Raw genomic sequence first — 54,740 nt, 5'->3', positions numbered from 1 at the left:
CAAGATCGTTGGGTACGGTCAGCCGCTTCGCTTCGCCTCGGCTGCAATTGACGAAGGACGCGCGGATGACGGATTCGGTCAGGGCCAACATAGGTAGTAGCCTAGCCTCACTAGGCAACCCATTAACGCGGCTAGGTTTGGGGTGTGGTGGATGGCACGCGCAGGGGTGACCGTCGAACGGCTGACGTTGGCCGGGGCCGAGCTGGCCGACGAGGTGGGCGTGGAGAACGTGACAGTCGCCGCGCTCGCCCGCCACTTCGGCGTGAAGGACGCCAGCCTGTACTTCCACCTCAGGAACGCGCAGGAGCTGCGGGTCCGGATCGCCCTGCTGGCGCTGGCGGAGCTGGCCGACCGGGTCGCCGCCGCGCTCGCCGGCCGCGCCGGCAAGGACGCGCTCGTGGCGTTCGCCGACGCGTACCGGGGCTACGCACGGCAGCACCCGGGTCGGTACGCGGCCATGCAGATCGACCTCGACCCGGAGACCGCCGCGGCGAGCGCGGGCGTCCGACACGCCGAGATGACCCGGGCGATCCTGCGCGGCTACCAGCTCTCCGAGCCCGACCAGACCGACGCCGTCCGCATGATGCACAGCACGTTCCACGGGTTCGTCAGCCTGGAGAGGACCGGCGGCTTCCGACACACCCCGCGGGCGACGGACGACTCCTGGTCGCGCACCCTGGACGCCCTCCACGCGGTCCTGAGCAACTGGCCGTCACGCTGAGCTGCCACACCGTGACGGCCTAGGCTCGGATACGTGGATCAACTGGAACTGGCCGACTGGCGGGAGCGGGTGGCCCGGCTGTACCTGTCCGACGTCGACCTGACCGGGTTCCGCGCCGGTCGCGACGACCTCTTCGCCACCCACCCGCAGAGCCCCATCCCCCCGGCGGATCGAGCCGACTTCGCCGGAGTGCGCTACTACCCACCCAACCCGGATGCCGTGGTGGAGGCGCCACTGCGGGCGGCAAGCGGCGAACTGCGGATCGACACCGGCGGGCCGGACGGGGTGGTCGCGTACCGGCGGGTCGCGGTGGCCGACACGCCGTGGGGACCGCTGACCCTGTGGTGGATCGAGGCGTATGGCGGCGGACTGTTCGTGCCACTGCGCGACGGCACCTGCGGTCGGCAGACCTACGGGGGAGGCCGATACCTCACCGACACGGTGAAGGGCACCTTCGGTCGAGGTGTCGAGCTGCTGCCCGGCGACCGGGTCCGGCTGGACGCCAACTACCTCTACAACCCGAGCTGCGCGTACGACGACCGCTGGGCGTGCCCCCTGGCGCCGCCGGAGAACCGGGTCGAGGTCGAGATCCGCGCGGGCGAGTTGACGTACGCGACACACCAGCACTGAGCGGCCGTCCCGGCGTGCTGTCGGGACGGCCGCTCGCTCGTCTCGTCGCTCAACGCGCGTCGGCCGGCGACCCGGGCACCTGCATCCGACCCATGAGCTGTCGGGCCTGGTCGGCGAGCTGCGCGTCGACAGTCACCGCGTACTGGCCGGCGCGTAGCGAACTGGCCGACGTGAAGTCCCGCTGCCCGCCCGTCATCGCGTGCGCGACAGCGCCGAACACGGCACCCCAGATCGCGCCGATGACCAGCCCGACCAGGATCACCGCCAGCCAGTTGCCGACGGTGAAGATGCCGAACAGCAGGCCGATGAAGAGCCCGAACCAGGCGCCGGTACCGGCGCCGAGCAGTCCGGCTCGACCGGTGGTCATCCGCCCGAGCACCGTCTCCACCAGGGTGAGGTTGGTGCCGACGATGGCGGTGTGCTCCACCGGAAAGCGGTTGTCGGCCAGATAGTCGACGACCCGCTGTGCGGCCGGGTAGTCCGGGTACGAACCGATCGTCACGGTCGGCGGGCCTGGCTCCGGCCCGTGGCCGTTGCCGCTCGGTGTTGACAGGCGGCCGGCCGGCCCGGCGGGAAGCAGGTCGCCATCCTGTGTGCCGGGTCGCCACGCGGCGGTCGGCCCCGAAGCTGACGTCATGAGCATCCTCCCTCGTCAGCTTCCCGGGTTCCCGCCCACGGCGAGCGGTAACGCCAGTCAGCACGGTGAGTGCCGTCCCCGAATGGAGGGAATGGGTGCGGGCGGCCCGGGTAGCCAGTCAGGTGGAGAACGGACAGATCAGTGACTACGGGTTCCTCGCTGACGGCCGCAGCGCGGCGCTTGTCGACGCCGCGGGCTCGGTGAACTGGTGGTGCCCGGGCCGGTTCGACGCCCCGTCGGTGTTCGGCCGGTTGCTCGACGACGGCGCAGGGCACTGGTCGATCCGGCCGGAGGCCGATTTCACCGTCGAACGCTGCTACCTCGACGACACCCTCGTGCTGCGGACCGTCTTCCGCACCGCGCAGGGCGAGGTCGCGCTCACCGACGCGCTCGCCTTCGAGCCCGGCAGCCGTGGTCACGAGATCGGGATGCGCTCCCCGCAGGTGCTGGTCCGCAGCGTGCAGGGGCTCACCGGTGAGGTTCCGATGCGGGTGCACTATCGGCCGCGTTTCGAGTACGGGCGCACCATGGCGTACCTGGTCGAGCGCGCCGACATGCTGGAGGCCATCGTCGGGGCCGCGCGGCTCACCTTCCGTAGCAGCGTGCGGTTGGCGTGCGGCGACGACGGCGACGCCGCGGCGACGTTCACCGTCCGCGCCGGCACGACCCACAACTTCACTCTCGGGTACGCCCCGACCTACGACGCCCCGCTGCCGGAGGTGCCGGACGCCGACCAGACGATCGCCGACACCGTCGCCGGCTGGCGGTCCTGGACCGACGAGCACCCCTACCAGGGGCTCTACGCCGAGCAGGTGCGACGCAGCGGGCTTGTGGTGCAGGGTATGACGTACCGGCCCAGCGGCGCGGTGGTGGCCTCGGTGACCACCTCCCTGCCGGAGAAACTCGGCGGGGACCGCAACTACGACTACCGCTACGTCTGGGTGCGCGACTTCAGCCACACCCTGCGGGCGCTGTGGCGGTCGGCGTGCTTCGACGAGGTGCGGCGGCAGTTTGCCTGGTTGGGCCGGGCGATGGGCCGGATCGACGACCAGCCGGTGCCCATCATGTACGGGGTGCTGGGGGAGCGGGACCTCACCGAGCATCGGCTGGACCAGCTCGGCGGTTACCGCGACAGCCCGCCGGTGGTGACCGGCAACGACGCGTGGCGGCAGCGGCAGAACGACATCTACGGCGCGGCAATGGACGCCGCCTGGCTGATGCGTGACCAGTTGGAGCCGTTCGACCAGGAGGTCTACCACCTGCTCCGGGTGCTCGCCGATCAGGCCGAGCAGGACTGGAAGAAGCCGGACGCGGGGATGTGGGAGGAACGTGGGGTCCAACACCACCACGTGTCCTCGAAGGTGGAGTGCTGGGTCGCACTGGACCGGGCGGTTCGCTTCGGCGACCAGCTCGGCGAGCCGCAGGACCTGGCCCGCTGGACGGCGGCCCGGGACGAGGTGCGCGAGGCGATCCTCACACGGGGGTGGAGCGACCGCCTCCAGGCGTACACCGGGATCTTCGATTCCGACGAGCTGGACGCGTCGGTGCTGGTGATGCCGCTTGTGGGTTTCGTGCGGGCCGACGACCCGCGGATGCGCGCGACGGTCCGCGCGGTGGAGCGGGGGCTGTCGCGCGACGGCCTGCTGCGACGCTGGGACGGCGACCCGGCGGGCTTCGTCATCTGTTCGTTCTGGTTGGTGAGTTGCCTGGCGTTGGCCGGTGAGCGGGACCGGGCGCACGAGTTGTTTCGCGACCTGGCCGCTCGGGTCAACGACCTGGGCCTGTTCGCCGAGCAGATCGACCAGCAGACCGGGGAGCAGTTGGGCAACTTCCCGCAGGCGTTCTCGCACATCGGCCTGATCAACGCCGCGGGTGTGCTCACCGACGTCGAGCGGGACCCGATGTTGCGCGAGTGCGGGATGCCCCCGGCGCATTTCACCCCGACGCGTCGCTGAGCCCGTACTTTCGTCTGAATCTTGACGGCTTTCGATTCGTTGACGTGAAGTTCTATCGCCTTCCAGTGAAAGACGTTAATGTCCGGGACACCGCGGTGCTCCTCCAGTCGGCGGGAGCGGCACCGAGATCCCCCGGACCGCTGGAGGTCTCGTGTCCCGCACTCCGCGTCGACGTCTGGTCGCCGCCACCACCCTGCTCACCGTCCTCACCACCCTCTGCCTCGCCCCGCCGGCCACCGGGTCTCCGGCCCGGGCCCCTGCTGCAGTGGCGCCGCCCGCCACCGCCGGGTTCGAGAAGATCGCCCTCGACGGCGGGCTCTCCATGGGAGAACCGATCGAGTTGGCCGTCGCCCCCGACGGGAAGGTCTTCTACATCAACCGGGGCACCAGCAGCGGCGGCGGCCAGGTCCGCCTCTACAACCCGACGACGAGATCCACCACCGTCGCGCTGACCCTGCCACTGGACGCCCGCTTCGAGGACGGCCTGATCGGCATCACCCTGCACCCCGGCTTCGCGAGCAACCGCTGGGTCTACCTCTTCTACTCGCCCAAGGTCACCCCGTTGGTCAACCGGATCAGCCGGTTCACCTTCAACCCGTCCACCTTGCTACTCGACCCCGCCAGCGAGGACCTGCTCATCGAGTGGCCCACCGAACGCGACCTGTGCTGTCACTCGGCCGGCTCGATGAGCTGGGACACCGCCGGCAACCTGTACTTCGCCGTCGGTGACAACACCAACTCCGGCGGCGACTCCGCCGGAATGGCCCCGATCGACGAACGGACCAGCCGCAACGCGCAGTACGACGCCCAGCGCACCTCGGGCAGCACCAACGACCTGCGCGGCAAGATCAACCGAATCCATCCGGAGAACGACGGCAGCTACACCGTCCCCTCCGGCAACCTCTTCGCCGCCGGCACCGCGCGAACCAGGCCGGAGATCTACGTGATGGGGGTGCGCAACCCGTACCGGATCTGGGTGGACCGCAAGGCCGGCAACACCCTCTACTGGGGCGAGGTCGGCCCGGACGCCGGCGCCGACCTCGCCAACCGTGGCCCGGCGGCCTACGACGAGTTCAACCGGGCCACCGGGCCCGGCAACTACGGCTGGCCGTACTGCGGCGGCCCCAACGTCGCCTACAACGACTGGGACTTCGCCACCGCCTCGCCGCGCGGCTGGTTCCCGTGCGGCGGCTCGACCGGCCCGGTCAACAACTCACCCCGCAACACCGGCCTCCAGCAGCTCCCGGCGACGAAGCCGGCACTGGTCTGGGAGCAGCACGGCGGCAGCGAGGACTGGCCGGCGCTGGACAACCCGGGTGGGTGCGGGTCGCCGAACCACGTCGAGGTCTACCACTACGACCCGAACCTGATCTCGGACGTGAAGTGGCCGGCCTACTACGACAACAAGTGGCTCATCTCCGAGTACTGCCGCAACTGGATCAAGGAGGTCCAGTTCGACAACGGCAACCCGGCCACCGGCGCGCCGACGATCATCGAGCCGGTGCTCGCCGGCATGCGGTTCGTCCACCCGATCGACTGGCAGTTCGGCCCGGACGGCTCGCTCTACCTGCTCGAATACGGAAGCGGCTACTTCTCCGGCGCGGCCGACGCCGGTCTCTACAAAATCAACTACGTGCAGGGCGGCCGATCGCCGCTGGCCAAGGCCACCGTCAACAAGGACAACGGGCTGGCCCCGCTGGCGGTGACCTTCTCCAGCGCCGGCAGCTCCGACCCGGACGGTGACCCGCTGACCTACGCCTGGGACTTCACCGACAACGGCAGCACCGACTCGACAGTCGCGAACCCCTCCTTCACGTACTCGGCAAACGGCACCTACAACGCCCGACTCACCGTCAACGACGGCACCGGCCGCAGCGCGACCACACTGGTGCCGGTGGTGGTCGGCAACAACCGGCCGACGGTCACGCTGAACGGGCTGCCCGCCGGCGGGCTCTTCGACTGGGGGCAGGACCTGACGGTGAGCGCCACCGCCACCGACCCGCAGGACGGCACGCCGGCCTGCTCGGCGGTGGTCGTCCGGGCCGCGCTCGGACACCAGGAGCACGCCCACGAGGAGGGGGAGGGGACCGGCTGCGGCGCGACCTTCAACACCGGCCCGGTGCACGCCGGCCCCGACTCGGTGCTGTTCTTCGTCCTCCGTGGCAGCTACACCGATCGCGGCCCGACAAGCCTGACCGGCGAGAAGGAGATCATCCTCTTCCCGAAACAGTGGCAGGCCGAGCACCTCGTGCAACTCAACGGGCCGAAGGTGATCGACCAGGCGGCGGCCGAGGGCGGCAAACGGCTCGGCGACATCCAGAGCGGCGAGAGCGTCCGGCACCACGCCGTGAGCCTCAAGGGCATCACCGGCGTCCGGGCGCGCGTCTCCTCCGGCGGCCCCGGTGGCACCCTCTCCTTCCGGTACGACTCACCCACCGGCACCGAGGTCGCCCGGATCGCGGTGCCGAACACCGGCGGCTGGGACACCTACACCGAGCTGAGCGCCACGGTGACCCGGCCCGACGACGGCACCCACGACCTGTACCTGGTCGTCACCGGCGGCAGCGGGGCGCTGCTGGACGTGGACAGCTACACCTTCACCGGCCCGGGGGTCGGCACCGGCGGGGCGCGCACCGGCGAGGTCAAGGCCCTCGGCAAGTGCGCGGACATCGCCTCCAGCCAGACCGCAAACGGCACCAAGGTGCAGACCTGGACCTGCAACGGCACCGCCGCGCAACGCTGGACCCTGCCCGGCGACGGCACGGTACGCGGATTCGCCAAGTGCCTGGACGTGAAGGCGAGCGGCACCACCGACGGCACTCTCGTGCAGCTCTACGACTGCAACGGCAGCGGTGCCCAGCAGTGGGCCGCCCAGCCGGACGGCAGCCTGCGCAATCCCCAGTCGGGCCGGTGTCTGGACATCCCCAACTCCGACCTCACCGACGGTCGGCAACTGCGCATCTGGACCTGCAACGGCACCGGGGCGCAGCGGTGGACCCTGCCCTGACCGGTCCCTAACCGGTCCCTGACCGGTTCCCGGTCCCCGCCGTCCACCCGCGTCGCCGGGTGGGCGGCCGGGACGCGGGGGAGAATGTCGGGATGCGGTTGGTGCTGACGGCGGACACCCACGTACCGAAGCGGGCCCGGGATCTGCCCGGCCCGCTCTGGGCGGCGATCGAGGCGGCCGACGTGGTGGTGCACGCCGGCGACTGGATCGACGAGGCGCTGCTCGACGCGATGACCGCGCGGTCGCGCCGACTGATCGGGGTGTACGGCAACAACGACGGGCCGGCGCTGCGCGCCCGACTGCCGGAGGTGGCCCGGGCCGAGCTCGACGGCCTGCGCGTCGCCGTGGTGCACGAGACCGGCCCACGAACCGGTCGTGAGAAGCGGTGTGCCGCCCGGTTTCCCGATGTCGACGTGCTCGTCTTCGGGCACTCCCACATACCGTGGGACAGCGAGGCGCCCGGCGGGCTGCGACTGCTCAATCCCGGCTCGCCCACCGACCGGCGCTCCCAACCGCACGCCACCTACCTGAGCGCCACCATCAGTGCCGGCCGGCTGGCCGAGGTGGAGCTGCACCGCCTGACCCGCGGCTGACCACCGGCAGCGGTGCCGGCCGGGGCGTGATCGACTCCGCTTCCGTGATCTCGCGGGGTCCGGGTCTCGCGGACACCGCGTACTCCAGGAAGCGGAGTCGATCGAGGCTTACTGGCCCCGGCCCGTCTCGGCCTGGAGTTCGTCGATGCGCTTGGACGCCTCGGCCTTGGTCAGGTCGTCCGGAAGATCCGCGTTGGCCTCGCGGGCCAGCGTGTTCAGGTAGGACTCCTGAGCGGCGGTGGGTGGCTCGTCACCGGTGACCCATTCGTCCGGGTCCTTGATCGCGGCATTCTGGTCGGCCTGCTCGTTGCGGCGGTCCGTCATTGTCATCATCCTTTCTTCGAACAGGTGTGCCAGTACCCTCGTCGTCGGTGGTTCATGCCCCGCCGCCGCCACCTACGATCAGCGGATGAGTCTGGACCGTTCGCGTGTGGTGGTGGTCGGGGCGGGCATCGCCGGGGTGGCCTGTGCGATCGAGTTGACCCGGGCCGGGGTGCCGGTGCAGGTCCGGGAACGAGGGCACGTCTGTGGCGGCCGGATGGCCAGCAAACGCTTCGAGGGCCGGCCCGCGGACATCGGCGCCGCGTACTTCACCGCAAGCGACCCGGATTTCGCCGCGGTGGTCGAGCAGTGGCGCGCCGCCGGACTGGTCCGCGAATGGACCGACACCTTCCAGGCCTACGACCGCACCGGGCGCCGGGAGGTGCCCGGGCCGATGCGCTTCGCCGCGCCGCGCGGGCTGCGCTCCCTCGTCGAACACCTGGCCGGCGAGGTGCCGGTGACCGTCGACCGGCTGGTGCTCACCGTCGAGCCCGGGCCGACAGTGGACGGCGAGCCGTGCGCGGCGGTCGCGCTGGCCATGCCGGGCCCGCAGGCCGCTCTGCTGCTCGACCCGACCCTGGCCGCCGCCACCCAGGTCGTGCAGGCACAGCGCTGGTCACCGACACTGGCCGCGGTGCTGCGGTTCCCGACCCGGCGCTGGCCGGACTTCCGGGGCGCGTTCGTCAACGACCACCCGGTCCTCAACCTCGTCTGCGACGACGGCGACCGGCGTGGTGACGGCGCGCCGGTGCTCGTCGCGCACACCGTGCCGGAGTTCGCGGCCGGGCACCTGGCCCAGCCCACCGGGGCCGGCCCGGCCATCGAGCAGGCCGTCCGCGACCTGCTCGGACTGCCCGAGCCGGCCGTCGACGTGCACGTGCACCGCTGGACGTACGCGAAGCCGACAATCCCTGCCGCCAACGACACCCACCACCTGGACGCCGACGACATCGGTCTGGCCGGCGACGCGTTCGGCAAGCCCCGGGTGCAGAGCGCCTGGCGCTCCGGCCGGGACCTCGGCCGTGCGCTGGCCGCCCGCGTGGGCTGAGCCGCCCGCCCAGGCGTACCCGCGTGGGCTGAGCCAGGCGCTCAGGGGTGACCGGCTGCGGCGACCGGCCGGGCGTCGGCGTCCCGCTCGGCCGGGTCGGAGGTCCGCTCGCCCTCCCGGTCGAGTAGCTGCATGACCGGGGTCGCCGCGATGCCGTGCACCACCACGGACACCAGCACCGCCAGCCCGACGGTCGCCCAGAGCAACTCGGCCTGGGGGAAGTCGGCCTTCGTGGTGGCGTACGCGAGGTAGTAGAACGAGCCGACACCGCGGATGCCGAACAACGAGATCACCCAGTGCTCGGCCGGCCGTCCCGGCGCGCCGCGCAGCGACAACCAGCCGACAAGCGGCCGGATCAGGAACACCAGCGCCAACCCGACGGCGGCCGCCGGCCAGGTCAGCGGGGCCAGCAGACCACCCACCACAGCGCCGCCGAGCAGCAGCAGCAACACCAGGGTGAGCAGCCGTTCCACCTGTTCGGCGAAGTCGTGCAGCACCGAGTGGAACTCGTGGGTCCGCTCGGCGGCCCGGATGGCCCGCGCGGCCACGAACACCGCCAGGAAGCCGTACCCGCCGACCACCTCCACCAGCCCGTACGCCAGGAACGTGGCGGCCAACGCCAGGAAGCCCTCGGCATGCCGGGCCAGCCGCAGCTCACTGGGCGCGCGGAAGAACAGCTTGCCGAGCAACCAGCCGATCAGCAAACCACCGCCGACCCCGACGCCCACCTTCCAGAGCACGTCCACGGTGAACCATTCGGCCATCCAGTCGCGCGGGGCGAGGCTTGTCGAGGCGATGGCGATGGCGGCGTAGACGAACGGGAACGCCAACCCGTCGTTGAGGCCGGCCTCCGAGGTCAACGCGAAGCGGACCTCGTCCTCGGAGTCCTCCACGTCCGTCGGCTCGCCGACCTGCACGTCGGCGGCGAGCACCGGATCGGTGGGGGCCAGCGCGGCACCCAGCAACAGGGCGGCGGCCGGCACCAGGCCCGCCCACCACCAGCCGAGCACTGCCACCGCCGCGATGCACAGGGGCATGGCGATCGCCAGCAGCCGCCAGGTGGACGACCACCGCCGCCAACTCAACGGTCGGTCGATCTTGAGCCCGGCGCCCATCAGCGCGACGATCACACCGATCTCGGTGAGGTGGGTGGTCAGCTCCGGGTGGGCCAGCGGATCGGGAGTCGGCAGCCCGACCGGCAGCAGGAACACCAGCATGCCGAGGGCGAGGAAGGCGATCGGCATGGACAGCGGACGCCGCTCCAGCACCCGGGGCAGGATGCCTGCGAGCAGAGCGCCCAGGCCCACCAGCGCGAACGCCACGTCTACCGGCTCCACGGCACCACCCTTTCGGCCGCACCCGCGGGGCGCGGGGGCAGGTGGTGACAGACCTTGCCCCGCAAGGGCTCCGGCTATGCGCGTCGGCCCCGGTGAACCCGAGTGAACCTCACCTCGGTCGGGTCAGCGGCGAATCCGCCAACTCGTCGAGCAGCGCGGCCGGGTCGTCGTACACCGCCACCGCGCCGGCGCCGGCGAGCTCACCACGGCTGGTGCCGCCACAGGTCAACCCGACGCACGGGATGCTCAACTTGCCGGCCGCGACGACGTCCCACACCGAGTCGCCGACGAAGACCACCCGCTCGGCGGCCAACCCGGACTGCTCCAGCGCGGCGACCAGGATGTCCGGGGCCGGCTTGCTCTGCTGGGCGTCCGCCGAGGAGGTGACCGTGTCGATCACGTCGTCGGCGGCCAGCGCCCGGCGCAACGCGCCCACCTCAGGTTCCGAGGCGGAGGTGGCGAGCACCACCCGCAGGCCGCGCTCGGCGCAGGCGCGCAACAGATCGGCGGCCCGGGGCAGCGGGGTGAGGCGTTCCCAGTACTCGGCGTACAGGGTGTCGTGCGCGTCGCGCAGCTTCGGGTCGGCGTCCCGGTCCCGCTCGGGGCCGAGCAGGTGGTCGAGGAGCTTGTCCGAACCCATCCCGATCGAACGGTGCACCATCGCCATCGGCACCGGCTGGTCGGTCTGGCGCAACGCCTCCCACCAACTCACCGTGTGCAGGTAGGTGGTGTCCACCAGGGTGCCATCGACGTCGAAGAGGACTCCGGCGGGCTGGTCGGTACGCATGGGCGTCCTCCTACCCGTCCGGCGGCTCAGGGATGCGCGGTTGGCGGCGTCAGAATCTCGAACCAGACCGTGGAGCCGCGGACCGACGGGTCGGTGCCCCAGGCGTCACTGAGCTCCTCGATCAGGCCGAGGCCACGCCCACGACTGCTCAACGTGTCGGTGCGGGTCCGGGTCACGGTGCCCCGGGTGCCGGAATCGGCGACCGAGACCAGGAGACGCTCCGGGCTGAGGTCGATCTCCACCCGGGCGGCGGTGCCGGCGTGCAGCAACGCGTTCGTGGTCAGTTCGCTCGTGCACAGCACCGCCGCGCCGATCACCGACTCGGCCACCCGCCACTCGGTGAGCTGGCCCGTCATCCAGTGCCGCACCCGGCTGGGCGCGGTCGGCTCCGCGGGCACCTCCATGCTCGCCGAGCGGCTCGGCTTGAGCGCGTGCTCGACCGCCAGCACGGCCACGTCGTCCTCGGTGCTGCCGGGCACCGCCGCGGTGGCCACGGCGCAGAGGGCGCGCGGGTCGCCACTGCCGGCCTTCGCGACGGCGTCGCCGAGGGTGGCCAGCCCGGCGGTGAGGCTCTGCCGACGGCGCTCCACCACCCCGTCGCTGAACAGCAGCAGGGTGTCACCGGGGCGGAACGCGACAGTGATCGTGGGCGGCCGGCCGCCCAGACCCAGCGGGGGGCCAGCCGGCACGTCGACGTACTCCGCGTAGCAGCGGCCCTCCGGGTCGCTGCGGCGGATCAGCGGCGCGGGGTGACCGGCGCTGGACAGGGTCAGCTCCCGCCGTTCCGCGTCGATGACCCCGAACGCCACGGTGACGAAGAGCTCGTGGGTGCTGGCCTCCGCGCCCAGGCTGGTGACCAGCCGGTCCAACCCGGCCAGCACCGCGTCGGGCGCCGGGTCGGCCAGGGCCAGCGCGCGCAGCGCGGCCCGGACCTGTCCCATCCGCGCGGCGGCCTGCACGTCGTGACCCGCGACATCGCCAAGGACCACGCCGAGCGCCCCGCCGGGCAGGAGGAACGCGTCGTAGAAGTCACCGCCGGCGGCGTTGCCGTCCACCCCCGGGTCGTAGCGGGCCGCCACCCGCAACCGGGGCAGGTCCGGCAGGTGCTCCGGCAACATGCTGCGCTGCAACAACTGGGCCGTGCCGTGCTGGGTCTCGAACCGGCGGGCCCGCTCCGCGGCCTGGCCGATCAGCTCGACCGAGGCGGCCAGCAGCGCCCGCTCGGCGGGCGACCAGGTGTGCGGCACCTGGTAGCCGACCGCCAGCCCGCCGCGCACCACCGAGGTGCCCAGCGGCAGGGCCGCCATCGAGCGGATCTTCTGGTCGTGGCGGTCCACCGCGATCTCCCGCAGCGGTTGCCCGTCGCGGACGAAGAACGGACCGGCCGAGCTGGCCGCCTGCACCACCGGGGCCGACCAGTCCGCCGGAGCGCGCCGCCAGAGCGGAGGAAGCCGCTCGTCGGCCTCGTCCAGCAACTCGCCACGGACCCGGCGCACCATGCGCCAACCGCCGCCGCCCTCGTCGACAGCGAACGAGGCCTGGTCCGGGTCGAACGTGGTGATCGCGTACCGCAGCGCCACCCGGGCGACGTCGTCGAGGGTGAGCGTTCCGGCGAGCGCGGCGGCCACCTCGCTGAGGCTCTGCAACTGCTCGGTGACGTGGGTGGTCTCGGCCGCGACGGTCAACGTGCCGACGATCTTCCCGGTGCTGTCCCGCACCGGCGAGTAGCCCCGGGTGAAGACCGCCTGCTCCACCGTCGCGGAGTGCCCACGCACCAGCGGCAGGGTGGACTCCTTCTCCAGGAACGGCACCCCCTGCCGGTAGGTGCGCTCGAACACCTGACCGACGCCGGGCAGCGCCCAGATCTCGGCGAACACCTCGGCGGCCGGGCGGCCGAGGGCACTCGGGTGCTTGGTGCCCAGCAGTTCGGCGTAGGCGGCGTTGTAGAGCAGGACGAGGTCGTCGCCGTACGCCAGGGCCATCGGCATCGGCGAGGCGAGAATCAGCTCGACCACGGCCCGGACCGCCACGTCCCAGTCCTCGGGTGGGCCCAGCGGGGTGCCGGCCCAGTCGTGGGCGAGCACGGCAGCGGCCGTACCGGTGCCGGTGGACACACCCGGGACCGGAGTTGCTGGCGTGGGGACTCGCCCGACCGTTCCTGGCATGTTCGCAGCCTAGTCGGCTCGTCGGAAAAGGCATCCGATCATGGCGGCGGGGCGTCGCCGTCACCGTCGGGCTGCCCATTTGGGCAGTTCAGGCCCCCTGACCGTCGGTGTGCCGCGAAAACGCGGCGCGTTGCGCGGACTGCCAGACCGGTAGCCGGGTATGCGCCCGGCGCAGTCCATGCGACAGGAGGGACATCATGCTGAAAACCCTCGCGGTCCGGCAGGCCGACATCGGCGATGCCATCGCCGACACCTGGAGGTCGGTGCTGCTCTTCATCCCGAAGGCAGTGGCCTTCATCGTCATCCTGGTGGTCGGCTGGCTCATCGCCAGAGCCGTCCTCAAGATCGTGGATACGGTGCTGGAACGGGTGCACTTCGACCAAGCCGTCGAACGTGGCGGTATCAAACGGGCCCTGGAGAGAACGAAGTACGACGCCTCCGACATCCTGGCCAGACTGGCGTACTACGCCGTACTGCTGTTCACGCTGCAGTTCGCGTTCGGAGTCTGGGGGCCCAACGCGATCAGTGACCTGATCAGCGGCGTGGTGTCCTGGCTGCCGCGGGCGTTCGTCGCGATCGTCATCGTGGTGATCGCGGCCGCTATCGCCAACGCCGTCCGGGATCTGGTCACCGGGGCGCTGGGAGGGCTGTCGTACGGCAAGGTCCTGGCCGACCTCGCGGCGATCTTCGTCATCGCGCTCGGCGTGATCGCCGCGCTGAACCAGGTGGGTATCGCCACCACGGTGACGACCCCGGTGCTGATCGCGGTGCTCGCCACGGTGGCCGGCATCCTGATCGTCGGTGTCGGTGGTGGTCTCGTGAAGCCGATGCAGAACCGCTGGGACGGCTGGCTGGAACGGGCCGCCCGGGAAGCTCGGGCGGTGCAGCAGCAGCGCCAGGCCAGCGCGGCCGGGCGGAGCGACGTGGAGCGGCAGATGGCCGACCGCGGGGGCGATCGCACCCAGGCGATGCCCCGGGTGGACGAGGCTTCGCAATACCGTTCGTAGCGAGGCGCGACGGCACGGCAGGTGGGGAGGGTGTTCCGCGTACGACGCGGGATGCCCTCCCCGCGCTCGTCAGGCGCCGTCGAGCGAGCGGGCCAGCGCGCAGACCGCGAGCAGCCGGGTGAGCAGCCACTCGGGGCGGCTCCAGTCCACCGGCCCGTCCGGCGGCGCCCACCCGTGCTCGAGCGCGGCGGCGCGGACCCCCTCGGCGTAGCCGGCGAGGGTCGCGGCGGTCAGGGGCTGGCGGTCACCGTCGAGGCTGTCCCGCACGGCGGCCGCGTGCTGGTCGACGAGGGCCAGTAGCCCCGGTCGCGCGGCGGCGGCCGCGAGCCCGACGGTGCCGAGGGAGACGGTGAGGGCGGCCAGGGTGGACCGCGCCGAGTCGACGGCGGTACGGGTGGCGACCCGGTTGAACGGCACACGCATGGTGACCGAGGCTAACCGACAGGTGACCGTGTCGACGTCGGCCACTCGGCGGATATCGGCTGCGCCACTTGAGGGTCGGGGCTGGCCGCGGGGGTTGATCCGGCGCAGACGGGGCAGCAGGAGAACCAGAGGCGTTTCACGGCACGGAGGCAGGCGATGGGACAGCAGCCGGACGGACCGGACGAGCAGCACCGGCGACCGCCAGGGGTGAGCGACGCGACGGTCGCCGCGCTCGGCAGGCTCAGCGAGGCGCTTGAGTGCGTGGAGCGGGCCCGGGGGCACCTGTACTCGTTGCACCAGCTCATCGGGCACGCCGACCTCATCCTCGGCGACGCGGTGGAGCAGTTCCGCGCCGCCGGGCACGGGCGGCTCGCCGACCGGATCGACACGGAGTTGGTGGGCCGCAACGTCATCGCCGGGCGGTGGACGTTCCAGATCGTCGAGGACTTCGACGACGGCTACCATGCGCTGTTCCGGGAGGTGGACCGCCAGGCCCGCGACGAGTTGGTGGGCGGACGGCGCCACCTCTACGAGGCGGAGATGAAGGAACGCCGTCGCAGCCGCGGCCGACCGGGGCACGAGGCCCGGCCGGGCAGCGCGGGTTAGTCGCTTGTCGCGTCGGCAGGGCGCCGCCGCGCCGCGTCATCGGCGATGATCACGGTCGCCACCATCAGCGCGACACAGAGGCTGAACAGCCACGAGTCGTCGGCGACCAGCCGGGCGGACACGGGTGCCTGCAGGGCCGCGAGCAGGAAGCCGAGCCAGGCGAGCCGGCGCTGACGCGTCGAGAGGATTCCGGAGCCTTGATGCATTCCGAAAGTCTTACGCGAGCCAGCCCGTTTGCCGTCCTCCGATCGGCCGATTCTGGATGAGCTGTCCGTTTTCTCGACCGTCCGGACACGACTTCTTTGCGCAGCGCGCGATCGGGCGCCCACGGCGCTAAGGTGCCCCTGCGGCAGGATGGTGTCCCGTGTCCACCGCGCCCGCACGTCCCCGCGCCTCCCTGCTCCTGCTTGCCTACCTCGCGTTCGTCAGTCTCGGTCTGCCCGACTCCCTGCTCGGTGTCGGCTGGCCCTCGATCCGGGGCGACTTCGACGTGCCGACCGAGGCGGTCGGTCTGGTCCTCACCGCAGGCACCGTCGGCTATCTGACCTCAAGCGTGCTTGCCGGTTTCACGCTGGCCCGGGTCGGCGTGGGGGCGCTGCTCGCCGGCAGCACCCTGCTGGCCAGCCTGGCCCTGACCGGCTATGCCCTGAGCCCGGTGCTGGCCGTGCTGGTGGGCTGTGCGCTGCTGGTCGGGCTCGGGTCCGGCGCGGTCGACTCCGGGCTCAACGCGTACGCCGCCGGGGCCTTCGGGCCGCGCCACATGAACTGGTTGCACGCCTTCTTCGGCCTGGGCGTGGCGATCGGCCCGCTGATCATGACCGGGGTGCTGAGCGCCGGACTGTCCTGGCGCTGGGGGTACGGCATCGTGGCCGCCACCCAGCTCGCCCTCGCCACCGCGTTCGCGCTCACCGTGCGGGCCTGGCGACGCGGCAGCCCGGCCACCACCGGGGCCGCGACCTCTCCGGTGGTCCGGGTTCCGATCCGGGCGACCCTGCGGCTACCGGCGGTGTGGTCCGGGACGCTCGCCTTCGCGCTGTACGTCGCCATCGAGGTGTCCGCCGGGCTGTGGGCGTTCCTGCTGCTGACCGAGGGTCGGGGCGTGAGCGCGACGGTGGCCGGCGGCTGCGTCTCCGCGTACTGGGGAAGTCTCTTCGTCGGTCGGGTCGTGCAGGGCGTGGTGGCCGAACGCCTGGGGGCCGGGCTTGTGCTGCGCGTCAGCCTCGTCGGAATGGCAGTGGGCGCGGCGCTGATCGCCGTACCCGGGCCGGCCGCGCTGGCGGTGCTCGGCCTGGTCGTGGTGGGCTTCGCCGCCGCGCCGGTGTTCCCACTGCTCACCCTCACCACCGCCGACCGGGTCGGCGCGGCGCACGCGGACCGGGCCATCGGGCTCCAGGTCGGGGCGTCCGGCATCGGCGCGGCGCTCGTCCCGGCCGGGCTCGGTGTGCTGATCGGCAACACGTCGGTGCAGGTGCTGGGCTCGGCCCTGGTGGTGCTCGCACTGGCGTTGATCGCGCTCTACGAGTGGGGCGCCCGTCGCTCGACTGGTCGGCCCACCGGGCGGCCGGTGCCCGCCCAACCGGGCGGGGAGGGTCAGACGTCCGGCCCGGTCCGGCCGGTGGTGGACGGGCGGTAGCGGCGCTGCGGGTCGGTGTCCTCCCGACTGTTGCCCTGGGCCTGTCCCGCACGGTCGTCCGCTGCCGGCCCGTGCCCGAACGCGGCTTCCTCGCCCGCGTCGTTGCCCGTCACGTCGTCCGCCTGCCCGTCGAGGCTGGAGCCCGACACGGCACGCTCCAACTCCTCCAGCGGAAGCCGTTCCTCGTCCCGCCACACCCTGATGTTGTCGTCGGTCATGTCTTGAGCGGTACCCGGGCGCGATGATCGCAAACTGGGCCACGCGACCGGACTCGGGTACGGCGATGGCCGCCGGGATTCCGGCGGCCATCGGGTTGCGTCCAGGTGGGGATCACGGCTGCGGACGGTCCACCGAACCGCGCCACGCGCCGGTCTCCTGACCGCGCCGCTCGATGAAGGTCTTGAACCGCTCCAGGTCGCCCTTGGCCCGCCGGTCGACGATGCCGAGCTTGTCGCCGGCCTGCTCGACCACGCCGTGCGGCTCGAACTCGAGCTGGAGGGTGACCCGAGTCTTGTCCGCGTCGAGCCGGTGGAAGGTCACCACGCCGGCCTGCTGGGTGCCGTCGGTCGAACGCCAGGCGACCCGCTCGTCGGGAAGCTGTTCGGTGATCTCGGCGTCGAACTCGCGCTTCACCCCGGCGATGTCCACGGTCCAGTGGGTCATCGTGTCGGAGACCTGCCGCACCTCCGCCACGCCCTCCATGAACTCGGGGAACTCCTCGAACTGCGTCCACTGGTCGTACGCGGTCCGTACGGGCACGGAAACGTCCACGTGTTCGGTAACGCCACTCATCTGAGAGAACCTCCTTCAGCCGCTGGTGGTCATGGGGTCGGGGGACGACCCGTCACCAGCGAGTTGTCTCGTTCTTGTTGCCGAGCGCGGCCCACACCTCGGAGACCGTCTGGTAGACGGTGCCCTCGGGCAGTCGTTCCAGCGCCGCCACGACGTCGTCCGGCGCCTCGTTCTCGCGGGCGCTGGCGACGAGCACCAGGCGGTCGCCCGGCAGCGCGCTCATCGAGATGAACCGGCCGAGCCGGCTGCGCTGCTCGACGTCAGTGGAACTCATCCCCTTCGGGGCGCCGGTGCGCGTCTCGCCGGCCGGCGCGGTGGTCACCTCCGGCTGGTCCTCGCCAGCCGGCTCCGGCACCCGCGCCTCGTCGACCCGAGAGCCACCGGTCCCCGGCCCCTGCACGAGGCCGCTGACCTCCTGACTCATCTGTTCGTCGATCCTCGGTCCGTGCTTGCTGTTGCCACGCTCCATGCCCTCTGCGCTACCCGGCACCCGGCCCGCTAAACCGGCACCCGGCCACGAACGGGCCCATGGTCCGACGCCGAACCGGACGACCGGCCCGAAACCGGTGGCTCAGTCGTCGGCGGGCCTGCGGGGCGGCAGCACCGGGTCGTCCGGGTCGGGGTCACCGGCCTGCAACTGCCGCCCGCGCTGCACCTCGGCGTTGATCTGCACCCCCAGCATCAGCGCCGAGTTGGACAGGTAGAGCCAGACCAGGAACGCGATGGCCGCGCCCAGGCTGCCGTAGGTCGTCTTGTACGAGGCGAAGGTCGCCACGTAGAAGCCGAAGCCGAACGAGACCGCCGTCCAGGAGACCAGGGCCACCGCGCCGCCGGGAGTCAGCCAGCGGAAGCGGGGTTGGCGCACGTTCGGCGCGATCCAGAACAGCAGCGACAGCAGCGCCATCATCACCATGGCGAGCACCGGCCACTTCGCCACGCTCCACACCGTCCGGGCCAGGCCACCGGCGTTGATCAGATCACCGACCGCGTCGGTGACCGGGCCGCTGACGACAAGCGCCAGGGCGACCACCGCGAGCAGCACCAGCGTCACCGCGGCCAGGCCGATCTGCAACGGCCGCAGCTTCCAGACCGGCCGGCCCTCGGTCACCCCGTACACGGCGTTGGAGGCCCGGGTGAACGCGCCGATGAAACCCGACGCGGACCACAGCGCACCGAGCAGACCGAAGCTCAGCAGCAGCTTGGGATTGCTCTGCTGGAGCACGACGGCCCGGATCACCCCGACCACCCCGCCGTCGTCGCCGGTCACCACCGACCCGGCACCCACCTGCTTGGCCAGGTCGACCACCGTGTCCAGGGTCCGCTCGCCGTCGGAGACCAGACCGACAAGGGCCACCACCACGATGGCGGACGGGAAGAGCGCCAGGACCCCGTAGTAGGTGAGCGCGGCGGCCCAGTCGGAACAGTTGTCGTTGACGAAGTTCTGCACGCTGCGGACCAGCACCCCACGCCAAGTCCGCCAGCTCAACTGCCGCATCCGGCGGGGAACGGTGGTGTCGCGCCCGCCCTCGCGCGTCGTACCGGGCTCCGTGGTCGTCATGCCCGCTCCCTGCGCCCCGGCCACCGGTATGACCGGATGTCCGGTCGGGCCTGGGCCACCGGTACCCGGATCGGGAATTCGAGAAACTCGGCAGGCGTCGCGCCGGTCGCGCGTATGGTTTGCCGCCGCGTGACCGGGGAACGGTCAGGGTGACCCTGTCGGCACGGAGGAGGACGAGATGCCCGGGCGCGAGGACCTGCCCAGCACGCTGCGACGCTCCCCGGAGAAGGCGCAGCGCACCTGGGAGAAGACGCACGACTCGGCGGTGGAGACCTACGGCGAGGGGGAGCGGTCGCACCGCACCGCCTTCGCCGCGGTGAAGCACCAGTTCGAGAAGGTGGGCGACCACTGGGAGCCGAAGGGCCGCAAGGGCCCGAGTGACAGGCAGGCCGCCGGCGGCGGCCCGGAACGGCGAGCACCCACCGCCGGTGGAGTCGACGCCAACGCCAGCAAGGACCATCTCCTGTCGGTGGCCCGCGAACTCGACATTCCCGGCCGGTCCAGCATGACCAAACCGGACCTGGTCAAGGCGATCGAGAAGGCGAACGACCGGGCCACCCGCAAGGCCCGCGGCGACTGAGCGGCACCGCGGGCGTCAACACCGACACGGTACGGGCGGACGCGCCACCCCTGCGTCCGCCCGTACCGTTCACCACTGCCCGCCGCCCGGCGCCTCGATGTGCACCGCCTTCGTGGCGGTGAACTCGTCAAGCAGCTCCGGGCCGTAGCCGAAGCCCTGCCCACTGGCCCGTCGTGGCTGCGCGGCGCCACCCGGCGCGCCGCCGAACACCGCGTTGACCTTCACGGTGCCCACCGGCAGCTCCCGCCAGGCCCGCTGCGCGTGACTCATCGACGTGGTCAGCACCGTGGCGGCCAGCCCGTACGGGGAGTCCGCGGCGCAGCGCAGCGCCTCGTCGAACGAGTCGACGACCACCACCGGGGCGACCGGCCCGAACGTCTCCTCCCGCACCAACGGCATGTCGTGCCGGCAGTCGGTGACAACCGTGGCCGGGTAGAACGCCCCCGGCCCGTCCGGCACCTCGCCGCCGACCCGCAACCGGGCGCCGTCCGCCACCGCCGCCGCCACCTGCCCGTGCACCTGATCCCGGTGCCGCCGGTCGACGAGCGGGCCCAGTTGGGTGTCCGGGTCCCGGCCCGGCCCGAGCCGCAGGGCAGCGGCACGCCGCACCAGCGCGGCTACGAAGTCCTCGGCCACCTCCCGGTGTACGTAGATCCGCTCCACCGCCACGCAGATCTGCCCCGCGTTGGCGAACGCGCCGAGCGCGGCCTGGTCGGCCGCCCACTCCGGGTCGACGCCCGCGTCGACGATCAACGGGTCACTGCCGCCGTTCTCCAGCAGCACCTTCGCGCCGGTGCGGGCCGCGGCGGCGGCGATCGCCCGCCCGGTCGCGGTGGAGCCCACGTGCGCCACCACGTCGACCTCCTGCGCCGCCAGCGCCGCACCCACCTCCGGGCCGCCGGTCAGCAGGGACAGGACGCCGGCCGGCAACGCCTGATCCAGTGCGCGGGCCAGCAGCCACCCCGTCGCGGGGGTGCGTTCACTCGGCTTGTAGAGCACCACGTTGCCGGTCACCAGTGCGGCACCGAGCAGCCCGCAGGAGACCGCCACCGGGTCGTTCCAGGGGGTGATCGCCGCGACCACGCCGTGCGGCTGCGGGGACAGGAAGTCGAGTGCGTCCGGCGCCCCGTTGAGCGCCCGCCCGCCGCGCAGCGGAGCCAGCTCCGCGTACTGTCGCAGGGTGCCGATGCCCGCCTCGACGCCGCCGCGGGCGTCCGCCAACGGTTTGCCCATCTCGGCGGTCACCGCCGCCGCCAGCTCCTCGGTGGCCGCCGCGACCGCGTCCGCGGCCCGGTGCAGCGCCGCGGCCCGCTCGGCCGGCGCGGTCGCCGCCCAACCGGCGGCCGCGTTGCGGGCCGCCTGGGTCGCCTTGCCGACCTCGTCGGCGGTCGCCACCGGCACCGTGCTGACCGGCGAGTCGTCCGCCGGGTCGCGCACCACCAGTTCACCGCCGTCGCCGCCCGCGCCCCACACCCCACCCACCAACTGCGCAACCGTGTACATGCGGCGCTGCATGCCCCGGCCTCGGCGGGGCAAACGCGTTTCGCCCCGTTGCGTGCCGGGTAGGCGGATCGGATGACAACCACCGCCGCGCAGAGCGCGGACGCCGTCGTCGTCGGGGCCGGTCACAACGGCCTGGTGGCGGCCAACCTGCTGGCGGACGCCGGCTGGGAGGTGGTGGTGCTGGAGGCGACGGCGGTGCCCGGCGGCGCGATCCGCTCCGCGGAGGTGACAGCGCCCGGCTACCTGAGCGACCTCTACAGCTCCTTCTACCCCCTGGGGTACGCGTCGCCCGTGCTGAGCGGGCTGGACCTGGGTCGGCACGGCCTGTCCTGGCGGCATGCGCCGGACGTGCTGGCGCACCTGCTGCCGGACGGTCGGGCCGCGGTGATCAACCGGGACCCGGACGTCACGGCCGCCTCACTCGAGCAGTTCGCGCCGGGCGACGGCAAGCGCTGGCTCAACGCGTACACCGACTGGGTCGACGTGGCCGAGCCGATGCTGACGGCCATCACCTCGCCGTTCCCACCGGTACGCGGCGGGTTGGGTCTGCTGCGCCGGCTGCGCGTCGCTGGCGCGTTGCGACTGGCGCGACGCCTGGTGGTGCCGGTCCGCAAGCTCGGCGACGAACTCTTCGACGGCGCCGGCGGGCCGGCCCTGCTGGCCGGCTGCGCCCTGCACACCGACCTGTCCCCGGAGGAGGCCGGCTCCGGGGTGTACGGCTGGCTGCTGGCCATGCTCGGCCAACAGATCGGCTGGCCGGTGCCCGAGGGCGGCGCGCAGCAGATCACCAACGCGTTGGTGGCCCGGCTACAGGAGCGCGGCGGGACGATCCTCTACGGCGCCCGCGTCGACCGGGTGCTCACCGCCCGGGGCCGGGCGATGGGGGTACGCACCGAGGGTGGCGCGCTGTGGCGGGCCCGCCGGGCCGTGCTCGCCGACGTGCCCGCGCCAGCGCTGTTCCTCGACCTGGTCGGCGCGGCGGCCCTTCCGTCGCGGCTGGTGGAGGATCTGGCGCACTTCCGGTGGGACGGGTCGACGCTGAAGGTGGACTGGGCTCTCTCGGCGCCGGTGCCCTGGACCAACCGGGAGGTGGCCGGCGCCGGCACCGTGCACCTCGGCGCGGACCTCAACGGGTTGACCCACTACGCGGGTGAGCTGGCCCGTGGTGAGCTGCCCCGCGACCCGTTCCTGCTGGTGGGGCAGATGTCGGTGGCCGAACCCCGCCACTCCCCGCCGGGCACCGAGTCGCTCTGGGCGTACACCCACCTGCCGTTCCGCCAGGACTGGCGCGCCGAGGACATCGCCGGGCACGTGCAGCGGATGGAGGACGTGCTGGAGGCGGCGGCACCGGGTTTCCGGCAGCTCGTCGTCGGTCGGCACGTGGCCGGTCCGGCCGACCTGGAGCGGGACAACCCGAGCCTGGTCGGGGGCGCGCTGGGCGGCGGCACAGCAGCCGCGTACCAGCAGCTCTTTTTGCGCCCGATCCCCGGCCTGGGCCGTGCGGACACCCCGGTGGACCGGCTCTTCCTGGCCAGCGCGTCGGCGCATCCCGGCGGCGGGGTGCACGGCGCGCCCGGGGCGAACGCGGCCCGCGCGGCGTTGGCCCGCGACCGCGCCGTCACCGGCCGCGCCTACGCCGCAGCCATCGCAACAGCCCACCGCGCCGTCTACCCCACCTGAACCCCACCCCGCCCCCACCACCCGCCCCGCCCCCGCCCGCCCCGCCCCTCCGCGTTGATCATGGAGTTGACGGGGCGATTGGAGATCAACGAGCCCGCCAACCTCATGATCAACGCGGGTGGGTGGGGGTGGGGGTGGGGGTGGGGGTGGGTGGGGTTCAGCCGGTGATGTTGCGGTGCTTGCTGCGCAGGCGGAACGGCATCAGGGCGCTCTCCACCTTGGTCGCGGTGGTCATCTTGGAGATGCCGTCGCGCCGCTCCTCGAAGCGGATCGGCACCTCCAGAATGGTGTGCCCCAACTTGGTGGCGAGGTAGTGCATCTCCACCTGGAAGCTGTAGCCGTTGGACTGCACCCGGTCCAGACCGATGTCGCGCAGCGCGTCGGCCCGCCAGATCTTGAAACCGGCGGTCAGGTCCCGGATGCGCACCCGCAACAGGGTGTGCACGTAGAGGTTCGCCCAGCCGCTGAGGGCCCGACGGTACAGCGGCCAGTTCTCGTCCAGCTCCCCACCGGGCACGTAGCGGGAACCGATCACCACGCTCGCCTGGGTGGACAGCAGCGCGCCAAGCATCCCCGGCAGCGCCTCCGGCGGGTGCGACAGGTCCGCGTCCATCTGCGCCACGTACTCCGCGCCGCCCTCGATGGCCCGGGTCATCCCGTCGACGTACGCCCGGCCGAGGCCCTCCTTGCCGGCCCGGTGCACGACCTCCACCCGCTCCGGATGCTCGATGGCCAGCTTGTCGGCCACGTCGCCGGTGCCGTCGGGGGAGTTGTCGTCGGCGACGAGGATGCGCAGGCCGGGCAGTGGCAGGGCGAGCAGCCGCTCCACCAGGGTGGGCAGGTTGCCCGCCTCGTTGTAGGTGGGCACGACGACGGTCAGGCGTGCGTCCCGCCACGGCGACGGTAGCTGCACAGGCTCGATCATGCGGACATCCTCGGTTTGCGGACAGGGGGCTCCCGGAAAGGGTATCCAGTTGTCACATTCGGGTTGAAGAGGCACCCCTTCCGGGCGTTGCGGATGGGGGTGCCCCGCCGGGGCGGGCATCGATCCCGCTGGTCGCAACCGGTGCGGGCCGGTGGCCCGCGACGAGCGGTGAACGCCTGCGACGGCGTCGATGCCGCCGACGAGCGGTCAACGTCGGCGACGGGTCACGGCGGTGAGGGCGAGCGCCACCGCGGCGACCGCGACACCTGACAACGTCGGCTTGTGGGTGCCGACCCAGAGCGCCGTTGACCGGTTGCGGGCCTGTTCGCCGAACACGCCCGCCGTGCCCCGGTCCGTCTCCCCGTCGCCGGGGTGGTCGAGATTGTCCCGCCAGGTGCGCGGGTCGATCTCGTCGCCGGTCTGCTGGCTGTCGTAGCCGTCGCGGGCCAGCTTCCGGTCGAGCAGGCCGGGAAAGAGGATGTCGGCCAGCCGGGCCCGCCACGTCGGGCCGCCCACGTTCAGCTCCCGGGTGCCACGGTCGGCGGCCCACACGATCGCGCGGGCGGCCAACTCCGGCGTGAAGATCGGCGGCACCGGCTGCGGATGCCGGGGCAGCCGGGTGCGCACCCAGGAGAACTGCGGCGTGTTGACGGCGGGCAACTGCACCATCGACAGCTTCACCCTCGGGCAGTCGTGCAGCAGCTCGGCGCGCAGCGAGTCGTTGAACCCCTGGATGGCGTGCTTGCTCGCGCAGTACGCCGACTGCAACGGGATCCCCCGGTAGGCCAACGCGGAACCCACCTGCACGATCGTGCCCCGCGCGTGCGCCCGCATGTGCCGCAACGCCGCCAGGGTGCCGTGCACCGTGCCCAGGTAGGTCACCTCGGTGACCCGGCGGAACTCCCGCGCCGGGATCTCCCAGGCCGGCGCGAACACCGACACCATGGCGTTGTTGATCCACACGTCGATGCCGCCCCACCGGTGCACCACGTCGTCGGCGGCCTGCTGCACCGCGCCCGCGTCGGCCACGTCGACCCGGTACGCGCGCACGTCGGCGGCGCCGCGCTGTCGGCACTCCCGCTCGGCGGCGGCCAGGCCGGCCTCGCCCCGGGCCAGCAGCGCCAGCCGGGCGCCCCGGTCCGCGTACGCGTGGGCGACGGCACGACCGACGCCCGCGCTCGCCCCGGTCACCACCACGGTCTGCGTCACGGTGACCCCTTCTGCCGGGCGGCGATGTCGGCGAGCCGGTTCAGCGTCTCCCGGTTACGCAGGTGCAGCACCAGGTCGTTGACCTTGTTCCGGACCCAGCGCAGGGGGCCGGCGGCGAAGTCCTCCCCGATCCGGATGCGGGTGGCGTTCTCGCCGACGGGCTCCAGCGTGAAGGCCACGATCGCCTCCCCGGCCGGCCAGAGACCGGCCTTGAGCACGAGCCGGTGCGGCGGTTCGCAGACCAGCACGGTCGAGGCGTCCTGTAACGAGAGCGGCCACGGCCCGGCCTTGTGGTGCAGTTGGCTGCCCACGCGGGGCCAGGCGTCGTCCACGTCGCGTACGTGTGTCGTCCCGACCACCCAGTCGCTGTACGTCCACCCGTCGGCGAGCACGTCGAACACCTGCTGCGGGGGAGCGTCGATCACTTTCTCCACAATCGCCACTGGGCTCTCATACCCGCGCCACGGCGGGGCTAACGACCGCCGGGTTAGCTTCTCCCACGCGGCGGGTAAGGCCGGTGCGGGGCACCGCTCGCGGGGCTGGCCCACAGCTCGACGACGACGTTTACTCCTCGGGGCGCAGGGAACCCGCCGCCTGTGCGACAGGACCAGGAGGAGCCGTATCAGCGCAGGTCAGCCCCGGTTTACGCCGCTGCTGACCGCGCCGGTTCCGGGTCCCGGCGCACCGCCGGCGGGAGTTCCCGACCCGTCCTGTACGACGCGGTGTTGCTGGACCGCGACGGCACCCTGATCGAGGACGTGCCGTACAACGGCGACCCGGAGAAGGTACGGCCGGTGCCGGGGGCGCGGGCGGCGCTTGACCGGTTGCGGGCGGCCGGGCTGCGCCTGGCGGTCGTGACGAACCAGTCGGGCCTGGCCCGGGGCTATTTCACCGGCGCGCAGATGCGGGCCGTGCACGCCCGCGTCGAGGAGTTGCTGGGCCGGTTCGACGCGTGGCTGGTCTGCCCGCACGACGACGCCGACGGCTGTGACTGCCGCAAGCCGGCGCCCGGCCTGGTGTACGCCGCCGCGCGGGAGCTGGGCACTACCGCGTCCCGGTGCGTGCTGGTGGGCGACATCGGCCGGGACGTCGCCGCCGCGCTGGCCGCGGGGGCGGCGGGAGTGCTCGTGCCCACCCCGGTGACCCGGCCGGAGGAGATCGCCGCCGCCGGGTGGGTGGCCACCGATCTGCCGGCGGCGGTGGACGAGATCCTGCGCCGCCAACAGGCCGTACGACCGGCGACCCCGATCGGTGACCCGGTGCGCACGGCGCTGGTGGTCCGGTCGGACTCGGCCGGGGACGTGCTGGTGACCGGGCCGGCGATCCGCGCCGTTGCAGCGGGGGCGCAGCGGGTGGTGCTGCTGTGCGGGCCGCGTGGCCGCGCCGCCGCCGACCTGCTGCCCGGCGTCGACGAGATCATCGAGCACCCGCTGCCCTGGATCGACCCGACGCCGGGGCCGGTCGACCCGGAGGCCCTGCGGAGCCTCACCGCGCGGCTGGGTGCGGTCGGTGCGGACCAGGCGGTGGTGTTCACCTCGTTCCACCAGTCCGCGCTGCCGCTGGCGCTGCTGCTGCGGATGGCGGGAATCGGCCGGATCGCGGCGATCAGCGACGACTACCCGGGCTCGCTGCTGGACATCCGGCACCGGGTGCCGGTGGGCGTCCCCGAACCCGAACGTGCCCTCTCCCTCGCCGCCGCCGCCGGCCACCGGCTGGCCGACGGCGACGAACCCGTGCTCCGGCTGCGCCGCGACGCCGTCCCGCCGCGCCCGACCGATCTCGGCGACCCGGGGTACGTGGTGCTGCACCCCGGTTCGGCCGCGTCCAGCCGGGCCTGCCCGCCCGAGGTGGCGAGCCGGATCGCCGGGGCGCTGACCGCCGCCGGGCACCGGGTGCTCGTCACCGGCGGCCCGGACGAGCGTGCGGTCACCGCCCGGGTGGCGGCGGCCGGCGGCACCGACCTGGGTGGCCGAACCGACCTGGCCGGGCTGGCCGCGATCATGGCGGACGCCAGCGCGATAGTCGTCGGCAACACCGGTCCCGCGCACCTGGCCGCCGCGGCCGGCGTGCCCGTGGTGAGTCTCTTCGCGCCGACCGTCCCCTTCGGCCAGTGGGGGCCCTACCGGGTGCCCACCGTCCGGCTCGGTGACGCCGCCGCACCCTGCCGGGACACCCGCGCGACGAACTGCCCGGTCCCCGGGCACCCGTGCCTGCGCGGCATCGACCCGGACGAGGTGGTCGGCGCGCTGCGGACGCTCACCGTCAGCGGTGGTGGCCGACGATGAACATCCTGCTCTGGCACGTGCACGGTTCCTGGACCACGTCGTTCGTGCACGGCAGCCACCGCTACCTGATCCCCACCACACCCGACCGCGGCCCCTACGGCCTCGGCCGGGCCCGCACCTACCCCTGGCCGGACAGCGCGGTCGAGGTCACCCCGGAGGACCTGCCCGACGCCGACGTCGACGTGGTGATCCTGCAACGGCCCGACGAGATCGACCGGGCCGAGGCGTGGCTGCGCCGCCGACCGGGCCGCGACATCCCCGCCGTCTACGTCGAGCACAACACCCCGAAGGGCGACGTGCCGAACACCCGGCACCCGATGGCCGACCGCGACGACCTGCTCATCGCCCACGTCACCGGGTTCAACCAGATCTTCTGGGACACCGGGGCCACCCGCACCACAGTGGTCGACCACGGCATCGTCGCCCCCGCCGTCTCCTACACCGGTGAACTCGACCGGCTCGCCGTGGTGATCAACGAGCCGGTCCGGCGGGGTCGGGTCACCGGCACCGACCTGCTGCCCCGCTTCGCCGAGATCGCGCCGCTCGACGTGTTCGGGATGGGCGTCGCCGGCCTGGCCGACCACCTCGGGCTGCCCGCCGACCGGCTCATCAGCCACGACGACGTGCCCCAGGACCGGATGCACGCCGAGTTGGCCCGGCGGCGCGCGTACCTGCACCTGTGCCGCTGGACCTCGCTCGGGCTCAGCCTCATCGAGGCGATGGCGATCGGCATGCCGGTCGTCGCGCTCGCCACCACCGAGGCGGTGACGGCGGTGCCGCCGGAGGCGGGCGCCCTCGCCACCCGGACCGACACCCTGCTCGACGCCGCCCGCCGGTTCATCGCCGAACCGGAGGCCGCGCGCCGGGCCGGCGCGGCGGCGCGCACCGCCGCGCGGGACAGGTACGGCCTCGACCGTTTCCTCGCTGACTGGGACCGGCTGCTGGAGGAGGAAGTATGCGGATCGCGATGATCTCGGAGCACGCCAGCCCGCTCGCCGTCCTCGGAGGGGAGGACGCCGGCGGCCAGAACACGCACGTCGCGGAGCTGTCCGCCGCGCTCGCCGCAGCCGGGCACGAGGTGCGGGTCTACACCCGCCGGGACGCGCCCGACCTGCCGGTGACCGTCCGCAGCCCGGACGGGTACGACGTGGTGCACGTGCCGGCCGGCCCGGCCGAGCCGGTGGCGAAGGACGCGCTGCTGCCGCACATGCGCGACTTCGGTCGCTGGCTGATCGAGCGCTGGCGGGGCGGGGACTGGGTGCCCGAGGTGGTCCACGCGCACTTCTGGATGAGTGGCCTGGCGGCGTTGACCGCCGGCCGGCAGACCGGGGTGCCGGTGGTGCAGACCTACCACGCGCTGGGCACCGTGAAGCGCCGCTACCAGGGCGTGCAGGACACCAGCCCGGCCCGTCGGGTGTCCTACGAGCGCGAGTTGGGCCGCTCGGTGGACCGGATCGTCGCGCAGTGCCGCGACGAGGTGGGCGAACTGGTCCGGATGGGCGTGCCCCGGTCCCGGATGACAGTGGTGCCCTCCGGCGTCAACCTCACCACGTTCGCCCCGCTCGGGCCGGCCGCCGACCGGGAGCCGGGGCGCGCCCGGATCCTCACCGTGGGCCGGCTCGTCGAACGCAAGGGCTTCCAGACCGTGATCCGTGCGATGGCCCTGGTCGGTGACGCCGAGTGCGTGGTGGTGGGCGGCCCGCCCGAGGGTCTGCTGGAGACCGACCCGTACGCCCGGCGGCTGCGGGCCCTGGCCGAGACCTGCGGCGTGGCCGACCGGGTGCACCTGGTCGGCGCGGTACCCCGGGAGGAGATGGGCCGCTGGTACCGCTCGGCGGACCTGCTGGTCGCCGCACCCTGGTACGAGCCGTTCGGGCTGACCCCGCTGGAGGCGATGGCCTGTGGGGTGCCGGTCGTCGGCACCGCCGTCGGCGGCATCCGGGACACCGTGGTCGACGGGACGACGGGTGACCTCGTGCCGGCCCGGGATCCGCAGGCGCTGGCCGCCGCCATCCAGGGGCTGCTCGACGACCGGATCAGGCGGTTCGCGTACGCCACCGCGGCTCGTGAGCGGGCCCGCGCGCGGTACTCGTGGGCGGCCACCGCCGAGCGGCTGGTCGAGGTCTACAGCGAGGTCGCCGCCGTCCGCCGTCCGGCCCGGGTGGTGGCCTGATGCCGGCCGGCAGCCTGCTCGACACCCACCTGACGAACCTCGCCGCGGCGCTGGTGCCGTACCGGCGGTGTGAGTCGCAGTTGGCCCGCTGGGGCGCCGACCTGGCCCACCGGCTCGCCGCCGGGGGACGCCTGCTGGTGGCCGGCAACGGTGGCAGCGCCGCCGAGGCCCAGCACCTCACCGCCGAACTGGTCGGCAAGCTGCACCACGACCGGCAGCCGCTGTCCGCGATCGCGCTGCACGCCGAGACGAGCGCGCTCACCGCCATCGCTAACGACTACGGCTACACCGACGTGTACGCCCGTCAGGTGCGCGCCCACGGCCGCCCCGGCGACGTCCTGTTGCTGCTCAGCACCAGCGGCAGCAGCCCGAATCTGGTCAGTGCCGCGCGGGCCGCCCGCGACGCTGGCCTGACCACCTGGGCACTCACCGGCGCCGCCCCGAATCCCCTCGCCGACGCCTGCGACGAGGTACTGGCCGTCGCGTCGCCGGACACGCAGGTCGTGCAGGAGTTGCACCTGGTGACCAGTCACCTGCTCTGCGAGTACCTCGAACAGGAGTTGGCCGCGACCACCGACCCGGCGGTCGGCCACCCGGCGGATCCCGCCCCGGCCGGTCGACTCGGGGCCGGCCCGGTGCGGACCGGGGTCGAAGTGGTGCTCGACGGTGGGTCCGGACAGCAGGTCGACGCGTGAGGGATGGGGAGGTAGGCGTGAGGGGACCGGTGGTGGTGCTCGGGGACACCCTGCTCGACCGGGACGTGGAAGGGGTGGTGAACCGGCTGTGCCCGGACTCCCCGGTGCCGGTCCTGGACGAGACCGCCGCCAGCGACCGACCGGGTGGCGCCGGTCTGGCGGCGGTGTTCGCCGCCGCGCAGGGCGCCGAGGTGGTGCTGGTGACAGCGCTCGCCGACGACGCCGGCGGGGCCCGGCTGAGCGCGCTGCTCGCCGCGGCCGGCGTGCAGGTGTATCCGCTGGCCCTGTCCGGTGCGACGCCGGAGAAGATCCGGCTGCGGGCCCGGGGCCGGGTGCTGCTGCGCCACGACCGTGGCGGCACGTCTGGGGAGCCGGGTCAGCCCTCCGACGAGGTGCTCCGGGTGATCGGCGCGGCGTCCGCGGTGCTGGTCAGCGACTACGGCCGGGGAGTGGCCCGGCAGCCGGCGCTGCGTGACGCGTTGTCCGCCACCCGCGCGCCGGTGGTGTGGGACCCGCACCCGCGCGGCCCGGCGGCTGTCCCCGGCGTCCACCTGGCCACTCCGAACGAGTCGGAGGTGCGCGAACTGGTCCCCGCCCTGCCCGGTGCCTCCCGGCTGGCCACCGCGTCGCGTGGTGCGCAGGGGCTGCGGCGACGCTGGCGGGCCGGTGCGGTCGCGGTGACGCTTGGCGGGGACGGCGCGCTGCTGTGCCACGCCGGGTCGACACCGTTGGTGGTGCCGACCCCGGGCAGTGCCGAGGGGGACACCTGCGGGGCCGGCGACCGGTTCGCGGCCGCGGCCAGCCTCGCGTTGGCCCAGGGCGCGCTGGTCTCCGAGGCGGTGCAGGCGGCGGTCGCCGAGGCGTCCGCGTACGTGGCCGGCGGGGGAGTGGCGGGGGCGCTGCCACCGCCGGTGCGCCCGACGCCGACGAGCGTCGCCGGTCCGGGCGGCGACCGGGTGGGCGTCGCGGCGGTCGCCACGCTCCTCGGTGAGGTACGGGCCGCGGGCGGCACGGTGGTCGCCACCGGCGGTTGCTTCGACCTGCTGCACGCCGGGCACGTGTCCACCCTCCAGGCGGCCCGGCAGCTCGGCGACTGCCTGATCGTCTGCGTGAACTCCGACGCCAGCGTGGCCGGGCTGAAGGGGCCGGACCGGCCGGTGATGTCCGAGGGCGACCGCAGTCGGCTGCTGGCCGCGCTGAGCTGTGTCGACGCGGTCCTCATCTTCGACGAGCCGACCCCGGACGCGGCGCTGTCCTGGCTCCGACCGGACATCTGGGTCAAGGGCGGCGACTACGCCACCGGCGGCGACGCCGCCGCCACGCTGCCGGAGGCGGAGGTCCTGCGCCGGTGGGGTGGGAACACGGTGGTGGTGCCCTACCTGGACGGTCGCTCCACCACCGACATGATCGTGCGCTCCATCGGGGAGCGCACCCGATGACCGCCACGCGGCCGGGCGCCGGGCCCACCGTCCTGGTCACCGGCGGCGCGAGTGGGCTCGGCGCCGCGGTGGTGGCCGCGGTGGCCGCCTCCGGTGGCCGGCCGGTCGTGCTGGACCGGCAACCGCCGGCCGACGGGGTGTCCTGGACCGAGTGCGACCTGGCCGACACCCGGGCCGCCGAGGTGGCCACCCAACACCTCGCCGAGCAGGCCGGTGGCCTGGACGCGGTGGTCACCGCCGCCGGCATGGACGTGCCGGGTCGGCTCGCCGACGTGCCGGGGGAGACCTGGGACCGGATCGTCGCCGTGGACCTGCTCGCCACCGCGGCGGTGATCCGGGCCGCCCTGCCGTTCCTGCTGACGTCCCGGGGGCGCATCGTCACGGTCGCCTCCACGCTCGGCGTCAAGGCGGTGAGCGACGCCACCGCCTACTGCGCGGCGAAGTTCGGCGTGGTGGGCTTCACCCGCGCCCTCGCCGCCGAACTCGCCGGTCAGGTCGGCGTCACGCTGCTCATCCCCGGCGGGATGCGCACGTCGTTCTTCGACGAGCGCGACCCGCAGTACAAGCCGGGGCCGGACGCGATCCTCAACGATCCCGCCGACACGGCCGCCGCTGTCATGTTCGCGCTCAACCAGCCGCCCGGCTGCGCGGTGCGGGAGCTGGTGGTCTGCGCCGAGCAGGAGACCTCGTACCCGTGATCCTCGTGCTGCGCGCGCTCGGCGTCGGCGACCTGCTCACCGCGGTGCCCGCGCTGAGGGCGCTGCGGGCCGCGTACCCCGGTCCGGAGTTGGCGCTCGCCGCGCCCGCCTGGCTGGCCCCGGTCGTCGACCTGGTCGGCGGCGTCGACCGGGTGGTCGACACCGCCGGGCTGGATCGACCCCTGCGGGCCGGGTCGGCGGTGTCGGTCGCGGTCAACCTGCACGGCCGCGGCCCGCTGTCGCACCGGTTGCTGGCCGCCACCCGGCCGGGCCGGCTGCTGGCCTTCGCCAACTCCGCGGCCGGCTGCGTCGACGGTCCACGGTGGTCCGCCGACGAGCACGAGGTGGAGCGGTGGTGCCGGCTGCTGTCCTGGTACGACATTCCGGCCGACGCCGCCGACCTCGGACTGCGTCGACCCGGGGCGGCCGGGCTGCCCACCGGTGTCACGGTGCTGCATCCGGGCAGCAAGGTCCCCGCCAAGCGGTGGCCCGCCGAGCGGTTCGCCGCGCTGGCCCGGACGCTCACCGACCAGGGGCACCGGGTCCTGCTCACCGGCTCGGCAGACGAGCGGCCGCTGGCGGCCCGGGTGGCCGACGCGGCGGGCCTGCCGTCCGACGTGGTGCTGGCCGGCCGGACCGACCTCGGCGCGCTCGCCGCGTTGGTGTCCAACGCCCGGTTGGTGGTCAGCGGGGACACCGGGGTCGCTCACCTGGCCACCGGGTTCGGCACCGCGTCGGTCGTCCTCTTCGGGCCGGTGCCGCCGGCGCACTGGGGGCCACCGGTGGACCGGCCCCGGCACCGGGCGCTCTGGGCCGGCGAGGGAGATTGCTCGGGTTGGGACGGGGTAGGAAGCCACCCGACGATGGCGGCTCTGCGCCTCGACGAGGTGCTGACCGCCGTGGACGAGGTGGAAAAGGTGGTGCGGGTCTCCGGTGCGGTTGCGGCGTAGCGACCCGGGGCGACCGGGGTACGGACGGCGTCGGCGCGGTCGGGGCTGGCTCTTCGTCGACCCGGCCGGGGATCCGGTCCGGGATCCGGAGGTGCTGACCCGGCTGCGGGAGCTGGTCATCCCGCCGGCCTGGCAGAACGTCTGGATCGCGCCGCACGCCAACGGGCACATCCAGGCGATCGGGATCGACGCGGCCGGCCGCAAGCAGTACATCTACCACCCGCGGTGGCGGGAGCAGCAGGACGAGGCGAAGTTCGACCGCATGCTGGAGGTCGCCCGGCGACTGCCGGTGCTGCGCGAACGGGTGGACCGCGACCTGGACGGCCGGGGGTTGGGCCGGGACCGGGTGCTGGCCACGGTGGCCCGACTGTTGGACATGGGCATGTTCCGGGTCGGCAGCGACCAGTACGCGGCCGGCGACGACCCGACGTACGGGGTGTCCACGTTGCGCCCCGAGCATGCCCGGTCCCGGCGCGGTTGCGTGGTCCTGGTGTTTCCCGCGAAGGGTGGCATCGAACAGGTACGCCGGATCGAGGACCCGGAGCTGTGCCAGGTGTTGGTCAACCTGCGCCGTCGCCGGCGACGGGCGGACCGGCTGTTCGGCTACTGGGACGGCCGGGAGTGGCGCGACGTGCGCAGCGACGAGGTGAACGGTTACCTGCGTGACGCCAGTGGCGGGGAGATGACCGCCAAGGACTTCCGCACCTGGCACGCCACGGTGCTCGCCGCCACCGAGTTGTCCACCGCCGGCCCGGCCCGTTCCGTGACGGCCCGGCGCAAGGCGGTGGTCGCGGTGATGCGCGAGGTGGCCGAGCTGCTGGGCAACACCCCGACGGTGGCTCGGGCGTCGTACGTGGATCCGCGGGTGGTCGACCTGTACCACGACGGGGTGGTGGCGTCGGTGGACCCGCGGGCGCCCCGCGAGGAGGCCGAGCGGGTGGTGCTGGAGTTGCTGGAGAAGGCCTGACCGGGCGTGGGTTCAGGCCGTTCGCCGTCGGATCAGGGCGTCGATGCCGTCGAGGATCCGGTCCAGGCCGAAGGTGAACTCGTCGTCGGGGTCGTCGTCCTGGTTGAGCACGCCGGCGGCGAGCACCCGCTGTAGCGCCGGGAAGCGGGCCGGGTCGATGAGTCGGGCCACCAGCCGGCCGTACGCCGGCATCATCTCGCTGGGCTCGACGCCGGCCGCCTGGCTGCCCTCGGCGATCTGCGAGGTGAGGGTGGCCTCGTTGCGGACGTACCCGGTGATCAGCAGGAGCACCGACATCTTCTCGCTCTCGGCGAGCGTGGTGCCGTCGAGGCAGCGCAGCCCGTCCTCCATCCAGCCGAGCTGCTGCGGGGTGATCGGTGGGCCGCTGATCGGCACGTGCAGCAGCCAGGACCGTTGCCGCAGCGCGTCGTGCTCGGCCCAGGCCCACCGGGTCAGGCCGCTGCGCCAGTCGGCCCCCGGTGGGGGCGGCCCGGGCGACGGGCCGTAGCCGGTGTCCACCATGAGCATCAGCAGCTCGTCCTTGGAGCCGACGTAGCGGTAGAGGGCCATGGTGGCGGCGCCCAGTTCCTTCGCGACCCGGCTCATGGAGACGGCGGCCAGTCCGTCGGCGTCGGCCACCCGGACGGCGGCGTCCACGATGGCGGGCACGCTCATCCCCGGCCGGGGGCCCTTGGGTGGGCGGTCCCGCAGCCCCCAGGCGCTCTCGATGGCCGCCGGGATCGCTGGCCCGTTGTCGTCTGTCTGTGCCGCCACATTTTCCTCCTTGCCCCGTCATCCTAGTTCTGCGTATGGTCTACGCATAACAGCGTACGACATACGCAGAAGGAGATCTGATCATGACGATCACCACCACACCGGCGCCGCGGGCGGGCCGGCGGGAGTGGATCGGGCTCACGGTGCTGATGCTGCCGCTGCTCCTGGTCTCGATGGACGTGTCGGTGCTCTACTTCGCCGTCCCGTTCATCAGCGCGGAGTTGCGCCCGACCGCCACCCAGCAGCTCTGGATCTTCGACATCTACGGCTTCGTGCTGGCCGGGCTGCTGATCACCATGGGCGCCCTGGGTGACCGGATCGGCCGACGCCGGCTCCTGCTGATCGGCGCCACCGCGTTCGGGGCGGCGTCGCTGCTTGCCGCGTACGCCGACAGCACCGCGACGCTGATCGCCGCGCGCGCCGTGCTCGGCGTCGGCGGGGCCACCCTGATGCCCTCGACGCTCGCCCTGGTGCGCAACATGTTCCACGACGCCAAGCAGCGCGGCACCGCCATCGCCATCTGGACCGCCACCCTCACCGGCGGCATCGCCATCGGCCCGGTGCTCAGCGGCATCCTGCTGGAGCACTTCTGGTGGGGCTCGATCTTCCTGATCAACATCCCGGCGATGCTGATGCTGCTCCTGCTCGCCCCGCTCCTGGTGCCCGAGTTCCGCAACCCGGCGACCGGGCGGTTCGACCTCGTCAGCGCGGTCCTGTCGCTCGGCGCGCTGCTGCCGGTGATCTACGGCATCAAGGAGATGGCCCGCGACGGCGTCAGCGGTGTGCGGGTGCTCGCCATCGTCGGCGGCCTGCTGGTGAGCGCGCTCTTCCTGCACCGGCAGCGGACCCGGGCGTACCCGATGGTCGATCTCGCGTTGTTCCGCCGTCGCGGCTTCGCCGGGTCGCTCGCGGTCAACCTGCTGGCGATGTTCGCCATCGTCGGCTTCGCCATCTTCACCACCCAGCACCTCCAGTTGGTGCTCGGCCTGAGCCCGCTGCGGGCGGCGCTGTGGAGCCTGGTGCCGTCGCTCGCCGTGGGTGGGGTCGCGCCGGCCGCCGCCGCCCTCGCCCAGCGCGTCGAACGGGCGTACCTGATCGGTGCGGGGTTCGGGATCGCCGTGGTCGGCTTCGCGGTGCTGACCCAGGTCACACCGGACTCGGCGCTGTGGGTGCTGCTGGTCGGCGCGAGCATCTACGCGGGCGGCCTGGTGATGGTGATGTCGCTCGTCACCGAGCTGGTCCTCGGCGCGGCGCCGCCCGAGCAGGCAGGTGTGGCTTCGGCGCTCACCGAGTCCAGCAGCGAGTTGGGCGGTGCGCTGGGAATGGCGATCCTGGGCAGCGTGGGCGCGGCGGTCTACCGCCGCGAGATCGTCGACGGCCTGCCGGCCGGGCTGCCCGCCGACACCGGCGCCGCGGCCCAGGAGACCCTGGGCGGCGCGCTCGCGGTCGCCCAGGGACTACCGGCGGATCTGGCCGACACGGTGCGGCACGCCGCCGGAGTCGCGTTCACCGACGGGCTGCACCTGGCCGCGTACGCCGCCATGGTGGTGATGCTGCTGGGCGCGGTCGCCGCGCTGCTCACGCTGCGCGGCATCCGACCGGCCGACCCGACCGCGACCGAGACGCTCCCGGCGCCGGCCGTGCTCCCCACGCCGGCCGAGGTGTAGCCGCCCTAAATGATCGACTCGGTTTCCTGAAAGTCGGGGCGTCCCGGATGCGGGGATGCCATGGTTTCCAGGAAACCGAGTCGATCAACGTCAGTCGGTGAGCACGTGCGCGAGCCGGTCGCGGAAACGCCGCTCGGAGTCGCTCACCGACTCGCCGCCGATGCCCAGCAGCCCACCGCTGGACGCGGCGCCCACCACCTGCTCGGCGATCTTCACGAGCCAGTGCTTGTACGCGCCGGCCTCGCCCTCGTCGACGCGGCCGGCCAGCAGCGCGGCGGCCTCGCCGGCCCGCACCAGCACGTCGTCGATGTACGCCCCGGGGTCGGCGGGCGCGATGACCGGCAGCTCCTCGCCGGTGTCCGGGTCGCCGACCCGGGTGACGATCTCGCCGGCCACGGCCGCGACCAGCGGGCTGGCCGACTCCCGGCCGGCGGCGATGGTCTCCAGCCCGGCCGCGTTCTCCGCCATGGTCCGGCGGGTGCCGTCGGACTCGGCGGCGCTCGCCGCGGTCAGGACCGACTGCGGCAGGCCCACCAGCAGCCCCCACTCCCCGTCGGAGAATCCGAACCCGGTGTACGCCGGCTGCTCGATCACGGCAACGCCCCTTCCGCCCTGCTCTGCTCAGTCAATCGGTGCTCTGCTTGTCGATCCACCGGGCGCGTGCCGGCGCCCGGGTCAGGCTAGTCCAGGGTCAGCAGGCCCTGTTCGGACACCACGCGCACCGACAACGTCTTGTACCCGACCTCTTCGAAGAGAACCGTCATCTTGTCCTCCTCGTAGGAGAGCACCATGCCACCTCCCCACTCCGGGTGACGCACGTGGCTGTGCACCGGGAACGGCCCGACCGCGCCCTGGTCGGCGACACTGGTGCCGGCGTGGCAGTTGTCGCAGTGCCCGCAGACCTCGGTCATCTGCTCGCCGAAGTAGGCCAGCAGGGTCTGCATCCGACAGGCGTTGGTCTCGGCGAAGGCCCGCATCATGTCGGTGCGGGACCGGGTCACCGTCTGCTGGCGCTCCGCCTCGGCCACTGCCGCGGCGGCGGCCTCGGTCGGGGCGGGGGAGTAGCGCGGGGCGCCGACCCGCTGCCGGGCCCGCGGCTCGGCCGCGCCGATCTGCTCCAGCAGGGAGAGGTACTGGCCCAGCTTGCGCGGCCCGAGGCCGGTGGTCTCACGCAGATCGGTCTTGGTGGCCGGCTTCTTGCGCAGCAGCGCGGCGAGGTCCCGCAGCTCGCCCGCGTCCGGCAGGCCGCCGCTGAAGAAGCGTTGCAGCCCCACGTCCTCGGCCCGCCAGAGCAGCAGCACCCGGGCCGGTTGCCCGTCGCGGCCGGCCCGGCCGATCTCCTGGAAGTAGCTGTCCGGCGAGTCGGGCAGTGCCATGTGCACCACCCAGGCGATGTTGGGCTTGTCGATGCCCATGCCGAACGCCGAGGTCGCCACCATGATGGGGACCTGGTCGGCGAGGAACGCCTCGTGCAGTTCGGCGCGCGCGCCGGCCGGCATTCCACCGTGGTAGAACTGCGCCGGGAAGCCGGCGTCGGTCAACCGGGTGGCCAGCTCCTCGGCGGCGCGGCGGGTGGGCACGTAGATGATCCCCGGTCGCCCCTCGTCGTGCAGCAGCGTCATCAGGCGCCGCCACCGGTAGTCCTCGGCGGGGCAGTGCGCCACCTCGATGAACAGGTTGGGGCGGTCCAGCCCGGAGACCACCACCTCCGGGTCGTGCAGCCGCAGCCGGGCGATGATGTCGTCGCGTACCGGCGGGGACGCGGTGGCGGTCAGCGCGACCACCGGCGGCCGGCCGATGCCGTCGATCAGGTGCCCGAGCGCCAGGTAGTCGGGCCGGAAGTCGTGCCCCCAGGCCGAGATGCAGTGTGCCTCGTCGATCGCCACCAGCGCCGGTTTGAGTGCGGCGACCTCCGCCATCCGGTCCGGGTTGCTGAGCTGCTCCGGTGTGATGAACAGGAACTCCGCCCGGCCCTCGCGGACCTCGGTGATCGCCTGGGCCTGCTGGTTGGGCGACTCGTTCGAGCTGATCCGCACCGCCCGCAGCTCCGGGCGTTGCCGCTCGTTGAGAGAGGCGATCTGGTCCTGCTGGAGGGCCAGCAGCGGGGAGATCACCACGGTGGGGCCGGGGATCAGGCTGGCCGGGATCTGGTAGATCGCCGACTTGCCGGCTCCGGTGGGCAGCACCACCAGGGCGTCGCGTCGCTTCATCACCGCGCGCATGGCGGCGAGCTGGTTGGGTCGTAGCGCCTTCCAGCCGAAAAGGCTGCGGGCCGCGCGGCGCAACGTCATCGAATGCGTGGACAGTTTCATCGAGGGCCGGAGGTACCCGACCCCATGACCGCCGAAACGTGCTCGGGTGATCATGGGGTCGGTGGGTCCGGCTCAGCGCAGCCGGGGCAGCACCTCGCGCTGGTAGAGGTCGAACAGGCCCTGGTAGTGCGGGCCGGTGTTGGCGACGTAGACCTCGTCGAAGCCGGCCTTGGCGTACTTGTCGATCATCTCCAGGTGCGCGTCGACGCTGTTGCCGCAGACGAACGCCTCCTTGACCATCTCCGGCTTGACCAGCTCGGCGGCCTGCTCGAAGTGCCGCGGCGACGGCAGCACCTGGGACAGCTCGCCCGGCACCCCGGCGTTCGGCCAGCGCTCGTAGGCGATGCGGACGCCCTCGTCCTCGCTGTCGGCGTACGCCGCCTTGAAGCCGGCCTGGCACGGCTTGTCGCCGCCGCCGTTCTCGCGGAAGCGCCGGACCATGTCGCCGTCGGGCATGGTGCTCACGTAGCCGTCGCCGATCCGGGCGGCCAGGTCGATGGACTTCGGGCCGAAGCCGGAGACGTAGATCGACGGTGGCGTGTCGGGCAGGGTGTAGATCCGGGCGTTCTCCACTGTGTAGTGCTTGCCGCGGTGGTTGACGAAGCCGCCGCCCCACAGCTTGCGCAGCACCTCGACGGCCTCCTCGAGCATCTCCAGCCGGACGTCGGCCTGCGGCCAGGCGTCGCCGAAGATGTGCTCGTTGAGGGCCTCGCCGGTGCCGACGCCGAGCACGAAACGCCCGCCGTGCAGCACCGCGCTCGTCGCCGCCGCCTGGGCGATCACGGCCGGGTGGATCCGCACCGTCGGGCAGGTCACGGCGGTGGTCACCGGTAGCGAGCAGACCTGGCTGAGCGCGCCGATCATCGACCAGACGAACGGGCTCTGGCCCTGTGCGTCCACCCAGGGGTGGTAGTGGTCGGAGATCCACAGCGCCTCGAAGCCGGCTCGTTCGGCACCACGCGCCTGCTCCAGCAGTTCGGCCGGCGTGAACTCCTCACTGGACAGGAAATATCCGATCTTCATGGCTCTCCCCTTCGGCGCGTGCCCTGCTGATGAGGAAGCCGTACCCAGGTCGCCGCCAGCCACACACGGCTCGCCGGGCCCGGATCGGTGCGGGGCCGGTCGCGCTCAGCGCCGGCCGAACATCGCCCGGATCGCGGCGAGCAGCAGCAGGGCGCCGACCACCAGGCCGAGCAGGCGTACGCCGGGGATGTCGGCCGGGCTCGTGGCGTCGGCAAGCAGGGCGGGGTCCATCCCCGCACTCTCCCGGGGAGCGGCCCGCCAGGCAACTGTAAGGTTTATTGACTATTGAATCGCCCGGTGTGACCATGGCATGACCGCCTGCCGGTGGCGGTGCGCCGAGGGCGCGTGAGAGATGGGGTACGGGGGCCGCATGAGCGAGCGCAACCAGTGGGTCGACGGGGGCGCACCGACGCCGGTGATCGACGCCGAGCGCCAGGAGGGGGTGGCGTGACCACACCCACCGGGCACCTCCCGGCCCTCGCCGCCGCCGTCCTCCAGCCCGGGTTCGTCGGCACCACCCCGCCACCCTGGGTGTGCCGTTGGCTCGGCGAGGGCCTCGGCTCGGTGGTGCTCTTCGCCCGCAACGTCGTCGACCCCGAGCAGGTCGCGGCGCTGACCGCGACGCTGCGCGCCGAGCGCCCGGACGTCATCGTGGCGATCGACGAGGAGGCCGGCGACGTCACCCGACTGGAGTCGGTCCACGGCAGCTCCCGGCCCGGCAACTTCGCCCTCGGGGTGGTCGACGACCCCGAGCTGACCGAGGCGGTCGCCCGGGACCTCGGCGTCGAGCTGGCCGCGGCGGGGGTCACCCTCAACTACGCCCCGGACGCCGACGTCAACTCCAACCCGGCGAACCCGGTGATCGGCGTCCGCTCGTTCGGCGCCGACCCGGCGTTGGTCGCGCGGCACACCGCCGCCTGGGTCCGCGGGCTCCAGGCCGGCGGCGTGGCGGCCTGCGCCAAGCACTTCCCCGGGCACGGCGACACCCGCGTCGACTCACACCACGACCTGCCCCGCATCACCGCCGACCGGGACCGGCTGGACACCTGCGAACTGGTCCCGTTCCAGGCCGCCGTCGCGGCCGGAGTGCAGGCGGTGATGACCGGCCACCTGCTGGTGCCCGCGCTCGATCCGCAGCTACCGGCCACCCTGAGTCACCGCATCCTGGGTGGGCTGCTCCGCGACGAGATGGGCTTCTCCGGGGTGGTGGTGACCGACGCCGTGGAGATGCGCGCGGTCGCCGACCGGTACGGCTTCGCCGGGGCGACGGTCCGCGCCCTCGCCGCCGGGGCCGACGCGATCTGCGTCGGCGGCGAACGTTCCGACGAGCAGGCTGCCCGCGAACTGCGCGATGCCATCGTGGCCGCTGTCGTCTCCGGTGAGCTGCCCGAGGAACGCCTCGCCGAGGCGGCCAAGCGCGTCGGCCAACTCGCCGCCTGGACGATGGCGGCGCGCGCCGCCGGACCGGCCGGAGCACGCGACGCCGCCGACGTCGGGCTCGTCGCCGCCCGTCGGGCCGTCCGGGTCACCGCCACCGACAGCGCGGCCGACGCGCTGCCGCTGACCCGTGCGGCGCACGTCGTCGAGTTCGAGCCGCTGCGCAACATCGCCATCGGCGCGGAGACCCCGTGGGGCATCGGCGCACCGCTGGGCGAGCTGCTGCCCGGCACGAGCACGGTCCGCTACGCCGAGGCCGACGTGCCGGCCGACCCGGGTGCCGGGGCGGGCGCCCGCCCGCTGGTGCTCGTGGTCCGGGACCTGCACCGGCACGACTGGATGGGCGCCGCCGTGCGACGGGCTCTCGCTGCCCGGCCGGACGCGGTGGTCGTCGAGCTGGGCGTGCCGGAGGTGGTCACCGGGGCGGTGCACCTGGCCACCCACGGTGCGACCCGGGCCAGTGGCCGGGCCGCCGCCGAGGTGCTGACCGGCGCCCGCTGAGCCCGCCTACGGCAGGTCGGCGACCAGATCGGCGTACTCGGGGTGCTTGTCGATGAACGCGGCCATGAACGAGCACTGCGGCACCACCGTGGCGCCCCGGGCGCGGACCTCGTCCAGGGTGCCCCGCATCAACGCCCCGCCCACGCCCCTGCCCTGGAAGCCGCGGTCCACCTCGGTGTGCGTGAAGACCAGCACTTCTCCGCGCATCACGTACGCGGTGAAGCCGGCAAACGCGTCGTCCACCAGGATCTCGAAGCGGTGCTTCGCCGGATTGTCCTCGACCAGGGTGCTCATCCGACCATTCTCCCCGCCCCGTCGACCACCGCGTCCAGTTCGCCGAGCAACCGGTCCACCTCGTCGGCGGTGTTGTAGTGGTAGATGCTCGCCCGCACAGCGCCGCCGCTGTCGCGCAGACCCATCAGTTGGAAGTACTCGTAGGCGTAGTAGTCGCCGACGGAGAGGCAGAACCCGGCGGCGCCCAACGCCTGCTGGGTGGCCGCCGGTGACATCCCGGCGACCCGGAACGACACCGTCGGGCAGCGCCGGGCCGGCGAGCCGTACACGGTGATCGCCGGCCGCTCCGCCAGCCCGGCGAGCAGCCGGTCCAGCAGCGCCTCCTCGTGCGCCTGGGCGGCGGCCAGCCCGGCGCGCAGTCGTGCCCGCCGGTCCCCGACCGCGTCCGGGTCCAGACCCGCCAGGTGGTCCACCGCCGCGGTCACGCCGGCCAGCAGGGGAAAGCTGGGAGTGCCGTACTCGAACCGGTCCGGCACGGCGTCGGAGGACGGCACCAGCTTCGCCGGGCGCAGCGCCGCCCACCGGGCCGGGTCGGCCACCATCGCCGCCAGGTGCGGTCCGGACCACTTGTACGCGCTGGTGACCAGCACGTCGGCGCCGAGGGAGGTCAGGTCGGTCGGCCCGTGCGGGACGGAGTGCACCCCGTCGACGCAGACAAGCGCGCCGACCGCGTGCGCGATCTTGGCGATCGCCGGCACGTCCGGCATGGTGCCGATGGCGTTGCTGCCGGCGGTCACCGCGACCAGCCGGGTCCGCTCGCCGACCAGGTCGGCGTACTGTGCTGCGGGCAGTTCGCCGGTGTGCCTGTCGACCTCGGCCCAGCGCACCGTCGCCCCGGCCGCCTCGGCGGCCTGCACCCACGGCCGGACGTTCGCGTCGTGGTCGAGCCGGGAGACCACCACCTCGTCACCGGGGCGCCAACCCGCGCCGAGCGTGCGCGCGAGGGTGTACGTCAGCGCGGTGGCGCTCGGGCCGAGCACCACCCCGGCCGGGTCGGCGCCGAGCAGGTCGGCCACTGCCGCGCGGGCCTCGGCCACCAACTCCAACGACCGGCGACCCGGCACGTTGGCGGCACTGCGGTTGCCGACCGCCGTCCGCATGGCGTCGGTGACCGCGTCGATCACACCGATGGCGGTCTGGGTGCCCCCGGCCCCGTCGAAGTGCACGAAACCCTCGGTCAGGGCGGGGTAGGCGGCCCGGGTGCGGGCGATGTCGAAGGGCATGTCCCGGACCCTAGCCGGTGCTCCCGGTGCCCCGGTCGGCCGGCGGGTGGATCACCAACGGGCGGGGGCGTCGCGAACGTCTCGTACCCTTGGCGAGGTGACGAACCGACCCGCCACCATGCCCATTCCCCCCGTCCGCCGCGCCGCCGGTCTCTTCGCCGGTCTGGCGCTCGGCCTCGCCGTGCTCGCCGGGTGCAGCTCCCAGGGTGCCTCCACCGACTGCGGGCTGGACGCCTGCACCGTCACCTTCGAGCGGGGTGTCGACGCGAGCACCACCATCCTGGGAGTCGAGGCCAAACTGGTCGGCGCCGAGGGCGACCAGGTGACCGTCGAGGTCGCCGGGGAGCAGCTCAGCCTCACCATGGGGCAGCAGGCTGCCGAGGCGGGCGGCTTCGCGGTCACCCTGGACAGCGTCACCGACCAGCAGGTCAAGATCCGCGTATCCCGCAACCCGGGTAGCTGACCTGGGCGGGCGGCGGTGGCCGACGTTTGGGGATCTTCAGAATCGGAGATTGTGACGCCATGTCACTCACCCGTAGCGCCGAAGCCACCGCCTCCCGCACGGCGGACAGCCGGTGGCTGGAATTCCTCGCCCGGGCCGGCTTCATCGGCTACGGCATCGTCCACCTGCTCTTCGCCTGGTTGGCGTTGCAGATCGCGTTCGGCACGTCGTCCGACGACGGTGACCAGTCCGGCGCGCTGCGTACCCTCTCCGAACAGCCCCTGGGCAGGTTCCTGGTCATCGCCACCGCTGTCGGCCTGCTCGCGATGGCGATCTGGCAGGCGCTGGAGGCGGCGGTCGGGCACCGCGCCGAGCGCGGCAGGGAACGCGTCACCGAACGGCTCGCCTCGGCCGGCCGGACCATCGTCTACCTCTACTTCGCCTGGACCGCCTTCAAGGTCTTCAAGGATGTCGGGTCGAACAGCGCCGACCAGCAGGAGGCGTTGACCGGCAAGCTGATGACCTCCAGCGGTGGCCGCTGGCTTGTCGGCCTGGCCGGGCTGGTGCTCGCCGCGATCGGTGTCGGCCTGGTCATCTACGGGGCGGTCAAGCGGTTCGAGAAGCACCTGAAGACCGGCGAGATGAGCCCGAAGACCCGTACGCTGGCCCGCCGGCTGGGCATGGCCGGATACATCGCCAAGGGCGTCGCGTACGGCATCGCCGGTCTGCTGGTCATCGTGGCAGCGGTGAACTACGACCCGGAGAAGGCCCGTGGTCTGGACGCCGCCCTGCACGCGCTGCGCGAGCAGTCGTACGGCGTGTTCCTGCTGACCCTGGTCGCCCTGGGCATCGCCGCCTTCGGCGTCTTCTGCTTCCTCCAGTCCCGGTACCGCAAGGTCTGAGCTGGTCGATACGCGGGCCGTCGGGCACTCTTGGGCTTTTGCCCGGAGTGCCCGACGCCTTTGTCGAAGGGAAGCATCGAAGCCGTGCAGAACTATCTCGAAACGGCCGTCGCCGCGCTCGTCGCGGCGGCGGTCGCCCTGTTCCTGGTCGAGGTCGTCCACCGACTCACCCGGCGGTTCGGCCGCCGGTCACTGCTGTTGACCGAGTTGACCGACCACGCGCACCGCCCGTTCCAGGTCGCCGGCGTGGTCGTCGCCGTGCAGTTCGCCGTCCGCTTCAGCACCGGGTACGCGGTCGGCGAGAGCTGGCGGCGACTGCTGCTGCACCTGCTCGTCCTGGCCGTGATCGCCACCGCCGCCTGGCTGGTCGCCGCGCTGCTCGTCGTCGTCGAGGACACCGCGCTGGCCCGGTTCCGGGTCGACGTGCCCGACAACCGGCACGCCCGGCGGGTCCGGACCCAGGTGGTGATGCTGCGTCGCCTCACCATCGCGGTGATCGTCATCCTGACCGTGGGCGTGATGCTGATGACCTTCCCGAGCGTGCGTGGCATCGGCGCCGGTGTGCTGACCTCGGCCGGCGTGGTCGGTGTGGTGGCCGCGCTCGCCGCGCAGAGCCTGCTCGGCAACGTCTTCGCCGGCCTTCAGCTCGCCTTCAGCGACGCCGTCCGGCTCGACGACGTGGTCGTCGTCGAGGGGGAGTGGGGTCGGATCGAGGAGCTGACCCTCAGCTACGTCGTGGTGCAGATCTGGGACGACCGCAGGTTGATCCTTCCCACCTCGTACTTCACGAGCAAGCCGTTCCAGAACTGGACCCGGACCGAGTCGGCGGTGCTCGGCACCGCCGAGTTCGACGTGGACTGGGCGGTGCCGGTGCAGACCATGCGCGAGGAGCTACGCCGCCTGGTCGAGGGCACCGAGCTGTGGGACGGGCGGGTCTGCGTCCTGCAGGTCACCGACGCCACCGGCGGGATGGTTCGGCTGCGGGCTCTGGTCAGCGCCGCCGACGCGGGCAGCCTGTGGGACCTGCGCTGCCTCGTCCGGGAGCACCTGGTGGCCTGGATCCGGGACAACCGTCCGACGGCCATGCCCCGGGTCCGCACCGAGCTGGGCGACGCCAGCAGCAACCTGCCCTGGCAGTGGGTGCAGCCGAGGCGCCCGGCGCGCCGCCCGTCCGAGACCGAGGCCCCCGACGACGCCCGCGTCTTCGGCGGCAGCGACGACGGCGACGCCCGCAGCGAGGCCTTCGTGGGCCCCGAAGAAGCCCGGACCTGATCCTGCGAGGTTTGGTCGGGCTTGGGCGGGGGATGTGCTGCCGGACGTCTCTGGCGTGATCGGTCGAGCCGACTCTTCGGCGCGGCGTCCGGACAACGGGAACGGTGGGCCGCTCGTCGCGTTTTAGGATTGACGGGCGGCAACTCCGGGCATACAGCGCGGTGATAGGGAAAGGAGGACAGCATGGCTGACGTGGCGAACGCCCGCACATCCCACAACGGGAGCGAGCCCTCCACCGCCGAGTTGGTGCAGCGGGCCACCGAGCAGGTCTCCCGTCTGGTACGGGACGAACTGGCGCTGGCCCGGGCGGAGTTGACCCAGAAGGGCAAGCACGCCGGCATCGGGATCGGCCTGTTCGGCGGCGGTGGCGCGCTGGCGTTCTTCGGCCTGGGCGCGCTCGTCGCCACGGCCATCCTGCTGCTCGACCTGGTGCTGCCCGCCTGGGCCGCCGCGCTGATCGTGGCGGTGGCCTGCTTCCTGGTGGCCGGCATTCTCGCCCTGGTGGGCAAGAAGCAGGTCAGTCGGGCCGTCCCGCCGGTGCCGGCGGCCACGGTGCGCAGCCTCCGCGCCGACATGGACACCGTCACCGCCGCGGTGAAGGACAGGGGGCGGCAATGACGGGCAACGGGACCGGTGACACGGAGGCTCTCCGCGAGGAGATCCGTCGTACCCGGGTCGAGCTGGGCGAGACGATGGAGGCGTTGGCCGCCAAGGCCGACGTCAAGGCCCGCCTGAAGGAGTCCGCCGAGCAGGCGAAGCAGCGGATGCGCGAGCAGGCGGCGCAGACCGTCGCCCGGGTCCGCGGGCAGGCCGTGCGGGGCGCCGGGATGGCGCGGGCGCAGGCCTACGAGAAGGGCGGGTTGGTGCGCGCGCAGGCGCACGACAAGGGTGAGTTGGTGCGCCGCAACCCGGTGCCGTGGGCGGCCATCGCGGCCGGTGCGGTGGCTACCGTGGTGGTGCTGATGATCGTGCGGGGGAGGCGTAGGTGAGCAGGAGTATCGGCAGGGTCGCGTACCGGCCGGTCGGCGTGTTGTTGGGTATCGCCGCGGGTGCGGCGGCCGGGGCGATCTTCCGGCAGGTCTGGAAGATCACCGCGGGCGACGGTGAGGCGCCCAACGCCACCGACGAGGACCGCGGCTGGGGCGAGATCCTGGCCGCCGCGGCGTTGCAGGGGGCCATCTTCGCGGTCGTCCGGGCCGCTGTGGACCGGGGCGGCGCGGTCGGTGTCCGCCGGATGACCGGCAACTGGCCGGACTGACCCCGGCGACGTCAGCCCTCTTCCCCGCATCGATGGGAAGGGGGCTTTCGCATGGCTTCGGACGCCGCCCAGCGGAACTGAGGCATCCGTCAGGTCACATGTCGGAGAAATTCGTCGGAGAGGTCGTGACAGACTTTTTGCCTCCGTGATTTGCTGGTCCACGCTGTTGCGAGATGGCGTGGGTTGAGAGAAGTCTCCTTCGTGGGGCCGCCTCAGACGCCGCTGCTCGAAAACGGCCAATTGGCCGCACGGCGTGCACGGCCACCAGTTTTAGAAGGAGATACACATGGCTCAGGGAACCGTGAAGTGGTTCAACGCTGACAAGGGCTTCGGCTTCATCACCGTCGATGGTGGGGGTGCTGACGTGTTCGTCCACTTCTCGGCCATCCAGACCAGCGGCTACCGCTCGCTGGAGGAGAACCAGCGGGTGGAGTTCGAGATTGCACAGGGTCAGAAGGGCCCGCAGGCCGAGCAGGTCCGTCCCATCTGAGTGAGCTGGCCGGCTCCGGCCGGCCAGTGGGACGATTCGGTCAGGGTCGTTGCGAAGCCCCGTATCCCGTCCGGGATACGGGGCTTCGCCTTGGCTGGGCGGGCGCCAGTGTGGACCGGCGGGTCAGTTCCGGCGGCGCGAGCGCAGGCCGAGCCAGAGCACCACCAGCCCGGCCAACGCCACGAGCGGGCCGAGCACCGCCCAGATCTTCTCGTCGGTCATGACGCTGCCGCTGACGTAGCCGAGGCCCTGCACCGTCCACACCGCACCGATCACCACGGCCAACAGGCCGAGGGTGAGCGGAAGCCAGCCTCTCATCGCCATTCCTCTCCGCCGCCCGGAGCGGCACGCCGTCCTCCAGCATCGCCTGTCGGACGGCGCGACGCGAGCTTCCCGGGCGCGCCAGTCACCACCTGTCGTGCACCTGCGGGCGGATCAGCTCGTCGTAGATCTCGCGTACGGCGGCCAACTGGCCGTCGGTCAGCGGCGACAGGGCCGCCGTCTCGGCGTTGCGCCGGGCCTGCTCCGCGTCGCGGGCACCGGGGATGACGACTGTGACGCCCGGCTGGTCCAGCACCCAGCGCAGCGCGAACTGCGCCATCGTGCGGTCCGGGTCGACGAGTGGCGCGAGCCGGCGGACGGCGGCCAGGCCCCGCTCGTAGTCGACCCCGGAGAACGTCTCCCCGACGTCGAACGCCGCGCCGTGCCGGTTGTAGTTGCGGTGGTCGTCGGCGGGGAACTCGGTGTGCTCGTCGTACCGGCCGGAGAGCAGGCCGCTGGCGAGCGGCACCCGGGCGATGATGCCCACCCCGGCGGCGGCCGCGGCCGGAAGGACACGCTCCAGGGGCTTGTGGCGGACCGCGTTGAGGATGATCTGCACGCTCGCCACCCCCGGTCGGGCGATCGCGGTGAGAGCCTGGTCGCAGGTTTCGACGCTCACCCCGTACCCGGCGATGGCCTTCTCGGCGACGAGGGTGTCCAGGCCGTCGAAGACCTCGTCGGAGGAGAACACGGCGGTGGGCGGGCAGTGCAACTGGACCAGGTCCAGGGTGTCCATGCCCAGGTTGGCCCGGGACCGGTCGGTCCACTGTCGGAAGTTGTCGAGGGTGTACGCCTCCGATCGCTGCTCGACGCGGCGGCCCATCTTGGTGGCGACGGTCAGCCCGGCGTCGGGTCGGGTGCGCAGGAAGCGGCCGATCAGCTCCTCGCTGCGGCCGTCGCCGTACACGTCCGCGGTGTCGAGGAAGGTGACCCCGTCGTCCACGGCGGCGGCGAGCACCGCCATCGCGTCGGCCTCGCTGACGGTGCCCCAGTCTGCGCCGAGTTGCCAGGCGCCCAGGCCGACCGCTCCGACGGTCCGGCCGAGCCGGTTGAAGCTGCGCTGTTCCATGCCCCGAGCCTAGTGATCGGGTTGCCGGCCTGCCACGGGAGCCGTACGGTAGCAAGACGGACGTACGGTTTGGGAGGCAGTGATGTGGGATCCGACGACCTACCTGCGCTACGGCGACGAGCGATCCCGACCGTTCCACGACCTGGTCACGCGGATACCGGCCGACCGGCCCCGCGCGGTCGTCGACCTCGGCTGCGGCCCCGGCCACCTCACCGCCACCCTCGCCCAACGCTGGCCGACGAGCCGGGTGCGCGGCCTGGACTCCTCGCCCGACATGATCGACCGGGCCACCGCCCTCGGCGCTCCCGTCGACTTCGCCGTCGCCGACCTACGCGACTGGCGCCCCACCGGCGACGAGGACGTGGTGGTCAGCAACGCCGCGCTCCAGTGGGTCCCCGGCCACCAGGAGCTGCTGCGACGCTGGGCCGCCGAGCTGCCCGCCGGCGCGTGGCTCGCCATGCAGGTCCCCGGCAACTTCACCGCCGCCTCGCATCGCGCGTTGCGTCAGGTCGCCGACGAGCCGGCCTGGCGGGCCGAGATCGCCCCGCTGCTGCGCGCCGACCCGGTCGACGACCCGGCCGACTACGCGGCCCTGCTGACCGCCGCGGGCTGCGCCGTGGACGCCTGGGAGACTACCTACGTGCACCTGCTGCCCGCCCGGCCCGCCGCCGACCACCCGGTGCTGGCCTGGATGGAAGGCACCGCGCTGCGTCCGGTCCGGGCCGCGCTGGACGCCGCCGGCTGGTCGGCCTTCCGGGCCGAGCTGGGGGTACGCCTCGCCGCCGCGTACCCGGTCCGGCAGGGTCAGGTGTACTTCCCGTTCCGCCGCATCTTCGTCGTCGCCCGCACCGGCGACCATGCAGAGGAGAGTTCGTGACCGACCCGTCCGCCTTCATCGCCGGCCTGCCCAAGGTGGAGCTGCACGTGCACCACGTCGGCTCCGCCTCGCCCCGGATCGTCGCCGAGCTGGCCGCCCGCCACGAGGGACGCACCCCCGTACCGGCCGCCCCGGAGGCGCTCGCCGCCTACTTCGAGTTCCGCGACTTCGCACACTTCATCGAGGTCTACCTGAGCGTCGTGGACCTCATCCGCGACCCGGAGGACGTCTGGATCCTCACCCACGAGGTGGCCCGGGAGCTGGCCCGCCAACAGGTCCGGTACGCGGAACTGACGATCACCCCGTACTCGCACGTGCGCCGGGGCATCCCCGCGCCGGCGTTCTGCGAGGCGATCGAGGACGCCCGCAAGCGCGCGGCGGCCGACTTCGGCATCGAGCTGCGCTGGTGCTTCGACATCCCCGGCGAGGCGGGCCTGCCCGCGGCCGAGGAGACACTGCGCATCGCCCTCGCGGAGCGCCCGGACGGGCTGGTCAGCTTCGGGTTGGGTGGGCCGGAGATCGGCGTGCCCCGGCCGCAGTTCCGGCCCTACTTCGACCAGGCCCGCGCCGCCGGGCTGCGCTCGGTGCCGCACGCGGGAGAGACCACCGGGCCGCAGACCGTCTGGGACGCGCTGAACGAGCTGGGCGCCGAGCGGATCGGGCACGGCATCTCCGCCGCGCAGGACCCGGAGCTGCTCGCCCACCTGGCCGAGCGGCAGATCGGAATGGAGATCTGCCCGACGTCGAACGTCCGGACCCGGGCGGTGGCCAACCTCGACGAGCACCCACTGCCCCGGCTGGTCGAGGCCGGGCTGCTGGTCACCATCAACTCCGACGACCCGCCGATGTTCGGCACCACCCTCAACGACGAGTACGCGGTGGCGGCCCGCCTGCTCGGGATCGGTCCCGAGGGTCTGGCCGGGCTGGCCCGCAACGCGGTGACCGCGTCCTTCCTCGACTCCGACGGCAAGCAGCGGATCGCGGCCGAGATCGACGCGTACCTGGCCGCCGCCGGCTGACGGGCCCGTCGCGGCTGACGGCGGCGGGAGCGGGGCGCGCGGCGGGAGCGTGGGTGTGGGGGGACCTGTGACTCCCGCCGCGCGCGCGGCTTCACCGGTCGCGGGTGCGCGTAGGCGCTCGGCCGGTGAAACTGGTGGGTTCGTGTTCTGATCCTGTCAGCTCACGGCAGGTCAGTCCCGGTCGTTAACCGCGATCTAAGGAAGACTTGCGACGGCCCACAACCCGCTCAGTCGTCGGTGGGGCGCTGGCGCGGCCAGCGCCGTCCGGCGGCCTTGGTGTCCCGGGCGTCGCGTGCCATCCGCCCGACCAGACCGAAGCGGCTGACCTGCCGCGGCGTCGCCTCCGGATCGGCGAGGAGCATCACCACGCTGGCCCCGCCCAACCGGGCGCGGTCGATGCTCACCGATCCGTTGGCCTGCAACGCCACCCGCTTGGCGATGTCCAGGCCGAGCCCGGTCGAGCCCTGGTCACTGGTGCCCCGGCGCAGCGCCCGGTCCGGGTTGGCGATGCCGGGGCCGGCATCGTCGATCCGGATCGCCACATAACCGTCGCGCCGGGACACGGCCACCTCGAACGCGGTGCCCTGCGGGGTGTAACGGAAGACGTTGCCGATCACCGCGTCCAGCGCGGCCGCCAACTCGGCCCGGGGCACCGGCGCGGGGATGCGCAGTTGCGCGCCGTTCACCCGGTGTGGCCGGTTCTGGTCGCCGGCCAGCGCCGCCCAGAACACCATCCGGTCCCGGACCACCTCGCTGACGTCACACATCGCCGGCCCGGCCTCGAGCGCCACCGACTTGCGGGTCGTCTTGATCAGCACGTCGATCTCACCCTCCAGGGTGACGATCGCCTGCCGGATCCGCCGGATGCCGCGAAGCCGGTCCAACTCCGCCGGGCTGAACGAACCCACGCTCGTGTCGTCGGACTCCAACGCCTCCGCGTCCAACCGCAGCACTGTCAACGGGGTACGCAGACGATGCGACAGGTCCGCCACCAGCTCCCGCTCGTCGGTGCGGGCCGCGTCCAGCCGGTCGGCCATCCGGTTGAAGGCGTACCCGGCCTCGGCCAGCTCGCGCGGCCCGGTCGGCTCGACGCGTACGCCCAGGTCGCCGTCGCCGATGGAGAGGGCGGCCTTGACCAGACCCCGGGTCGAGTCCACCGCGCGGGCGGCGACCCGGTCGACCACCAGCACCGCCGCGCCGGCCATCGCCGCGCCGACCGCGAACAGCAGCAGCCAGGTGCCACCGGCGCCCTCGCCCAGCGTCGAGTCCGGGAGGAACACCTCGACCACTGCCGTGCGGTCACCGAGGACGACCGGATCGAGCCGGACCACGCCCCCGTCCACGTCGACGACCCGCGACCGCCGGTCGGCACGAGCCCGGTCCAGGTCGCCGCCGGTGGCCCGACCTGCGGATTCGTCCAGGCCCAGACCGTGCACCACGGGACGGGCCGGCGCGCCCTCGGCGCTCGCCACCACGGCCCGCTCGACGACCGTGGGGTCGGTGCTCACCGCAAGCGCGCCGGTGACCAGGGCGCTGCGTCGGGCCGCGTCGGCGATCGCCTCGTCCCGGCTCTGCTCACGCAGGCTGAGGCCGAGAGGGATCAGGAACGCGAGCGCGACGAGGCTGCACATGCCGGCCGTGAGCAGGGCCAGCGCCGTCCTCAGTCCGGTGCCACCAGCCGGAATCCGACCCCCCGCACGGTGCGCAGGTAGCGCGGCTTCGCCGCGGACTCGCCCATCTTTCTGCGGAGCCAGTACAGGTGAACGTCGATGGTCTGATCCTCGCCGACCGATGGCTGCCGCCATACCTCCTCCAAGAGTTCCCGGCGGGACACTACCCGCCCGGGTCGTGCGGCGAGATAGGCCAGCAGGTCGAATTCCTTGCGGGTCAGCGCCAGCGGCTCCCCGTCGAGCTGGGCGCTGCGCTCGCCCACGTCCACCCGGAGGCCGCCGACGCTGTGCACCGCCGGCTGCACCGTCCGGCTGGCCCGTCCGGCCCGCCGCAGCACGGTGGTGATCCGCGCGTCCAGGTGCGCCCCGGTGAACGGCTTGACCATGTAGTCGTCGGCGCCGGCGCGCAGCAGTTTGACCACCGACTGCTCGTCGTCACGGGCGGTCGCGATGATGATCGGAACGTCGGTGATGCCGCGCAGCATCCGCAGCGCGTCCGAGCCGTCCAGGTCGGGCAGGCCGAGGTCCAGCACCACCAGGTCGGGTGTCTCCGCGGCGACCCGACGCAGGGCGTCCAACGCCGTGCCCACGGCGTGCACGGCGTGCCCCCGGTCGGTGAGGGACCGCAGCATCGCGCCGCGTACGACGTGATCGTCTTCGACCAGGAGCACGGAGGCCACGACAAGACCGTACTTGGCCTGGCAAGTTGATCGCATTGCGACGTGCCTGGCGAGGGGGCAAGCTGGTACGACGATGTCGTTCACCCTGTTCGTCGATGCCCGTCTGGCGCTCGCCCGGGACAGCCTCGCCGGTCTCTCCACCGGCGACGCGCTCGGCGCGCGGTACTTCCTGCCCGGGGCCGCGCCCCCGGATCTCACAGCGGGAGCGCTGCCGCCGGCTCCCTGGGAGTGGACCGACGACACCGAGATGGCCTGCTCGGTCCTCGCCGAGTTGGTCGAGTCCGGCGGCGTCGACCCCGACCGGCTGGCCCTGGCCTTCGCCGAGCGGTGCGCTCCGCGCCGGGGCTACGGCGCTGGCGCGCTGGCGATCCTGCGGTTGATCCGTACCGGCACCCCCTGGCCGCTGGCCGCCGCTTCCGCCTTCGACGGTCAGGGCTCCTGCGGCAACGGCGCGGCGATGCGGGTCGGCCCGCTGGGCGCGTACTTCGCCGACTCGACCGCCCGTGCCGCGGCGCAGGCCCGCGCCTCGGCCGAGGTGACCCACGCGCACCCGGAGGGGATCGCCGGCGCCGTCGCGGTGGCCGTGGCCGCCGCGCTCGCCGCCCGCGCCCGCCTCGACGGGCACCGGCCGGCTCCGGAGCGCCTGCTCGCCGGGATCGCCGCCGCGCTCGACCCGGGCACCGAGGTGCACCGGAGCGTGAGCCGGGCGGCCGGGCTGCTCGGCCGACCGGTGGACCGGGTGGTGGCGGCACTGGGCAACGGCTCCCGGGTGACCGCCCAGGACACCGTCGGGTTCACCCTCTGGGTGGCCGCCACCCACCTCGACGACTATCCGGCGGCGATCCGGAGGTGCGTCCAGGCCGGCGGTGACACGGACACCACGGCCGCCATCGTCGGAGCGATCGTGGCCGCGTACACGGGTGTCGGCACCCCCGGCGGCGTGCCCGAGTCGTGGCTGGCCGCCCGCGAGCCGTTACCCACCTGGCTCCCCTGACCCTGCGGACTGCCGCCCTGCGCTGGCCGCCCGGCGCTGGCCGCCCGGCGCTGGCCGCCCTGCGCTGGCCGCCCTGCGCTGGCCGCCCTGCGCTGGCCGAAGGCGTCCCGCTCGCTGTCGCTCAGCGCCGGAATGTCCGGCACCACCCGGTGCGGCGCGACGTGCACCTCGAACGGCCAGCGGGCAGCCGC

Annotated in this window: 58 protein-coding genes (1 of these 58 running past the window's edge); 31 read left to right on the top strand and 27 right to left on the bottom strand. The window is 72.9% G+C overall.

All coding sequences use genetic code 11. The annotated features are described in order from the left end of the window. Window positions 1-91, bottom strand: partial view of an FBP domain-containing protein gene (locus AB0F61_RS03325; protein WP_357802831.1) — the 5' end (the start) only. 398 nt of this gene lie to the left of the window's left edge; the window shows 91 of its 489 coding nt (coding positions 1-91); it begins with the start codon at window positions 89-91; its stop codon lies off the left edge, out of view. Between the two features lie 60 nt (window positions 92-151). On the opposite strand from AB0F61_RS03325, the gene AB0F61_RS03320 reads away from it, so the two are divergent. Then, a complete protein-coding gene (locus AB0F61_RS03320; protein WP_357802829.1) occupies window positions 152-721 on the top strand; it encodes a WHG domain-containing protein in 570 nt (189 codons plus the stop codon). A gap of 33 nt (window positions 722-754) precedes the next feature. Continuing rightward, a complete protein-coding gene (locus AB0F61_RS03315) occupies window positions 755-1,351 on the top strand; it encodes a DUF1684 domain-containing protein (RefSeq protein ID WP_357802828.1) in 597 nt (198 codons plus the stop codon). A 49-nt stretch (window positions 1,352-1,400) separates the two neighbouring features. On the opposite strand, the gene AB0F61_RS03310 is transcribed toward AB0F61_RS03315, so the two are convergent. After that, on the bottom strand, window positions 1,401-1,988 hold the full coding sequence (locus AB0F61_RS03310) for a general stress protein (protein ID WP_357802827.1): 588 nt from the start codon (window positions 1,986-1,988) through the stop codon (window positions 1,401-1,403). Window positions 1,989-2,110: 122 nt separating this feature from the next. On the opposite strand from AB0F61_RS03310, the gene AB0F61_RS03305 reads away from it, so the two are divergent. From AB0F61_RS03305 to AB0F61_RS03295, 3 genes are all read left to right on the top strand, one after another. Beyond that, window positions 2,111-3,943 (top strand): glycoside hydrolase family 15 protein, encoded by a 1,833-nt coding sequence (locus AB0F61_RS03305; protein WP_357803217.1) that lies wholly within the window; start codon window positions 2,111-2,113, stop codon window positions 3,941-3,943. A gap of 151 nt (window positions 3,944-4,094) precedes the next feature. After that, the gene (locus AB0F61_RS03300) at window positions 4,095-6,950 is read left to right on the top strand and encodes a ricin-type beta-trefoil lectin domain protein (protein WP_357802826.1); all 2,856 of its coding nucleotides are present in this window, start codon (window positions 4,095-4,097) and stop codon (window positions 6,948-6,950) included. Window positions 6,951-7,042: 92 nt separating this feature from the next. Next, on the top strand, window positions 7,043-7,543 hold the full coding sequence (locus AB0F61_RS03295; RefSeq protein ID WP_357802825.1) for a metallophosphoesterase: 501 nt from the start codon (window positions 7,043-7,045) through the stop codon (window positions 7,541-7,543). A 108-nt stretch (window positions 7,544-7,651) separates the two neighbouring features. Here AB0F61_RS03295 and AB0F61_RS03290 read toward each other — a convergent pair whose 3' ends face one another. After that, window positions 7,652-7,867 (bottom strand): DUF3072 domain-containing protein, encoded by a 216-nt coding sequence (locus AB0F61_RS03290; RefSeq protein WP_172861994.1) that lies wholly within the window; start codon window positions 7,865-7,867, stop codon window positions 7,652-7,654. Between the two features lie 106 nt (window positions 7,868-7,973). Between AB0F61_RS03290 and AB0F61_RS03285 the strand changes: the two genes are divergently transcribed. Further along, the gene (locus AB0F61_RS03285; protein WP_357803215.1) at window positions 7,974-8,912 is read left to right on the top strand and encodes an FAD-dependent oxidoreductase; all 939 of its coding nucleotides are present in this window, start codon (window positions 7,974-7,976) and stop codon (window positions 8,910-8,912) included. A gap of 41 nt (window positions 8,913-8,953) precedes the next feature. Here the strand turns inward: AB0F61_RS03285 and AB0F61_RS03280 are convergent, their stop codons facing one another. The 3 genes from AB0F61_RS03280 to AB0F61_RS03270 all read right to left on the bottom strand — a co-directional run bounded on the left by AB0F61_RS03280 (window position 8,954) and on the right by AB0F61_RS03270 (window position 13,201). Beyond that, window positions 8,954-10,249, bottom strand: a complete 1,296-nt coding sequence (locus AB0F61_RS03280; RefSeq protein WP_357802822.1) for a cation:proton antiporter — start codon at window positions 10,247-10,249, stop codon at window positions 8,954-8,956. A 109-nt stretch (window positions 10,250-10,358) separates the two neighbouring features. After that, window positions 10,359-11,036 carry an HAD family hydrolase gene (locus tag AB0F61_RS03275; protein ID WP_357802820.1) on the bottom strand — a complete coding sequence of 226 codons (678 nt, stop codon included), beginning with the start codon at window positions 11,034-11,036 and terminating at the stop codon, window positions 10,359-10,361. Window positions 11,037-11,062: 26 nt separating this feature from the next. Then, window positions 11,063-13,201 (bottom strand): SpoIIE family protein phosphatase, encoded by a 2,139-nt coding sequence (locus AB0F61_RS03270; RefSeq protein WP_357802818.1) that lies wholly within the window; start codon window positions 13,199-13,201, stop codon window positions 11,063-11,065. A 197-nt stretch (window positions 13,202-13,398) separates the two neighbouring features. Here AB0F61_RS03270 and AB0F61_RS03265 point away from each other — a divergent pair, with 197 nt between their 5' ends. Beyond that, window positions 13,399-14,208: a hypothetical protein gene (locus AB0F61_RS03265; protein WP_357802817.1), complete on the top strand. Its 810-nt coding sequence runs from the start codon at window positions 13,399-13,401 to the stop codon at window positions 14,206-14,208. A gap of 69 nt (window positions 14,209-14,277) precedes the next feature. Here the strand turns inward: AB0F61_RS03265 and AB0F61_RS03260 are convergent, their stop codons facing one another. Beyond that, window positions 14,278-14,631 (bottom strand): DUF6401 family natural product biosynthesis protein, encoded by a 354-nt coding sequence (locus tag AB0F61_RS03260; protein ID WP_357802815.1) that lies wholly within the window; start codon window positions 14,629-14,631, stop codon window positions 14,278-14,280. Window positions 14,632-14,787: 156 nt separating this feature from the next. On the opposite strand from AB0F61_RS03260, the gene AB0F61_RS03255 reads away from it, so the two are divergent. Beyond that, window positions 14,788-15,237, top strand: a complete 450-nt coding sequence (locus AB0F61_RS03255) for a hypothetical protein (RefSeq protein WP_357802813.1) — start codon at window positions 14,788-14,790, stop codon at window positions 15,235-15,237. Here the strand turns inward: AB0F61_RS03255 and AB0F61_RS03250 are convergent. Further along, window positions 15,234-15,443 (bottom strand): hypothetical protein, encoded by a 210-nt coding sequence (locus AB0F61_RS03250; RefSeq protein WP_357802811.1) that lies wholly within the window; start codon window positions 15,441-15,443, stop codon window positions 15,234-15,236. The two genes, AB0F61_RS03255 and AB0F61_RS03250, sit on opposite strands and share 4 nt — an antisense overlap. A gap of 158 nt (window positions 15,444-15,601) precedes the next feature. On the opposite strand from AB0F61_RS03250, the gene AB0F61_RS03245 reads away from it, so the two are divergent. Then, entirely contained in the window at window positions 15,602-16,870 is a 1,269-nt protein-coding gene (locus tag AB0F61_RS03245) for an MFS transporter (protein ID WP_357802809.1), read from the top strand. Here AB0F61_RS03245 and AB0F61_RS03240 read toward each other — a convergent pair. The 4 genes from AB0F61_RS03240 to AB0F61_RS03225 all read right to left on the bottom strand — a co-directional run bounded on the left by AB0F61_RS03240 (window position 16,828) and on the right by AB0F61_RS03225 (window position 19,220). Continuing rightward, a complete protein-coding gene (locus AB0F61_RS03240) occupies window positions 16,828-17,088 on the bottom strand; it encodes a hypothetical protein (RefSeq protein WP_357802807.1) in 261 nt (86 codons plus the stop codon). The genes AB0F61_RS03245 and AB0F61_RS03240 overlap by 43 nt on opposite strands. A gap of 112 nt (window positions 17,089-17,200) precedes the next feature. Beyond that, window positions 17,201-17,662, bottom strand: a complete 462-nt coding sequence (locus tag AB0F61_RS03235; protein WP_357802806.1) for an SRPBCC family protein — start codon at window positions 17,660-17,662, stop codon at window positions 17,201-17,203. 52 nt (window positions 17,663-17,714) lie between these two features. Then, the gene (locus AB0F61_RS03230) at window positions 17,715-18,131 is read right to left on the bottom strand and encodes a DUF2795 domain-containing protein (protein WP_357802804.1); all 417 of its coding nucleotides are present in this window, start codon (window positions 18,129-18,131) and stop codon (window positions 17,715-17,717) included. Window positions 18,132-18,233: 102 nt separating this feature from the next. Further along, on the bottom strand, window positions 18,234-19,220 hold the full coding sequence (locus AB0F61_RS03225) for a YihY/virulence factor BrkB family protein (RefSeq protein WP_357802803.1): 987 nt from the start codon (window positions 19,218-19,220) through the stop codon (window positions 18,234-18,236). Window positions 19,221-19,398: 178 nt separating this feature from the next. On the opposite strand from AB0F61_RS03225, the gene AB0F61_RS03220 reads away from it, so the two are divergent. Further along, the gene (locus tag AB0F61_RS03220) at window positions 19,399-19,800 is read left to right on the top strand and encodes a ChaB family protein (RefSeq protein WP_357802801.1); all 402 of its coding nucleotides are present in this window, start codon (window positions 19,399-19,401) and stop codon (window positions 19,798-19,800) included. A gap of 69 nt (window positions 19,801-19,869) precedes the next feature. Here the strand turns inward: AB0F61_RS03220 and AB0F61_RS03215 are convergent, their stop codons facing one another. Continuing rightward, window positions 19,870-21,303 (bottom strand): aldehyde dehydrogenase family protein, encoded by a 1,434-nt coding sequence (locus AB0F61_RS03215; RefSeq protein ID WP_357803213.1) that lies wholly within the window; start codon window positions 21,301-21,303, stop codon window positions 19,870-19,872. 72 nt (window positions 21,304-21,375) lie between these two features. Here AB0F61_RS03215 and AB0F61_RS03210 point away from each other — a divergent pair, with 72 nt between their 5' ends. Beyond that, window positions 21,376-22,983 carry an NAD(P)/FAD-dependent oxidoreductase gene (locus AB0F61_RS03210; protein ID WP_357802800.1) on the top strand — a complete coding sequence of 536 codons (1,608 nt, stop codon included), beginning with the start codon at window positions 21,376-21,378 and terminating at the stop codon, window positions 22,981-22,983. Window positions 22,984-23,140: 157 nt separating this feature from the next. Here the strand turns inward: AB0F61_RS03210 and AB0F61_RS03205 are convergent, their stop codons facing one another. The 3 genes from AB0F61_RS03205 to AB0F61_RS03195 all read right to left on the bottom strand — a co-directional run bounded on the left by AB0F61_RS03205 (window position 23,141) and on the right by AB0F61_RS03195 (window position 25,560). After that, the gene (locus AB0F61_RS03205; RefSeq protein ID WP_357802798.1) at window positions 23,141-23,908 is read right to left on the bottom strand and encodes a polyprenol monophosphomannose synthase; all 768 of its coding nucleotides are present in this window, start codon (window positions 23,906-23,908) and stop codon (window positions 23,141-23,143) included. Window positions 23,909-24,115: 207 nt separating this feature from the next. Next, a complete protein-coding gene (locus tag AB0F61_RS03200) occupies window positions 24,116-25,117 on the bottom strand; it encodes an SDR family oxidoreductase (RefSeq protein WP_357802796.1) in 1,002 nt (333 codons plus the stop codon). Beyond that, the gene (locus AB0F61_RS03195) at window positions 25,114-25,560 is read right to left on the bottom strand and encodes an SRPBCC family protein (RefSeq protein WP_357802794.1); all 447 of its coding nucleotides are present in this window, start codon (window positions 25,558-25,560) and stop codon (window positions 25,114-25,116) included. The genes AB0F61_RS03200 and AB0F61_RS03195 overlap by 4 nt, the downstream gene beginning before the upstream one ends. Window positions 25,561-25,827: 267 nt before the next feature. Here AB0F61_RS03195 and AB0F61_RS03190 point away from each other — a divergent pair, with 267 nt between their 5' ends. From AB0F61_RS03190 to AB0F61_RS03155, 8 genes are read left to right on the top strand one after another with little or no spacing between them, the layout of a single operon-like run. Then, window positions 25,828-27,402, top strand: a complete 1,575-nt coding sequence (locus tag AB0F61_RS03190) for an HAD-IIIA family hydrolase (protein ID WP_357803211.1) — start codon at window positions 25,828-25,830, stop codon at window positions 27,400-27,402. After that, complete coding sequence (locus AB0F61_RS03185) at window positions 27,399-28,373, top strand: glycosyltransferase (protein WP_357802793.1); 975 nt, start codon at window positions 27,399-27,401, stop codon at window positions 28,371-28,373. The genes AB0F61_RS03190 and AB0F61_RS03185 overlap by 4 nt, the downstream gene beginning before the upstream one ends. Next, the gene (locus tag AB0F61_RS03180; protein WP_357802791.1) at window positions 28,358-29,575 is read left to right on the top strand and encodes a glycosyltransferase; all 1,218 of its coding nucleotides are present in this window, start codon (window positions 28,358-28,360) and stop codon (window positions 29,573-29,575) included. Before AB0F61_RS03185 ends, AB0F61_RS03180 begins: the two co-directional genes overlap by 16 nt. Then, window positions 29,572-30,270, top strand: a complete 699-nt coding sequence (locus AB0F61_RS03175; protein ID WP_357803209.1) for an SIS domain-containing protein — start codon at window positions 29,572-29,574, stop codon at window positions 30,268-30,270. The genes AB0F61_RS03180 and AB0F61_RS03175 overlap by 4 nt, the downstream gene beginning before the upstream one ends. Window positions 30,271-30,287: 17 nt before the next feature. Continuing rightward, window positions 30,288-31,709 carry a PfkB family carbohydrate kinase gene (locus tag AB0F61_RS03170; RefSeq protein WP_357802790.1) on the top strand — a complete coding sequence of 474 codons (1,422 nt, stop codon included), beginning with the start codon at window positions 30,288-30,290 and terminating at the stop codon, window positions 31,707-31,709. Then, window positions 31,706-32,407, top strand: a complete 702-nt coding sequence (locus AB0F61_RS03165) for an SDR family oxidoreductase (protein ID WP_357802788.1) — start codon at window positions 31,706-31,708, stop codon at window positions 32,405-32,407. Before AB0F61_RS03170 ends, AB0F61_RS03165 begins: the two co-directional genes overlap by 4 nt. Next, window positions 32,404-33,357 (top strand): glycosyltransferase family 9 protein, encoded by a 954-nt coding sequence (locus tag AB0F61_RS03160; protein ID WP_357802787.1) that lies wholly within the window; start codon window positions 32,404-32,406, stop codon window positions 33,355-33,357. The genes AB0F61_RS03165 and AB0F61_RS03160 overlap by 4 nt, the downstream gene beginning before the upstream one ends. Next, a complete protein-coding gene (locus tag AB0F61_RS03155; RefSeq protein WP_357802785.1) occupies window positions 33,341-34,324 on the top strand; it encodes a DNA topoisomerase IB in 984 nt (327 codons plus the stop codon). The genes AB0F61_RS03160 and AB0F61_RS03155 overlap by 17 nt, the downstream gene beginning before the upstream one ends. Window positions 34,325-34,336: 12 nt before the next feature. Here the strand turns inward: AB0F61_RS03155 and AB0F61_RS03150 are convergent, their stop codons facing one another. After that, window positions 34,337-35,098 (bottom strand): TetR/AcrR family transcriptional regulator, encoded by a 762-nt coding sequence (locus AB0F61_RS03150; protein WP_357802783.1) that lies wholly within the window; start codon window positions 35,096-35,098, stop codon window positions 34,337-34,339. A gap of 83 nt (window positions 35,099-35,181) precedes the next feature. Here AB0F61_RS03150 and AB0F61_RS03145 point away from each other — a divergent pair, with 83 nt between their 5' ends. Next, window positions 35,182-36,765 carry an MFS transporter gene (locus AB0F61_RS03145; RefSeq protein WP_357802781.1) on the top strand — a complete coding sequence of 528 codons (1,584 nt, stop codon included), beginning with the start codon at window positions 35,182-35,184 and terminating at the stop codon, window positions 36,763-36,765. A 90-nt stretch (window positions 36,766-36,855) separates the two neighbouring features. Here the strand turns inward: AB0F61_RS03145 and AB0F61_RS03140 are convergent, their stop codons facing one another. From AB0F61_RS03140 to AB0F61_RS03125, 4 genes are all read right to left on the bottom strand, one after another. Beyond that, on the bottom strand, window positions 36,856-37,359 hold the full coding sequence (locus AB0F61_RS03140) for a hypothetical protein (RefSeq protein WP_357802779.1): 504 nt from the start codon (window positions 37,357-37,359) through the stop codon (window positions 36,856-36,858). Between the two features lie 86 nt (window positions 37,360-37,445). Then, entirely contained in the window at window positions 37,446-39,077 is a 1,632-nt protein-coding gene (locus tag AB0F61_RS03135; RefSeq protein ID WP_357802777.1) for a RecQ family ATP-dependent DNA helicase, read from the bottom strand. 72 nt (window positions 39,078-39,149) lie between these two features. Then, window positions 39,150-40,100 (bottom strand): TIGR03557 family F420-dependent LLM class oxidoreductase, encoded by a 951-nt coding sequence (locus tag AB0F61_RS03130; RefSeq protein ID WP_357802776.1) that lies wholly within the window; start codon window positions 40,098-40,100, stop codon window positions 39,150-39,152. 105 nt (window positions 40,101-40,205) lie between these two features. Then, window positions 40,206-40,331 (bottom strand): hypothetical protein, encoded by a 126-nt coding sequence (locus AB0F61_RS03125; RefSeq protein ID WP_255421242.1) that lies wholly within the window; start codon window positions 40,329-40,331, stop codon window positions 40,206-40,208. A 216-nt stretch (window positions 40,332-40,547) separates the two neighbouring features. On the opposite strand from AB0F61_RS03125, the gene AB0F61_RS03120 reads away from it, so the two are divergent. Further along, the gene (locus tag AB0F61_RS03120; protein WP_357802774.1) at window positions 40,548-42,038 is read left to right on the top strand and encodes a glycoside hydrolase family 3 N-terminal domain-containing protein; all 1,491 of its coding nucleotides are present in this window, start codon (window positions 40,548-40,550) and stop codon (window positions 42,036-42,038) included. A gap of 6 nt (window positions 42,039-42,044) precedes the next feature. Here the strand turns inward: AB0F61_RS03120 and AB0F61_RS03115 are convergent, their stop codons facing one another. Both AB0F61_RS03115 and AB0F61_RS03110 read right to left on the bottom strand, forming a co-directional pair. Next, a complete protein-coding gene (locus AB0F61_RS03115; protein WP_357802772.1) occupies window positions 42,045-42,332 on the bottom strand; it encodes a GNAT family N-acetyltransferase in 288 nt (95 codons plus the stop codon). Further along, complete coding sequence (locus AB0F61_RS03110; RefSeq protein WP_357802770.1) at window positions 42,329-43,555, bottom strand: cysteine desulfurase-like protein; 1,227 nt, start codon at window positions 43,553-43,555, stop codon at window positions 42,329-42,331. Before AB0F61_RS03110 ends, AB0F61_RS03115 begins: the two co-directional genes overlap by 4 nt. Window positions 43,556-43,673: 118 nt before the next feature. Between AB0F61_RS03110 and AB0F61_RS03105 the strand changes: the two genes are divergently transcribed. From AB0F61_RS03105 to AB0F61_RS03075, 7 genes are all read left to right on the top strand, one after another. Continuing rightward, window positions 43,674-44,018: a hypothetical protein gene (locus AB0F61_RS03105; RefSeq protein ID WP_357803208.1), complete on the top strand. Its 345-nt coding sequence runs from the start codon at window positions 43,674-43,676 to the stop codon at window positions 44,016-44,018. A gap of 59 nt (window positions 44,019-44,077) precedes the next feature. Continuing rightward, complete coding sequence (locus AB0F61_RS03100; protein ID WP_357802768.1) at window positions 44,078-44,899, top strand: DUF1206 domain-containing protein; 822 nt, start codon at window positions 44,078-44,080, stop codon at window positions 44,897-44,899. An 84-nt stretch (window positions 44,900-44,983) separates the two neighbouring features. Next, window positions 44,984-46,171, top strand: a complete 1,188-nt coding sequence (locus AB0F61_RS03095; RefSeq protein ID WP_357802766.1) for a mechanosensitive ion channel family protein — start codon at window positions 44,984-44,986, stop codon at window positions 46,169-46,171. A 183-nt stretch (window positions 46,172-46,354) separates the two neighbouring features. Next, the gene (locus AB0F61_RS03090; protein WP_354888048.1) at window positions 46,355-46,789 is read left to right on the top strand and encodes a phage holin family protein; all 435 of its coding nucleotides are present in this window, start codon (window positions 46,355-46,357) and stop codon (window positions 46,787-46,789) included. Then, window positions 46,786-47,160, top strand: coding sequence for a DUF3618 domain-containing protein (locus AB0F61_RS03085; protein ID WP_357802764.1), 375 nt, complete (start codon window positions 46,786-46,788; stop codon window positions 47,158-47,160). The genes AB0F61_RS03090 and AB0F61_RS03085 overlap by 4 nt, the downstream gene beginning before the upstream one ends. After that, complete coding sequence (locus tag AB0F61_RS03080; RefSeq protein WP_357802762.1) at window positions 47,157-47,429, top strand: DUF4235 domain-containing protein; 273 nt, start codon at window positions 47,157-47,159, stop codon at window positions 47,427-47,429. The genes AB0F61_RS03085 and AB0F61_RS03080 overlap by 4 nt, the downstream gene beginning before the upstream one ends. A gap of 286 nt (window positions 47,430-47,715) precedes the next feature. Further along, window positions 47,716-47,919 carry a cold-shock protein gene (locus tag AB0F61_RS03075; protein WP_030338233.1) on the top strand — a complete coding sequence of 68 codons (204 nt, stop codon included), beginning with the start codon at window positions 47,716-47,718 and terminating at the stop codon, window positions 47,917-47,919. A gap of 123 nt (window positions 47,920-48,042) precedes the next feature. On the opposite strand, the gene AB0F61_RS03070 is transcribed toward AB0F61_RS03075, so the two are convergent. Beyond that, a complete protein-coding gene (locus tag AB0F61_RS03070) occupies window positions 48,043-48,237 on the bottom strand; it encodes a hypothetical protein (protein ID WP_357802761.1) in 195 nt (64 codons plus the stop codon). An 88-nt stretch (window positions 48,238-48,325) separates the two neighbouring features. Then, on the bottom strand, window positions 48,326-49,309 hold the full coding sequence (locus tag AB0F61_RS03065) for an aldo/keto reductase (protein WP_357802760.1): 984 nt from the start codon (window positions 49,307-49,309) through the stop codon (window positions 48,326-48,328). Window positions 49,310-49,391: 82 nt separating this feature from the next. Here AB0F61_RS03065 and AB0F61_RS03060 point away from each other — a divergent pair, with 82 nt between their 5' ends. Continuing rightward, entirely contained in the window at window positions 49,392-50,186 is a 795-nt protein-coding gene (locus tag AB0F61_RS03060; RefSeq protein WP_357802758.1) for a trans-aconitate 2-methyltransferase, read from the top strand. Further along, the gene (locus tag AB0F61_RS03055; protein ID WP_357802757.1) at window positions 50,183-51,205 is read left to right on the top strand and encodes an adenosine deaminase; all 1,023 of its coding nucleotides are present in this window, start codon (window positions 50,183-50,185) and stop codon (window positions 51,203-51,205) included. Before AB0F61_RS03060 ends, AB0F61_RS03055 begins: the two co-directional genes overlap by 4 nt. Before the next feature lie 227 nt (window positions 51,206-51,432). Here the strand turns inward: AB0F61_RS03055 and AB0F61_RS03050 are convergent, their stop codons facing one another. After that, window positions 51,433-52,836, bottom strand: coding sequence for a HAMP domain-containing sensor histidine kinase (locus AB0F61_RS03050; RefSeq protein ID WP_357802755.1), 1,404 nt, complete (start codon window positions 52,834-52,836; stop codon window positions 51,433-51,435). Window positions 52,837-52,865: 29 nt separating this feature from the next. Further along, a complete protein-coding gene (locus tag AB0F61_RS03045; RefSeq protein WP_030489108.1) occupies window positions 52,866-53,555 on the bottom strand; it encodes a response regulator transcription factor in 690 nt (229 codons plus the stop codon). Between the two features lie 73 nt (window positions 53,556-53,628). On the opposite strand from AB0F61_RS03045, the gene AB0F61_RS03040 reads away from it, so the two are divergent. Then, window positions 53,629-54,549: an ADP-ribosylglycohydrolase family protein gene (locus AB0F61_RS03040; protein WP_357802752.1), complete on the top strand. Its 921-nt coding sequence runs from the start codon at window positions 53,629-53,631 to the stop codon at window positions 54,547-54,549. Window positions 54,550-54,740: the final 191 nt, after the last annotated feature.

The sequence above is a fragment of the Micromonospora sp. NPDC023888 genome (assembly GCF_040639415.1).
Taxonomy (GTDB): Bacteria; Actinomycetota; Actinomycetes; order Mycobacteriales; family Micromonosporaceae; genus Micromonospora.
This window is presented reverse-complemented; position numbering and strand designations above follow the sequence as displayed.

Bases quoted from the DNA above. Each gene is read 5' to 3' on its own strand.
- AB0F61_RS03320 (WP_357802829.1), top strand. From the start codon at position 152: ATGGCACGCGCAGGGGTGACCGTCGAACGGCTGACGTTGGCCGGGGCC.
- AB0F61_RS03310 (WP_357802827.1), bottom strand. From the start codon at position 1,988: ATGACGTCAGCTTCGGGGCCGACCGCCGCGTGGCGACCCGGCACACAG.
- AB0F61_RS03295 (WP_357802825.1), top strand. From the start codon at position 7,043: ATGCGGTTGGTGCTGACGGCGGACACCCACGTACCGAAGCGGGCCCGG.
- AB0F61_RS03290 (WP_172861994.1), bottom strand. From the start codon at position 7,867: ATGACGGACCGCCGCAACGAGCAGGCCGACCAGAATGCCGCGATCAAG.
- AB0F61_RS03275 (WP_357802820.1), bottom strand. From the start codon at position 11,036: ATGCGTACCGACCAGCCCGCCGGAGTCCTCTTCGACGTCGATGGCACC.
- AB0F61_RS03270 (WP_357802818.1), bottom strand. From the start codon at position 13,201: ATGCCAGGAACGGTCGGGCGAGTCCCCACGCCAGCAACTCCGGTCCCG.
- AB0F61_RS03265 (WP_357802817.1), top strand. From the start codon at position 13,399: ATGCTGAAAACCCTCGCGGTCCGGCAGGCCGACATCGGCGATGCCATC.
- AB0F61_RS03260 (WP_357802815.1), bottom strand. From the start codon at position 14,631: ATGCGTGTGCCGTTCAACCGGGTCGCCACCCGTACCGCCGTCGACTCG.
- AB0F61_RS03255 (WP_357802813.1), top strand. From the start codon at position 14,788: ATGGGACAGCAGCCGGACGGACCGGACGAGCAGCACCGGCGACCGCCA.
- AB0F61_RS03250 (WP_357802811.1), bottom strand. From the start codon at position 15,443: ATGCATCAAGGCTCCGGAATCCTCTCGACGCGTCAGCGCCGGCTCGCC.
- AB0F61_RS03240 (WP_357802807.1), bottom strand. From the start codon at position 17,088: ATGACCGACGACAACATCAGGGTGTGGCGGGACGAGGAACGGCTTCCG.
- AB0F61_RS03235 (WP_357802806.1), bottom strand. From the start codon at position 17,662: ATGAGTGGCGTTACCGAACACGTGGACGTTTCCGTGCCCGTACGGACC.
- AB0F61_RS03230 (WP_357802804.1), bottom strand. From the start codon at position 18,131: ATGGAGCGTGGCAACAGCAAGCACGGACCGAGGATCGACGAACAGATG.
- AB0F61_RS03225 (WP_357802803.1), bottom strand. From the start codon at position 19,220: ATGACGACCACGGAGCCCGGTACGACGCGCGAGGGCGGGCGCGACACC.
- AB0F61_RS03220 (WP_357802801.1), top strand. From the start codon at position 19,399: ATGCCCGGGCGCGAGGACCTGCCCAGCACGCTGCGACGCTCCCCGGAG.
- AB0F61_RS03215 (WP_357803213.1), bottom strand. From the start codon at position 21,303: ATGTACACGGTTGCGCAGTTGGTGGGTGGGGTGTGGGGCGCGGGCGGC.
- AB0F61_RS03210 (WP_357802800.1), top strand. From the start codon at position 21,376: ATGACAACCACCGCCGCGCAGAGCGCGGACGCCGTCGTCGTCGGGGCC.
- AB0F61_RS03205 (WP_357802798.1), bottom strand. From the start codon at position 23,908: ATGATCGAGCCTGTGCAGCTACCGTCGCCGTGGCGGGACGCACGCCTG.
- AB0F61_RS03185 (WP_357802793.1), top strand. From the start codon at position 27,399: ATGAACATCCTGCTCTGGCACGTGCACGGTTCCTGGACCACGTCGTTC.
- AB0F61_RS03180 (WP_357802791.1), top strand. From the start codon at position 28,358: ATGCGGATCGCGATGATCTCGGAGCACGCCAGCCCGCTCGCCGTCCTC.
- AB0F61_RS03165 (WP_357802788.1), top strand. From the start codon at position 31,706: ATGACCGCCACGCGGCCGGGCGCCGGGCCCACCGTCCTGGTCACCGGC.
- AB0F61_RS03145 (WP_357802781.1), top strand. From the start codon at position 35,182: ATGACGATCACCACCACACCGGCGCCGCGGGCGGGCCGGCGGGAGTGG.
- AB0F61_RS03135 (WP_357802777.1), bottom strand. From the start codon at position 39,077: ATGAAACTGTCCACGCATTCGATGACGTTGCGCCGCGCGGCCCGCAGC.
- AB0F61_RS03130 (WP_357802776.1), bottom strand. From the start codon at position 40,100: ATGAAGATCGGATATTTCCTGTCCAGTGAGGAGTTCACGCCGGCCGAA.
- AB0F61_RS03125 (WP_255421242.1), bottom strand. From the start codon at position 40,331: ATGGACCCCGCCCTGCTTGCCGACGCCACGAGCCCGGCCGACATCCCC.
- AB0F61_RS03115 (WP_357802772.1), bottom strand. From the start codon at position 42,332: ATGAGCACCCTGGTCGAGGACAATCCGGCGAAGCACCGCTTCGAGATC.
- AB0F61_RS03110 (WP_357802770.1), bottom strand. From the start codon at position 43,555: ATGCCCTTCGACATCGCCCGCACCCGGGCCGCCTACCCCGCCCTGACC.
- AB0F61_RS03105 (WP_357803208.1), top strand. From the start codon at position 43,674: ATGCCCATTCCCCCCGTCCGCCGCGCCGCCGGTCTCTTCGCCGGTCTG.
- AB0F61_RS03100 (WP_357802768.1), top strand. From the start codon at position 44,078: ATGTCACTCACCCGTAGCGCCGAAGCCACCGCCTCCCGCACGGCGGAC.
- AB0F61_RS03090 (WP_354888048.1), top strand. From the start codon at position 46,355: ATGGCTGACGTGGCGAACGCCCGCACATCCCACAACGGGAGCGAGCCC.
- AB0F61_RS03085 (WP_357802764.1), top strand. From the start codon at position 46,786: ATGACGGGCAACGGGACCGGTGACACGGAGGCTCTCCGCGAGGAGATC.
- AB0F61_RS03075 (WP_030338233.1), top strand. From the start codon at position 47,716: ATGGCTCAGGGAACCGTGAAGTGGTTCAACGCTGACAAGGGCTTCGGC.
- AB0F61_RS03070 (WP_357802761.1), bottom strand. From the start codon at position 48,237: ATGAGAGGCTGGCTTCCGCTCACCCTCGGCCTGTTGGCCGTGGTGATC.
- AB0F61_RS03065 (WP_357802760.1), bottom strand. From the start codon at position 49,309: ATGGAACAGCGCAGCTTCAACCGGCTCGGCCGGACCGTCGGAGCGGTC.
- AB0F61_RS03060 (WP_357802758.1), top strand. From the start codon at position 49,392: ATGTGGGATCCGACGACCTACCTGCGCTACGGCGACGAGCGATCCCGA.
- AB0F61_RS03050 (WP_357802755.1), bottom strand. From the start codon at position 52,836: ATGTGCAGCCTCGTCGCGCTCGCGTTCCTGATCCCTCTCGGCCTCAGC.
- AB0F61_RS03040 (WP_357802752.1), top strand. From the start codon at position 53,629: ATGTCGTTCACCCTGTTCGTCGATGCCCGTCTGGCGCTCGCCCGGGAC.